Below are 57,671 nucleotides of genomic sequence, written 5' to 3' on the forward strand. Positions count from 1 at the left end.
GAACAAATTGGATCATTTGTACCAGCAGCAATAAATACTTTTTTACCTGATAAGTCTGGAAGTTCAATCCCTTTTCTCGGTACCATAGGATGATGCAGAATAGCACCTTTTAATGCATTTTGATAGTGAAATAATAAACTTGCAGCAATATTCGCCCCATTTGAGTATCCTAATGCAATAATATTATTTCGGTCGAAGCCATACTTTTCTGCTGCATCATCAAGGAATTCATTTAATTCTTTTGTTCGGAAAATAAGGTCTTCTTCATCAAAAACCCCTTCAGCTAATCTTTTGAAAAATCTTGGCATTCCATTTTCCAATATATTTCCACGAACGCTTAATACAGAAGCTTCATCGTTAATTATTCCTGCAAGTGGTAATAAGTCTAATTCATTACCACCAGTACCATGAAGTAATAAAAATGTTGGCTTTGTTGGATCTTGACCTTTATTGAATATATGTCTCATTATTTATTTGCCTCCCTTAGGCTTTTCGATTTAAAACAATTTCACCAATTGATCCGTAATTATTTCCAGAAAAATATGATTGACTCTTTCAAACAATGTATCTGATTCTTTGAAAGAAAAGAAAACAATTCAGCTCCATGTAATCAGTCAAGCTCTCTAACTTGTATCGGTAGCAAAAATTGCTCTATTTTTGCTCTATGAGGTTCATACTGTGATGGCAACATCAATTTTTCACCCATTGTTTCTTGAGATTCATCATGAGCAAACCCTGGAGGATCTGTCGCAATTTCGAATAGAATTTCACCATGTTCTCTAAAGTAAATGGCATTAAAATAATTTCTGTCTTGAACAGGAGTGACACCATATCCATTGGATGAAACGTACTTTTTCCAATCCAATTGATCCTTGTCATCACTAGCTCGCCATGCAATGTGGTGTACTGTTCCAACACCCATTTCCCCACGTCCACTACGAGTAATTTTTACGTCGACAATATTTCCAATATCCGCTGTAGAACGATATCGAGCAAAGTCACCTTCTCTACCAACTAAATCAAGTCCCATTACTTTTTCTAACAATTCAGCTGTTTTGTTAGGCTGGGTTGAATATAAAGTTGCTCCACCAAAACCTTTGATAGCAACTTCAGGTGTTACTTCACCGAATGTCCAAGTATTGATATCGCCTTCTTCTCTTTCAACAATTTCCAAGTGAAGACCATGTGGATCATCGAATAGCAAATATTGTTCTCCAAATCGATTCATGATTGTAAAAGGGATATTGAATTTTTCTAGTCTATTTTTCCAAAAATCCATAGCGCCTTTTGGAACAACATATGAAGTAACTCCAACTTGGCCGTCTCCAATTGTTCCTTGATGTGCTCTTGCCCAAGGGAAAAACGTAATAATAGTCCCTGGTTTTCCACCTTCATTACCAAAATAAAGGTGATAAGTACCTGGATCATCAAAATTGACGGTTTGCTTAACCATACGCAAACCTAAAATTCCTGCATAAAAATCTACATTTTCCTGTGGATCCCCTACAATAGCTGTGATATGGTGAATACCCATTGTTTTCTTACTCATTTTTTCAACTCTCCTTTTATTTTAAAGATTAGCTGTTTTAAGAAACTTAGTAAGCATAGTCAATTAATAAAATATAAAAACATTGTTTTTAATTTAAGAATTAATAATTCAAGATATTTTAGAATAAAAATGTATCTAAAGCATATTTACCAGGACCAGTTAAAACTATACTAATAGCCACTACTAGCAAAGTTAAGTTATATTCATATCCATTTGATGTCGCCCAAATTCCGTTTGGCGCATGAACTTTAATAATTGCCATTGCCATAGTCCCAGCAATCAAGATTCCTGCTACAGGGGTTAAAAATCCAAAAGCAAACAATAATCCACCAATAAATTCTGCTAACCCCGCGATTAGCGCAATTGTTACTCCTGGTTTCATGCCAATAGAATCAAACCATCCACCAGTACCCTTCAATCCGTATCCACCGAACCAACCAAATAATTTTTGAGCACCGTGCCCGATAAACAATATACCAACTACCAATCGAATCAATAATAAACCTATATTAATCATATTAACTCCTCCTAAAAAATATATATCTTTAAATCGAGATAAAATAGTAAAAAAATTTTAAGAATAAACTTTATTTCTTACTTTATTCAAAAGCTTAGCAAAAGTATCAGTCTCATCGAAATCTAATGAATTAAACATATTATTAATGAAATCATTGTATTTCGGCATAATTTCGTTCATTAATTCATTTCCTTCATTAGTTAATATCACATGGATTACTCGGCGATCATCTGGACATGGAATTCTGCATAATAAATCTCTTTGTTCTAGCTTATCTATAACATAAGTCATCGAACCACTTGAGACTAATATTGAATTTCCAATTTGTTGTATTGTTTGTTTCTCTTTTTGATATAGTACTTCTAAAACAGAAAACTCAGTTATGCTTAACTTGTATTTTGCCATTTCGTCCTTTATTCGATCATGAATCGCTTTAGATGTTTGCATTAATAGAAGAAAAGGTAGATTTTTGCATTTCTTCTCCATTAATTTCACCTCCAAAATTTACTTCGAATTAAAACATCTTGAATACGAGATAATATTAATACTTATTATTTTTTTTGTCAATAAACTTTTATAGTTTTGGGATTAATTTAAAAAAATTATTAAGCCAGATCCTTACGTTTGTTGTAATTACATAGATAGCTCATAACTTTTTGTTTTTAAACACTACCTTTTATGATTAATGTTAAAGAGTTTACTATTTGAAATGAAGTATGCGATTTTCACAAGTAAAATTCTATAGTATCTCAATGTTTCGCAATATAAGAGAGTTGGGAATAATTACTACGTTCTCTTATAGAATTTCTGAGTTGTTATTTCTGTATTCATTAGTTTAATATGAGAATGAGCAGTTTTTTATTTGGTTTTTCTCTTAATTAAAAGTAATAAGCTATTTTGGTATGTTTTGATAACATCTTCTTTAAGTACATATAAATTAGCACATTAAATAATATCATCTAGAATAGAGAGAAGTGAAATTATGGAGTTAAGAGAATTGGAATACTTTGTAGCCATTTGTGAGGAATTACATTTTACAAGGGCAGCAGAGAAATTAGGAATTTCACAACCTGCTTTAAGTCGTCAAATGAGAGCCCTTGAAGATCGATTAGGGGTTCGTTTATTTGATCGTTTAGGAAAAAAAATTGCCATTACGGAAGCAGGTAAAATTCTAAAAGAAGAATCCGAAAAAATATTCTCCAATTTACAATTTATCTATGAACAAATCGGAGAGCTCCAAAAGCTAAAAAGAGGAAAACTGATTATTGGGGTCATGTCGGAAGAGTTAAGTCAACTTGCATCTAAAGTTTTCTTAGAACTTCATCGAAAGCACCCTAATGTTCAATTGAAGATCATTCAGTCAGATAATATTGAAGATATGGTTATTCAAAATGAAGTCGATTTAGCACTGACAATGCCTTTAGAGAATGAACAGTTAACAAATATTCCTTTATATAATGTAGAATTTTATTTAGCTGTCCCATTTAATCATCCTTTGGCTGAAAAGGATAAAGTTGATTTTGAAGAGATAAAAGACCTGCCCCTTGTTTTAAGTCCTGTAAACCACAATTGCCGAAAAGTAATTGATATTGCCGCTAATTCTTTAGGATTCGTTATCAAACCAATTATAGAATTAACTGATGTCAAATCTATATTGAGTTTAGTGAAAGCAGGTATTGGTGCAACTATTCTTCCAAGTAAACATCTTGCATCGGATAATGCTGAAACCTTCAATGTAATTAAAATAGTAAACCCTAGAATATGTAAGGAAATTGCTATTGTACATCATAAAGATAAGTATATTGGAAATGCTGCTATGAATTTTATGGAATTGTTATTTGATTATGTGAATGAGGCAATTCTTTATGAAAAGGATAATGAAATTGATTTGATTCATTCTTAACAGTTCTCATAAAAAATTCCCCATTCCATAAAATGGAATGGGGTAAAGTTAAGAGTAGATATCTTTTAAAGTTATTATTTTAACGTTGTTTTTTAGGCAATTTTATTCGTTTAACACTGCCTTTGTCCGTGCCGACAAACAAGTATTCTTCGTCAGGCGATAGTACAAGTGCAGTCGTATTTTTGTTATCGAGGCCTTCTGATATATTAGTCCATGTTACTCCCCCATCCACACTCATTAACACACCGCGACCTCCTTTACGAAGATCACTTTTTCTAAATGAGCCAGTAGCAGCATAGATAACATTTGGATTACTAGGAGAAACGATGATATCATTTACATACATGTCGAGCTCAGACTCAGCATACTTTGCTTTTTCTAGGGTTTTCCCTCCGTCCGTGCTGACATACAAATGGGTTCCTCCAACCACTAAATGGTTTAAATTGTTTGAATCGATCGCTAAACTGCTCACAGGAACGTTTTGAATTTTTTGGAATGATTGGCCCATGTCTTTGGACAAAAATAGACCGTCATTTCCGCCTGCCCAAATTCGGTTAGGATCTTTTGGATCACCAGCAATAGCTATAAACTTGTGTTCTTGCTTTATATCCTTCCAATTCTCCCCACCATCCTGGCTAATCAACAGACCTGGAGGAGCCCCATTGATAGTATATGGGATCACGATTTCATTCGGGTTGGCTGGGTGAACCAGAATGTCAGTAGGGTCTGAGTTATGTTCAAATTTTAAATCCCAGTTTTGTCCTCCGTCCTTGCTTCGGTAAATTCCTATATTAAACGAAGACCAGCGTATTTTATAAACGACATTTGGTTCTGTTGGAGACGAAGCAATTTGAAACACTTGTTCTCCAAATCTTCCTTCACCTTCAGCCGCTCCCCATTCGAGTGTTGCGGAATCAATCTTGTTTTGATCTGGTAATGCTGTCCGGTACGTTTCGGAATCCGTTCCGGCAAGTAACTGGTATCCTTTGGAGTTCTTAGAAATAGCCAAGTCATAAACCGATGCTCCAGGAATACCGACTCGATTATATGTTTCCCCTTTATTGTGTGTTTCATAGATTCCTGCTTGTTCAGAAGAAACATAAAATGGTCGTTTTCCAAAAGGAGAAGATTTTGTACCTAAGGCAAAATCGAGTTCATAGGAGTTATAACCTGGTAGCGGTTTTTTCCAGGATTCCCATGTTTTTCCGTAATCACGGCTTACCCATATTCCATCATACCCTGTTCCTACATAAATACCACCATCCAAAATTTTTACAGCAGATACATTACTAAATGGTACTTGATCGTGCATCATTTCTTTCCACTCTTTACCTTTGTTAAAGGAAGCGTACAATCCGCCACCCCATGTACTATCAATTAGAATATCTTGATTACCTATTATTTCCTTTGAACTATAACTATCAAGAGGTTGGAACAATTTCTCGGATGTAGCCGAACCAGAGAATACGTCTTTTAGAACGTAAATGCCGCTAGAGCCATCTGAAAGGTAAAGGTCATTATTCACAAGCTCTGCGTCATTTAGCCTTGCCCACCATCCAGATAATTTCTCCCAGTTCATTCCTCTATCCAAGCTTTCATAAACTTCGTTTTTCGAAATTGCAACTAGTTTCTGTCCACTTTTATCAATTACTAAGTCAGATATATCTATATCTGGAAATGGTAGAGTTCTCCATGTTTTTCCGCCGTCTTTGCTGGCTACTATTTTACCCATATAAGTTGGATCCACTTTTCCACCTGCTGAATTAATTGGTACATATATATTTTGTTCATTTGTGGGATCAACCACCATTGTCCTTGGCAATCCTCCTTGGACAGGAAAATTTCGATACTCATGCCAAGTATCTGTCCCATCCTCCTTACGGAAAAGAGAAGGATTCTCTCTGGATAACACTGTCATGCTATTAGGATTTTTTGGATCAAAAGTCATCAGGCCATTATTAGCGTAAGGTCCAACTGAGTCCCAGGATGAAGCGTGTTCCTTATCAGCTGGTAATTTTTCCAGATAACCAGAACCTATTATGCTTGATTCCTCAGTCGAGGAATTATTGACTGTCGAAATAGCATCTATACGATAGATTCCCACTTCGCTTGTCTGAACTGGCACACGCCACCAATGATGATGATCTAATACTGAAGTCACTTGATTTGTTTTTCCGCTTGGAGTTCGTATAGTCACTTTTGGGGCTTGTGACAAATCAACCGGACTGTATATAAAGGCTTCCGTTTCATTCACTAAGTATGCTACTGGATCGGGAGTTGCAGTAATTTGAAGATGCCTTACAGTAAATTGGTATGGCTCGCGCAAATGCTGAGATTCTGTTGCTGATTGTATATTTCCTTCTATCCATCCCGAAATAACCGTATCCTGATCCGGTCTATCCATATTGATGCTAACTTCAACATTGACCTGTTGACCTGGTTCTATATGAATATGAGATGGATTCACAGTTACCGCTGCCTCGGATTTTGTATCGTCTTTAACCGTGAAATGCATATCAACCGGTTTTTCACCGTGATTGTTCAAAGTTAATGAAGCGCTTTTATGAATCTTCGAATCTTTTAAATCAGCAATTCCTAAATTTAATGTATTAGGTGAGGCGACGACATTCGTTTCCGCCGCAGCCTTAACATCCAATCTTCCTGCCCCTTGTGTAAGCACATCATATGATTCAAGCGGTTTCGCGGTTTCTTTTAAAGCACTGGAAATCTCTCTGGCATTCCAATCCGGCTTGAGTTGTTTCAGAAGCGCAGCTGCACCCGCCACATGCGGGGCTGCCATACTTGTCCCACTCATTCTTGTGTAACCGGAGTCATCATCCTGTGTCTTAATATAAGTCGAATTGATTTCAATACCTGGAGCGACTAAATCAGGCTTTGCTCGAAGGTCGGAATTACCACGAGAACTAAAGGAAGCCATTTTATCCGTTGCGTCTTTTCCTGAAACCGTTATTTTGACAGGTCCCTTGGCCAAGTAGGACTTTAATTCCTCAGCTTTTGTTTCATTAATTGCCATTGCGACCAGCGTTTCCAATCGGCTATCCCTTGATGAATCTGCTAGGAATTGATCTTGTTCTTGCATCTCTCCACTTAAGTTAGATGAATATTGAGATGGAATCGATTCTCCTAATTTAAAAACAGAAGCAAGTTGAGGACCAGGTGCCGTGGGCTGGAAAAAGAGCGCAGCCTCGGCCCCTTTTTCTTGAGCTGTTCTCCCCGCTGTATAGGAATATTGCCATGGATTAATACCTTGTGGCAATTGAATGAGAACAATCTTTCCTTTTACATCTAATCCATTATAGTTTTCAAGTCCTCCTTCTCCAACATCTACCAGCTCGCGAGTGGTTTCTGCTTCAGGAGGATTAGCTGTAAACCCAAGGCGGGTAATGGATAAATTCTCTTCAAGAGGTGAAACCATCTTCGCTGCTGGTACTTTAATACCGCTTGCACTTGCTCCAACAGCAAGTACCCCCTCAGCCATAGCTGGAGCACCAATGGTACCATAACCAGGTCCCGCATTCCCTGCTGCCGCGACAACAACTACACCTGCATCAACTGCATTTTTAGCAGCTTGAGAGAGAGGATCATTACCATCGCCAGGACCACCTATACTCATATTAATGACATCTGCTGGGAATGGATTGTCTGGCGAAATAGAAGCTTCTATTCCGGCAATGATATCGGAATCATCTCCTTCTCCATCTTGGTTTAGGACTTTATAGGCTGTGATGGAAGCATCAGGAGCCACACCGGTCACCTTTCCATGCGCAGCAATAATTCCAGAGACATGGGTACCATGGCCATGGTCGTCCATCGGATCGTTATCATGATTGACAAAATCATATCCCCCGACAACTTTATGCCCTTGCCCGAATCCCCCTCCAAGGTCAGGGTGATTATAATCCACACCTGTGTCAATCACAGCGACTGTCACTCCCTTCCCAGTAATTCCTTGATTGTTTTGATCGTGCTTAGACCAAACGTCAGGAGCACCAATCAAAGGGACGCTGTCAGCTAAGTCTGCATGATATTTTTGATCCGGATATACCGCTTTTACTCCAGGAAGAGAACGCAGTTCATCAATTTTGTTTTTGGGTACTTGTAATGAAACACCGTTAAATACGAACGTATATTCGTTAGATTTGTTGAATGGAATTTTCTTTTCTTTTATTTCTTGTATTACATTTCCATGTGACTGTTTTAAGTTCTCAATTTGATCTTTTAACTTTCTTATTGTCGTTCTGGAAAAAGCTCCAACATTTTCGGAATGTGGCATGGATTGAATGGCAGGAGCTCCTTCCATTTCAACTATAACGCTTGTCATCGCATCATCTAGACTAGTTCCTTGCGCCTTACCTACCTTAGCATCAAAAGTATATTTAGCATTTAAGACTAATAAGGCAGAAGCTAATATACTAGTTGAAGTTTTTACCTTGGACAATTTAGTTCTTTTTTTCATCGATTGCATCACCTCTATAAAAATTTTCATTTTAGGATAGCGGCATTAAACCATTCAAAAACGGGAAAATTTAGACTATTTAAAATGTTAAGCCTATTATATGGTGATATATTTTTATGGTAAATGACATTATTGATATCATTATGATTCGTTTTAGTTATGAAAAATAGGAAATAAATCTGAAATTATATCAAAATTACAATTGTGAATTATCTGTTTTTAATCTTCACTAATGAATAGCAAATTTAATTTTTTTAGAATAGTTCTCTATTAAATGAAGAATAGTTTAAATTGTTAATTATTAACAGTTCATACATATAATGGTTGTCCTTTTTTGTAAATAAAAACTATACAAACCAATCTGGTTATTTATTAAAAGCACAGTATATGATTGTTGGGTGCCTAAAGATTCACGAATTCAAAGATAACAAAAAACCTGCTTCAATTGTGAACAGGTTTTTGATGGTTATTTCCAATTTAAGTACCTCAAATGAATAGTTCGCTATTTAATGAAGAAAAAGATAATAAGACAATAAAGTTTTAACAAAATCAATTTAATATAAGTATAAACTTTAGACATAGTCATGAAGCTCTTCTTATACCAGTTGAAATCACTAATTTTTTGAAAACTTTTTTATGACGATAATATACATAAGTTGCTAATATAATACTGATTATTGCAATTATAAAATCTAACCAAAACACAGCAGTAACTCCGATATTTTTTACTAATAACCCTGTAATATAAGGGATTACAATGAACGCAGAACTTGATGCAGTGCTTACATAAGCCGATATTGTCGCTTTATTTTTAGGAAAAAATTCGACTATTACTGTAATACACAATTGAAATAAACCTGCAGTTGAAAACCCAATAAGAAAAGAACTAATAATCAACAAAGTTGGTTGTTGACTAAATAATAAAAACAATAAAGATATAGAAGTAAAAAAAGGATACAACATTAAAATTATTATTGGACTAATAAATCGATTGATAACGATCGCAAGTATTAATACTGAAATTAGTGATCCGATGTTAAAATAACTCAATAACTGAATAGATTCAGTTCTACTCATATCAAGTATATTAAGACCATAAGTTGGGAGCCAAACTTGTACGATCATAAATAATGTTGTGGTCGTAAATCCCATAAAAATGGTAGCCAAGCCTTCTAACCAGATGATTGGTTTTGTTTTAAATCGATCTTCTTCATTGATGTTATCTTCATCATTCTTATTAGATTTCTTAGGAAAACTAACAGAAGATAAGAAACTTCCATTAATCAAAAAGATAAATGCAAGTATAAAAAATGAAAATCCGTAAAAAATTTTGTGATTCATAATATATGAAATTAAGATTGGAAGGATCATTGCTCCTATTGATATAAATGCTTTTATTAATACAGTTGATAATCCTGTATTTATTGGAAATGCTTCAATAAGTGCAGGATAGGCGCCAGAGTCTAATATTGAATTACTTACCCCAGCAATAATGGCAAGCAAAAACGCTAATTTATAAGAAGGTGCTAGTGGAATACCAATCAAAAAAATTAGATATAAAAATGAGGCTGTTACCACAAGTGGTTTCCTGCCAAATTTATCTGAAAGTCTACCAGATATACTTAAAGTGATTAATTTTCCAATCCCTATCCCTGAAACTAAGAAACCTATTCCCGAACTATCCGTATTTAATTGTGTTGTTAGAAAACTCATATTAGATGAAAAAATGATATTAATCATACCTAAAAGAAAGTAATTAATATATAACCCTATTGTCATACCAACATGTTGAGTTTTCATATAAAAACCCCCAATCTAAATTATTATAATGAGAATCACTTTTTGAAAAAGTGCTGAAAACAAGATTGTCCTTATTATAAACAAATCTTTAATTCGAGATATTAAATTAAATTTTTGCTTTACTATCTAGATGGTAATATTTAAGTCAAAATTATTAAAAAGATAATTCCAACGTTTTTATTTACTCATTTATAAAATTAAATTTATCTTTAATTCGAGATAATTTTAATGCTTATCGACTTAGTTGTCAATAACAAGCGGCAATTCACCGCTTTGCTTACCGGTTGGTTCTCAAGCTGCATATACGATACGCGAAGCCTATACCAAACGGCTTGAAGAGGTCAACATATGGTTAGAGCGTTGTGCTGAATCTGACTAATTGAATAATATGCTGAAACAGCATTAGCTATTACGTGAGATGCCCCCCAATTTTTAGACACAAATAACAATTGGAGGTGCATTTTTTGTGACCAAAATTTGTTTGAATTGTGTTACCTACCTGTGATAAAACGATTTTAGAATATTAACAGTAAACACATTTGTGTAAAAGCAAAATAATAAGTCGTATAAGCATTATTAATGAACTTTTTATCCAAGAATAAGCTTAGGAAAAATTGGAGGAATTGATGCAGTTTCTTGATCTTTACTTTTTCAACATCTGAGATAACATCTCTTGAAAGCGATTACCTCTTCTCCCGCTGTAAATGTGTGAGTACATATTTTTACAATTTTGAACCAAAAGTGAACTCATTTTTTACGTAATAAACAGAATCATTATTTTTATTGGCTTTGTATTATTAATAAAAAATAGACCGCTATAGTTACTGCAAAGGGATATTTTATTCAAGTTCACTACTTTAATCTAAACTTTATTCTAATTCTCCCCTATCTTTGAGTATAACCTTTACTTTAATAGTACCAAGAGAATGGGAGGTTAATGGATATTTATCTTTTTTAGTAATTGATTTCCAGGATTTATAATTATTTCTATACAATTCTTCTTCTAAATGAAATACATCTAGCTTTTTATTTATTCCTATCAAAAAAGTATTACGAATTTCCTTTTCTATCTTTTTTTTAACTTCACCTTTTAATACCTTATTACTGAAATGGGAATTTAACTGATTCGCAGTTGCATTTACTTTTATTTTCATATTAAATTTTGGTACACCTGATTTATTAATCTTGGCTTGAATTTTAACTTTTGGGTTTTCAATTGGAAGCATTGCTATTAATTTTCCGTTTTTTTCGTTAAGAGAAAGTGGTGTACTCTCAGTATTCTGATCAACCCACCGCAATCCTATTAAATCGTCTTTTGATATCCATTGTGGTTTTTTCCCTTTATAAAACAAAAAAGCTCCATTCACATTCATCATTGGCATATTTTTATCATCTTTTTTCCACAGTTCATCTTGTATACCAATTGTTGGAACGATAATTGATGCACTAGGTTCATTAATAAGTGCAGCGAATTCAACGACTTTCATCGGTGAAATTAGTGAATGTTGTTCATAGTTTCCTTTCGGTAAATGTAATAAAGTCAAAATTGGAGAATTAGGTAACAAAGGTTCTATAGCAAAAATTTTATCAATTGGTTCTTTTGTAGTATAAATCCAAGGTGTAATTCTAGCATCTATAAAACGCTCCATTGTATCCATCGATTCTGCTACTTGTTTTTTCCCTAAAGCTGCTTCACTAAACACAACGGAACTAATTTGACCAAATAACGTCTTTTGTTGGGTGCTATTGTATATTGCGTCCCAAGCCAATGCAAATGTAGAACCCTTTCCTTTACCAATCCAAATGTTAGGACCTTCTGCTCCACTACTTCCTTGCTCAGATTTACCAATAGTATTAAAATCCAATACTTGAAAATATAAAACAAATTCATTATCTACATAATCTACTCCTAGAGCTGAAACATATGTTAATTGGCTTAATTGTTTTTGATCCCAACATCCTGTCAACAGTAAAATCGGAACAAATAATAGTATTAACCTCCGTTTCAATTTGACTCATCTCCCTGTTGTCCTCCAATTTTCGTATTTAAAAATTTTGGAGTCTTTCTCATAAATGGTTTTGGAAGCTGAAAAAATCCTTTTATGTAGTCACTATTAAATGGATTAATAAACGAAGCCATGTATGCCACTCCAAAAGATTTTAAAGTTGAGATATAGATTAATATTAGAAATAGAGCAAGAACTAAACCAGGAAAACCTAAGATACAAGCCATTAAAATACATACTGCTCTCATTAAAATAACAGCACTTCCGAAAGACTGATTTACAATTAAGAACTGAGACATCAATGTAACTGCAACAATAACAACTCCATTCGGAGAAGAAAGACCTGATCGAATCATCGTTTCTCCTACTATTAATCCTCCTACTACCGTAACAGTTTGGCCTGTTGATTTCGGCAATCGCATACCTGCCTCACGCAGTATTTCAAACAGAATAATCAAGATTATTAATTCCATCCCAGCAGAAAATGGTATACCTTGACAATTAAGTGAAATTGTTGCAAGTGCTGGGAACGGAATCTGGTCTTGGTGGTAAGTTGCCATTGCGATGTAAAAACCGGGAAGTAAGACCGAAATTAATAAACCTATATATCTTAATATTCTTTCAAAAGTCACAAAATAATATGGCATGTACATATCTTCAGCAGATTTAAGTAATAATTGTAAATTAATAGGTGCTATTAATGCCGCTGGAGCACCATCTATTAATATACAAAACCGTCCTCTTTGTAGTGACTCGACTACCATATCTGGCCTAGTATTATAATTTAAGGATGGGATAATAGAATATGGAGAATCTGATAGAAATTCTTCAAGAGGAGAAACCCCATTTAAAATATCAACTTCAATTGAATTAAGTCTTTTTCTTGCTTCCACAATAATATCCTCATTTATTACATCTGATAGATAGAGTAGCGAAACACTAGTATTACTTCGTTTGCCAATCGTGAATAATTCATTACATAAAGTAGTACTAGGTACTCGTTTTCGAATTAATGCCACATTTGTTTCAAGAGATTCTGTAAATCCATCACGAGCTCCTTTAATTGAAACCTCATAAGTGGACTCTTCAGTTTGGCGTTGTGGAATTTTTGATATATTTAATGAACAAAGCTCACCGGTTTTTTCGAAAAATAAAATTAATTCACCTGAAAAAACTTTCATTGTTATTTGTTGTTCTGGATTTTTTTCACTACAATTGATTTGTGTAAATTGTAAAGTATTATTTTGGAGATTAGGTAAAACAAATTGGTTCATATGGATGGTATCAATCATTCCACTAGAATAAACAAAAAGCACTCGTTCACTTTTCGTACCATTATTTATGATATGAACTTTTATCTGCACATCGGCACAGTTGTTAAATAGTTTTCTTATTTTTTTTTCACTTATTATAAATATGAGACTTATCCCCCTTTTAGTTTCACCTTAAATTTTAAAACAAAGAGTACGAGTAAAATTGAAATGCAAAAGATAACTGGCACAAAAATAGGGATATAATTATTTTTTACAATAGTAATATAACTTAAATCCGTAACTGGTATACAGACGACTACTAATAATACAAAACTTAAAGACCATAACAATTTATTTAGCGTTTGTTTTGATCTAATATTTAAAATATCTACACATAAGTACATACATAATGAAATTCTAATAAAAGAAGATGACATAAATTGATAAACAGAGATAAAGTCTACATGTTGAATAAACTGACCAATGCCGAGAAGTCTCCATTGATCAAAAACAGGATAACGCATTTTTTCTGATAATTGAGGACCAAATAAAGTGATTGAATAAAATAATGGAAAAAGTGAGGATAGTAAGATCCATATCCCTAAAATAGTTAAATGCTTGAATTTAACTCTCTTTTTGATATGTTGTTGAATTAAAAGCAAAAACAAGATCTCTATATATCCTCCTGCAATAGAAAAGCTACTTTTAAAAATTGGATTCCAACCATTCTGTAACATCGGTTTCACCCAATTAATGTGCATAAATTGAATATTTGATACATCTAGAAAAATCTCGAATAAAATTATAATAGGTAATAGAAATACTGAAATGAAAGCAATGGATGTTATACCAGCATAAGCACAATAAGTGCAGATCAATAATAAACAAACTTCAATAACAATTATTGGTGTTTTCGGTAAATACATTAATGTGATCCAATCAGAGGTACTTTTTAAAGTAGTATATGAATTAATCAATAAAAAAGCTAATATGGGAATTACGATTATATAATATGCTAAATTTCCATATCGCTGTTTTATAAGATAGGTGATGGATTTTTGTTCTGTTTTTATCATGATGTAATATAAAATACAAAGCCAGACTAATAGAGCTGGCAAAGCGATAACTATCGATATCCAAGCATCTCGACCTGCTATGTCAAGTATTACTGTCATCAACATAAAATGGTGGAAGAATACACTGGAAAGGAAGACGAGAATTAATGCTGCACTAATGGAAATTTTATCATTATTCATTTTTCAAGCAATCTCCCCTTTTTCTACTTGTGATATATTTAATGAACATGTATATATTTTCCATTTGCACTTCAAACTATTCATAAAAAACTGCAGCTTTAACCAGTCTAAAAGATTGGATAAAGCTGCAGTTTGTTTTAAAATAAAGGAGTACATAATTAAAAGGTCCTGTCCAATAAACCCTCAATGACTTTTAAAATAAATCGGGTTTTCGTACATTATTTTCATTTATTATCGATGTGACTATGTGTAGTGAATCCCATTCTCCGTCTGAAAATTTTATAATTGGATATTTTTTTGGAAATAGCTTATTACGGATAACTTCAACTGAATCCCCTTCTTTTTGTAAGGTTAATACTTTATGCTTAATAGATAATAAATAGTCTCGTTTTCGTTCAAGCGCTGCGCGACCATCTTCTACAAACCCTACATGGTTGCAAAATACATCTTGAAAATCATAAGTTAATACTTTCTCTAATGAATGAATAATTGTAGGGATACTTTCTTCTGCTAATACGACTTTTGTCCGTTCACTGACAAATAAATCTCCCGTAAATAATTGACCTGTTTCCTGATTTAATAAAGCTATATGATCAAAAGCATGACCAGGTGTATCGATTACTTTCCATGTCGCATTTCTGGATGTAAACGTTTCAGGCATAGCGTTAGCATGAAACGGCTTTCTTCTTCCCCAAAAGAGTTGCCTATATAAAGGATAGTCTGCACGTCGTGCGCAATAATCAATTGTTTTTTCATTTAAATAAATTGGTAGTTTCTTAGTTTTTTCAATATAAGCGGCACAACCTGAATGATCTTCATGAGAATGAGTTATCATTACTTGATCAAAATCTGCTTGGTCAATAAAAGATTCGAAATATCTATGTAAGGACTGCGATCCAGTATCAATTAATACACCATCCACTAAATAACTGTAAACATTTAATGAAACACTTTGAAATTCAACTTCTCCATTCAAGTAGGAGACGCCATTTTTCTCTCCTAAGTATGATTTTTTCTTTAAAAACATCACCATTCATCTCCTTATCTCCTTACTGTTAAACCAATAATCATTTTCAAATAATTATCTTTAGTAACGGTATATTTAATACGTATAAAATCCCAACTACAGTTACCTCCATTCGTTTTATTTTTTAAAATATTCTGCATTTTAACTTTATCACAAAATGAATTACCATTCATTCTTTTATTGGGCTAAACTGCCAAATACTCAAATAATTTTGTATAAGCTTTCAGGAATTTATTAATGAATATTCAATATTTCCTACATAAAGACTATTCTCATTCACATGTGAAAGCAAAATGTCCATAAAATTCCTAGCTGCAGTTCCAATATACTTTTCTTTGTGATGTACAATAGCAATTTCCTTACAAATAACAGGATTAACTAATTTAATTACTTTAACTGATTGAGGATTCTTAAAAGCGAGAAGAGAATTAGGAAGTATGGTAGCTCCAACACCTGCTTTCACAATATTCGAAATAGATTGAACATCCGTTAATTCTATGATTGGCTGGATGACAAATCCCTTAGAAGTAGCGGCATCATCAAATAATTTTCGGCAATTGTGGTTCTTCGGACTTAAAACAAGTGGAATGTCCTTGATCTTTTCAAATTCAACAATATCTCTTTTAGCCAAATGATGGTCAAAATGAACTACTAAAGAAAATTCTTCATTATATAAAGGTATATTTGTTAACTGTTCTTTTTCATAAGCTTGGTGTGTCAAAGCTATATCGATTTCATTTTGAATAACTCTATCTTCAATATTAGCTAACTTAATAATCTTCATTTGTAAATAGGGGTACATTCTGTGAAGCTCTAAGAATACTACAGATGCCAGCTGACTTAACTCCCCAGACATTGCTCCAACAATAAGTTTTCCTCTTTTTACTTTTTGAAGCTCTCCAATTTGTTCATAGATAAATTTTATATTAGAAAATATTTTATCGGATTCTTCTTTTAGAATTTTTCCCGCTTCAGTAATGGCAATTTTTTTACCTAAGCGATCAAATAAACGAACTCCTAATTTATCTTCAAGGGCTCTCATTTGACGGCTTAAAGCAGGTTGTGATATTCCTAATTTTTCTGCTGCTCTTGTAAAATGTAATTCATCACATATAGCCAAAAAATATTCTATTTCCCTTAATTCCATTAATTTAACTCCTCATAAGTTTTTTGTTTTATGTATTAGATTTTATAAATGCTTCTAGAATAAAGTGAAACAAACATTAAATAAAAATATTTAACAGGTTGGTTCAATAACTTATGAAAGAAACCTGAAGAAGAGAATCCTTGGAAGATGGTACTCCCTTCTTTGGATTTTGTGGACATTTCTTGAAGTATATGAACGCTACTGTTTCTTTCCTTTCTTTTCTTGAATGTACTACTGAATCGATGCTAAAGGGTCTTCAAAAGGGAGAATTAGATGTCGCAATGGGTCACTCATTGGATTTTAAATACTCACCGAATTTGGTAAAGTTAGTAGCGCAGACGGGGATTTACTCAAAACCTTTATATCAAGATGAATTGGTTCTAGTTGTCGCGAAAGGTCATCCACTGGAGAAGAGAAAAACAATTTCTATCGGAGAACTTAGGGAAGAATCATTCGTATTTTTTAAGGAAGGGTCCGGGATTCGTTCACAACTACATGCAACGTGCATTAGCGAAGTTTTCGAGCCGCTTATCGCCTACGAGTGCGCCTCACCACGAACATTGGTGACAAAAGGGCTAGGCATTTCGATACTTCCACGATTGATGGCGGAGTCTCCGGGACCAACAGTTTCTATTTTATCCTTGGACCCTCTTCTTTCACGTTGGGTTTCTGTCTTTTACCTTGAAGGACGCTATCTCTCGCAGTGTACTAAGGTTTTTTTGCGTTTTGTGGAAAAATACCTCGTTTCCGATATCGAATGTTAAGAATAGTGATTACTGAGGGAAGTAATACGTAAAATACAATCTTAAATCTGAACTGTTCATTTTTAATTTCGTAATAGATGTATGTACATATCAGCGTGTATTCTGATTTTATAGATGTCACTAATAATTCTGTAAATCAGACCTTTTTCTTGTTAAACTAACGCATAACAGGTTGAGAACAACGTTAACTAGTTTTTTTAATCATAAGTAATTTACTCAATGTTAAAAAGTGTAACTAGATGAAATGAAATGAAGTTAAGATACAGATTAAATAAATAAGTTGTAAACTAAAAAAACTAACTAATATGTTAGCTTTTTCTTATTTGAAGTTCCCAAGTGAATATTGGCTCAAAAATCACTATTTATTAAATTGTTTATTACTTGATGTTGAAAACAACTTATATCCTTATGATAAAAAACTTTTCATTTTATAGATCAAACTAATTTCTCCCTAAACGATCGGCTTTTTTAAAAGCTTGAAAGACCATATAAATAATAAACAAAATAGGTATATAAAAATAAAGTAAACTAGAAGTGACATATGTCATGAATGTCCCTAGTTTCTCCACATCCAATTTACTTTTGACACTGATTACCATGAAATGAACAATAATGATTGAGAACCATAAAGACTTTCTAGATTTAAATTTAAACGATTCTTTTAAAATTCGGAATGCTCCCCACAGTGCCATACAACAAGGAGGAAGTATTACTAAGAGCCATAAAAATATATATACATATTCAAATCTTTCTATAAAAGGATAGCGAATAATTTTTGACATCATAAGAGTTGGCCAAGTTATATGTTTAAGTTGTCCATGACTAAAATAAGCAAAAGATACGAATGTAATAAATAAGTATAAAATGATTGTATACGCTTGTGAAATGTGTGCCCATTTTTGGGATTTTTGATTATTTTTAATAAATGGAAAGTAAATAAGCAAAAATTCAGGTCCAGAGTACATCATAATACAATTCTTTGCTGAAACATAATAGTCACCTATACTATGATTAAAAACTGGTAATAAATTCGTCCAATAAGCATATTTCAATGGAAAGTAAAATGTTAACAATAAAATAGAAGGAATTATTACTCCCCAAAAACAGATTCCTGTAATGACTCTAAATCCCCCGATGACCAGATAGGTGATAACAAAAAGCATAATTAGTGATAAGAGCCATATTGGAAAATATGGAAAAACCCAAGTAATAAGAACTGCTATATAGGATCTAATGATCGTTGTAATGACTAAAAGCATGTAAACATAAAAAAAAGTATTTAGTATATTTCCTATCCATTTCCCAAATAATTGTTGGTGTAAAGACATAAGATCTCCATTATTTGATTTCTTTAACAAATAATACATTAACCAAATAATGAGATGTAAAGAGATACCAACTATTAAAACCGAAACCCATGCATCTTGTCCGGCTCCTTTTACTATAATACTTTGAAAATTCAGCAAGCCAACACCTGTTTGAGTACTATGAATAAGAAATAATAAAAAAAAGGGAGATACTGTCAGACTTTCTTTTAATTGTTTACTCATAGACGCTCTCCTTTACTTTTTACTCGCCAATCCCAGATTGAAATAATACTACTTTTACATTCACATCATATTCAATAGTTGGATACACCTTTTCATAAAATTCCTTTTCGTTCCATTTTTTCGAATGTGCTCGTGCTAAATCACCTATACCTAAAGGATCGATTTGATGTTTTTGAAAGGTTAATATTAGTCTTTCAAAATCTTCTTTCATCTGTTTTTCCATATGATTGTTTAAAAATAGATTATTTTTTCTCTTCATTAAATCTAGCCATTCTGGATAATCTTTTACCATCCCATTTAGAGTAATATCAAATTTCACTTTTGTTTTAGTCTTATTAGTTTTAATTAATCTTTTTTCATCCCCATTTAAAATCGTTAATATTGCAGAATCAATTTTCTTCCCCTTCTGAATATTAAATTCTGATTGTCCTCTAATTACTCTTCCTCTTAATATTTTATACAGTAAGCTTTCTTTTGGATTTAAGATAAGAGCAAGTTTGTCCTTCTTAAATACAGCTAGCCCGTTTACTTCAATATTCTTGTTTTGATTTATCTTAATATATGGTATTGAGGCATCTCTACCTTCTCCATAATAATCAAATAAAAAACTATGAAAAGTTGGAAGCGGTACAAATTGGTTCTTAAAATTTTGTTCAACCATTTTATAGATATAATTGCTGTCTTTCTCTTGGTTTTTCTTTAATAATTCCCCTGCTGGTTCTTCTGAAACAGCCAATAATGCATTGCTTCCAATCAATGGATCCCTACAAACCGCCTTAACAAAATACGACACTCCATTTTCAGCTAGTTCTTTTCCAAAGATAAGAAGGTTCAACTTTCCAATTTCTATCGGTTTTGGGGATTGTTCATTTAAAGCTTGTTTAATTAATAGGGATTTCTTACCACTTCCCTGTAAAATAGAGCTCCCTTTATTTCCTACTTCGGTATAATCAGAATAAAGTGCCGTTCCTACAAAATGATCATCTACCTTATCAAAACCGTATACTGATAGAATTTGTACTTCATCAATAATTTTTTGCCGTGGAAAAGAACAACCTGATAGTAACAAGGATAGTAGAAAAAAAGCACAAAAAAAGCATATATTTTTTCTTTTTATACTATTCATTTTCATTATTATGATCATCCTTAACTTGTTTAGGATTATATCTTTTTAGTGAAAGAGGTCTTAAAAATCTACTCCGAGTCGTTGTATACTGATAGGATGACCGAATAAAACTATCGCTAAAGCTTTTTATTCTAAAAGGATACAAAGGGACCATATATGGATTTCCCAAGGATTTAAGCTTTAATAAATGTCCTAACAGAAGAACAAATCCTATTATTATTCCAAACCCGCCCATAAATGCTGAAAATAAAATAAGTGGAAATCGCAAAAGTCGAATTGCATTTGACATTTTAAATATAGGTGTTGTAAAAGAAGCAAGTGCAGACAGTGATACAATGATCAGTAAAATATTGCTTGTTAGTGCTGCTTGGACAGATGCCTGTCCGATTACAATACCACCTACAATACCCAGTGTTTGTCCAATTTTTGTCGGTAAGCGAGCTCCTGCCTCTCTCAATAGTTCAATAGTAGTTTCCAAAAAAATGGCTTCCCATATCGGGGGAAATGGCACATGAGCTCTTGAACTAATGAGGGGTTGCAATAAATCATCCGGTAAAACTTCATAATGGAATGTTAAAATTGCCACATATATCGGTGTAGCAAATAATGAGAAAATAACACTCATTATACGAATGATTCGAAAAAACGATCCTAGTACCCAATTTAGAAAATAATCTTCTGGTGAAATGAAAAAATCCAATATAGTGGTTGGTCCTGTAATAATGTAAGGCGATCCATTCGAAAGGATAGCAACTTGCCCGTTAATCATTGCATATACAACCCGATCAGTCCGTTCGGTAGATAAAAAAATTGGAAAAGGCGAATTTGAGTTATCTGAAATAATTTGATCTATTATAGAATTATCAAAAATAACGTCAAAGTCGATGTTTTCCAAACGTTGACGAGCAGTTTGTACATATTCTGGATTCGTAATTCCATCCAAATATGCAATCACTACTTCTGTTTTAGACATTGAACCTATTTTGATTTCCTCAAAAACTAATTCAGGTACAGCTAGTTGTTTTCGAAGTAGATGAAGATTAGTATTTAGGTTTTCAACAAATCCAACTTTTGGACCAATAACACTAAATTCATTTTCTGTATCATTATTCTCGCGATAACCAAGATTTGTATTTTCTACGCTTATCGTCAAAAAACGTTTGAAATACTTTAATTCAATAATAACGTATCCTTTTATTAATCTTTCTTCGATATCTAGTGGGTCATTTGTAAATTGGACATCCTCAAAAGGAATCGACTTCTTCACATCATTTATCGTACTAATTTTCTTAATATTCTCTTGCAATGCCGGGAGTAAAAGGTTATTTATTTTTTCTCCATCTACCATACTTTTAAAGTAACTAATAGTTAGATCCTGCTCTTCAGATAATGAAAATTGGTGAAAATCGCTCGATTTAGCAGCCTGTTGAAATATGGATGTTATTGACTTTGTTTCTTTCTCGGACTCTTGACTATTTAAAATTCGTTCATTAGATTTGAAACGCATTTTGACCACCCAATAGATTGAATTATTTTGAATTTACTTTGAGCTCTCTATATAGTGCGATTTTGCCTAATATGTTTGTGAATAAAGAGATGCTAGTTCCTTTGTACGTTTAACAATAATTGAAAGTGTGCACCTTCGATTGGTATATTATCGAAATAAATTGTTAAACTGCCTAGAATTTCCATTTTATTTCCTATTTTATTTTTTCGTTCTTTCCAATTTATATACATTAATTTCTAAATTGCTTTTCTCTTCCCTGTTACTCATTAAACTTCAATAAATCTATACACTGAGTTTACTAGGTTTTAATATTCAGATGATATGATGAGTTTAACTTCAAATGAGGGGGCAGAATAAATGAAAATACGTGCATTATTTATCGATATGGATGGTACACTCTTAACAGTCTCAAACTACATTTCTCGCCGAAATATGGAAGCTATTTATAAGCTCATTGATCAGGGAGTCATGGTTTTTCTAGCAACTGGACGACATTATGAAGTAACCGCTCCCTACCATAAAGAAATTGGATTAAAAACTCCGATGATCTGTTTGAACGGTGCCGCAATTTATGATGGAGAGACAGGGAGAATGATACAAATGGAAACAGTCAAAGTGAACGAAGAACTACTCCATCATTTAACTGCTAAAACCCCTTGTAATGTTATTATTCATACAGCTAAGGGACTTTACTGTAAGGAAACAAATGAAGAAATTGATTATTGGACAAAAGTTGGTCAAATTCCACCACAATACATTGGTGACTTAAGACTGGCAAAATATAATGATGTTCTGAAATATAGTGTTCGAACAGATGAACAAAATATCGAATTATCTGCTTTGTTTAAAAAGGAAGCTGAAGTCATAAATTGGAATGACGGTTTTGAAATGGTTGCTCCAAATGTTTCAAAATGGTCTGCTATAAAAAAACTACTTCGTGCATATCGAATTAATCCAAATGAAGTTGTTGCTATAGGAGACGGACCAAATGATATTGAAATGCTTCGTCAAGTTGGTACAGGTGTAGCTATGGGGAACGCTAGCGATGAAATTAAAGCAGCATCTGACTTTGTAACTGGACATCATGAAAATGATGGATTAGCTGATTTTATTGAACGTTATCTCCTTAAATCTAAAGAAACATTTGCGATTTAATGTTTTTAAGCCTAAATCAGCAATCAGCAAAAAGGCTCAGAAAAAAATCTGTGCCTTTTTGCTTTGGTGTAAAATTTTATTAAATTGATATTATCAAAACTTCAATTTGCACGTTCTCCCTAACTCTCCATAATTATCTAAAAGCTTTTTAGCATTTTTGAACGAAAAATTCTTCTCTAAAATATTTATCATCAATTTAATAAAAATCTTATTTAATCCAAAATTCATTTAATAATATTTCTTCTGTTTGTGGCATTGTTATCCCTATATGCCAGCACCCCAATCCAGCTAAATTAAATTCTTTTGCTAAATGAAATTTTGCAAGTAAACTTCTAGGGTCTTCAAACCATACCTCATGCTGTGTTCCTTTTTTATCTAGATAACGAAACGCTGGAGCTGAGGCCTCTCGATCATAGTAGACTTCGCTTTCATATTTCTTATACATATTTATCGCGTTTTGTGTAGAAATAGCGCTCCCTGTTCTGATATCACCAGTTATTGGCCAATCATATGCATATTGAGGAATTCCAAGTAATAATTTTGACCTTGGAACGACATTAACAGCATATTTTAAAGAATTTCTCACATTTTGTATTGGTGCTATAGGACCGGATGTACTGCCCGACCAATGCCAGTTATACGCCATTATAAACATCTTATCTACATATTTTCCAATTGTTTTATAATCGTAAGCACTATAGTAACTTGGATTATTTTCCGCATCTTTTGGGGGCATAGCTATTAGTAGTTCCATTTTAGAACGATGCAACTTAACAGATAATTCTTTTATAAATTGATTAAGATCTATTCGGTCATCTGGTTTAACCATTTCTAAATCCAAATTGATTCCTTTAAGATCATTTCGATCTAATAATGTATAGATATTTGAAATTAGTTTTTTTCGTAAGATTTTATTACTTATAAGATTATGTAATAAATTTGGATCAAAACCTTTATCGCTAATATTAGTAAGGGTCGCATAAGGTGTTATACCTTTTTTCCAAGCTTGTTTTATCGCACCATTTTCTTTTACTTTTATCAAATTTCCTTGTTTAGTTGAATGATATTCAAAAATAAAAATACTTGTTAACGTTTTTTTATAATGGTCCAGCATCCAATTATTCGTTTTTTTATTTTTAGGTATAAAATAAGTCCCTGCCCATACTTTCTTTTTTGAAATTGACGGAATAAATAATTTTTGCCCAGGAATTATATTGTCATTTGTTAACTTATTTTTGGCTTTTAACAGGTTAACACTAATCGAATGTCTATAAGCAATATCCCATAACGATTCATTTCCTCTCACATAATAAGTTGAACCTGGGATGATCAATGCTTGGCCGATCACTAATTTATCATTTTTTTCAAGTCCATTTAAATGAGCAAATGTGTTTACATTTAGTTTGTACTGTGCGGAAATTTTATTTAAACTATCACCGGGTTTAACTTCATATATTACTGTTGCAAAAGATGTAATGGATGGAAGTAAGAATAAAAATAAAAAAGTAAAAAATATGATTAAAAATCTTTTATGCATGTATACCACCTTATGTCTTTAGAGTATAGATAAATAAATATTTCCATTTTTATCATTTGCTTAATTTGAAAATTTTACTTAATACATTGGATATATTTTAAAAGAATCTAATCTTGAGAATTCTGTCTTTATTCGAAAGCATTAAGGTAATGTAGAACTTAAATTGCTTCAACCTCTAGTTAGGAAGGAATGACTTGTATAAAATTAATACAAAAAAATACAAGCCTAGTGATAAGGATTTCCATCTCCCAATTGTTCAAGATTCATTAAAACAGATGATTGAATTTCTCCGACAGTATATATAGGAATATGTTGAAATCAGAAGACTAATAGATTCTCTTTCGATGGAAAACATAAAATAAAAAAGATGTCTCTTTGTCAAAAAATCCGACTATGAGACATCCTTTTTTTTACTTACGCGATTGAAATACCATAAGAACTGGCAATATTCCCATTGGAATTTGAAGAATTAGCAATAATCACAGTTGTTCCTACGTTAACTTGCTCAAAAAGCCATTGGATTTCACTATTATGCATTCGAACACAGCCGGAACTTACTGATTGTCCAATGGAACTTTCTTTATTATTTCCATGGATTCCATATGCAGCACCAACGCTTAATCCTAGCCATCGTTTACCAAGTGGATTTCTAGGATCACCTCCAGGAATATTTCCCTTATACCAAGGTCGGTTCTTAACTTTGTTTGAAATGACAAATTTTCCAGTAGGTGTAGGTGTTGACGACTTACCTGTTGCAACAGTAAAGGTTTTTACAAGCTTACCATTACGATAAAAAGTTAGTTTATTCGTCCTTGTATTAATAATCATCAATTGGCCAACTGATAACGATGAGCTATTTTTAACTGTACTTCCCACTGGTAAAGTATAGTCGGATACTCGCAAAGTATGTGGTGTACTTTGATTATTACTCTGATCTAGAACGATTACTTTGAGGATTGAATTCGCTTTTTGTTTACCAATTTTTACAGTGAACTTTCCTGTTGAGCTAACTGTATTATCTCCGATTAGATTTTCGTTCATATATACTTTTACAGTTGCGAAAGGTTCAGAGATTCCAGTTACATCCTGTGATTGATCAGATATAGCAGAAAGAGAAGTAATCGATGCTGCAATTGAATCTTTTACACTAACTGTAATCGGTTTACTTTTTAATCCTTCACTAACCCCTATGACACTTATTTTAGTAAATTCTTTCAATGGTTTTATAGCATCATTAAATTCACCTTTATCATTCGTTTTCACGGTATTAATTAATTTAGAATCGTTATACAGTTCTACCTGACTATTTGAAAGAAATAATCCCTTAATAGCTGTTGATTGATTTGTTACTTGTTCTATTGTTGGAATCGGTAAATCTACAATTGTGAAATTGATTTTTTTATCAGAGATTAATAGTTTTTGATTATTAAATTTAATGGAATCAAGTTTATATTCTCCTTGTACAAATGAACTTGTAATCTTCATTTTTCCAGAAAAAGAGTTCTTAGACGTTTTTATTAAAGAAATTTCTTTTCGATTCGTATCATTTGAAAATGTTAATGAAACCTCTTCACCGCTTTTTTTCGTTTTTATACTGATCTCAATTGTCTGACCATAAGTAGCCTTTGTCGTGTTTAAGTTCACTTGATCTATATAATTAGAGAACACATTATTGTTAAAATTAAACTTAAATGTAGTTGCATTGGCTTTCGGTATGAGGATAAGGATTACTAACATTCCCAGAAGTATCCAAATAATCTTATTAGACATAGGCTCTCTCCTTATTTATATTAAATTACTTAACTAAAAGCCTTAAAAATTCCAAAATTTATTTAAGTTAAGTATTCGTAACGTTTCATTTAGCAATTTCTATTTTTCATGGATCACACTCCAGAAAACTTATATATGTATCATAGTTTTTAAATGTTTCATTTTTAGTCATAGGTTGTTTCAAAGTTGTTAACATTTCGTTTGTTGAATTAACAAGTTAAATAAATTAAAAAATAAAAAAGCCAAGAAAAAATTCTTGGCTTTTTTATTAACCTATCTTTTGGGGGGAATATGTAAAAAAGAAAACAGTATTAATACTTTTTTCTTTTTACAAGTTACTTACGATAAATGGTATAGTGATTACTGTTATTAACATTAAAATCCAATTGTGTTTTTTTAGTTTATCTTCAAATTTTTGCATCTCTTCTGCTGAAATTGTTTTGATTGGCTTCAATTAATCCGCCTTCTTTCTGTTTAAGTAATAATTAAGGATAAAGTGATTATAATCTATTGATGTGAACTTAATGTGAATTTTACGTTGAATACTTTAATATAGTTAAAAAAAAATCCTGATGCCTCTAAAGTGGCCATCAGGATTTTTTTGATTCTATTATCTAATCAAAATCTGACTAAATCATGTTTTCAGGTCTAACAATTCGATCAAATTCTTCTTCCGATAAATAACCCGTTTTTAATGCAGCCTCTTTAAGTGTCAAATTTTCGTTAAATGCTAACTTTGCAATTGTTGCTGCTTTTTCATAACCAATATGAGGATTTAATGCGGTTACGAGCATAAGTGATCGATTTAGATTTTGTTCAATCACTTCTATATTTGCTTCTATGCCTTTTGCACAGTGATCGTCAAATGAACTGATTGCGTCTGAAAGTAATCTAACTGATTGCAGAAAATTATAAATAATGACTGGTTTAAACACATTCAATTCGAAGTTTCCTTGACTAGCAGCAAAACCTATTGTAGTATCATTTCCCATAATTTGTGTTACAACCATTGTCAGTGCTTCGGATTGGGTTGGATTTACTTTCCCTGGCATGATTGAACTTCCTGGTTCGTTTGATGGAATGGTAATTTCACCTATACCACTTCTAGGACCGCTTGCCATCCAACGGACATCATTCGCTATTTTCATTAAATCTGCCGCTAATGCTTTTAAAGCGCCATGAGCATAAACAATCTCATCATGACTTGTTAATGCTTGGAATTTATTTTCAGCAGAAATAAAATGTAGTCCAGTTAACGAACTAATTTCTTCAGCCATCATCGTTCCAAAACTCGGATCCGCATTGATTCCAGTACCAACAGCAGTCCCACCGATAGCTAATTCAGAAATAAATTTCATACTATCTACTAGCATTTCTTCATTTTTTTCAATCATTCGATGCCAACCACTTATCTCTTGACCAAGCGTTATTGGTGTTGCATCTTGCAAATGTGTTCGGCCAATTTTTATAATCTGTTTAAATTTATTCATCTTTTCAATTAATGTCATTTTTAAATTTATTAACGCAGGGAGTAGTTGCTCATTTACTGCAAGAGCACTTGAAATATGCATTGCTGTTGGAAATGTATCATTCGAACTTTGAGACATATTGACATCATCATTTGGATGAATTCTTTTATTGTTTCCTTTTTCTGCTAAGAACTCATTCCCACGATGAGCGATTACTTCATTAACATTCATATTTGTTTGTGTACCACTTCCTGTTTGCCAAACAACAAGTGGAAAGTGATTGTCAAGCTTACCATTTACTATTTCATCTACAGCACTAATGATTGCATCTGATTTTTCACTATCCAATTTTCCTAGTTTTTTATTTGTAATTGCTGCACTTTTTTTAATTAATGCCAAAGCATAAATTAATTGAATAGGCATTTTTTCAGTACCGATTTTAAAGTTCTCAAAACTTCGCTGCGTTTGAGCTCCCCAAAGTTTATTTACGGGTACTTTTATCTCACCAATTGAATCTTTTTCAATTCGATAATCCAATTTTTTTGCCTCCTAGATTTTAATTACTAGATCATATGTGAATAGATAGAATCAAAGTAATCATTTTGACATTAGAATCAGTAAAGTTAAGTTTGTTTATGTATCATTCGAACTTTGTCAAAAATTTTTTCTAAAGGAGTAGTCCATTTATATTTTATATTCACATCAATATTTAAAATAAAAGTAGCTAATCGAACAAGACTCGACTAGCTTACTTTTAATTGACTTACATTTTCTATTATTTCTTTTTTTTATGATCAGATTCATTATTTAACAGCACATTTAAACTAATTAGAATTGAATTTACTTGTAAAATCATTTTTTAAAGTAATCATTTAGAATAAGAATGCATCTACCGCATATTTACCTGGTCCAATTAAAGCTATACCAATAGCAACTGAAAGCAATGTTAAATTGTATTCATATCCATTAGCCGTTGCCCATAATCCATTTGATCCATGAACTTTAATAATTGCCATCACCATTGTACCCGCAATCATACTTCCTGCAAGTGGTGTTAATAGCCCTAGTGTAAACAAAATTCCCCCAATCAGTTCTGCTAACCCTGCGAAAAGTGCAATAGTTACACCTGGTTTCATTCCGATTGATTCAAACCATCCACCTGTTCCTTTCAATCCATGACCACCGAACGAGCCAAATAATTTTTGAGCTCCATGACCTACAAAAAGTAAACCGATTACTAAACGAATAATTAATAAACCAATATTTAACATCTTTAAATCCTCCTAATTATTTTTTATCTTTATTTCGAGATAATTTTACAAAAAAATTTTTGAATTGAATTATTTTTACACAGTATTCCAAAACCATTTTAGTGCTTATATTCATCTTAAACTTCTTTATATTAGTGCTTTAATAGTAAAACGAAGGGTTTTGCATTTATTCTCCATATTTTCACCTCCAAATTATTTCTAATTAAATTATCTTGAACTCGAGATAATAATAGTATAAATAGACTAAGATGTCAATATATCCTAAATAAAATTTTTTGTACAAGTTTAGAGTATACATTACAGGTTCTTTCTAAAAATTTTTTGAATAAATCAATAATAGATATTAATTACTTGATGTCTTTAGTTTGATCGCTTAATGATACGTTTTTTGCTCAAAACAAATTACACTAAAAAGTAATGGGGGTAAATCGCGTTGAAAACAAGTGTATTTTACTACATGAAGGAAAGTATAGTTTAATGACCTTTCAAATGTGGAGTCCATTCCATTTTTTATTTATGGCGAGTCCTTTTCTATTTGTTACCTTGTTTTATTTTCTATTTAGGCGCTTTAACAATCAGACCCTACGATTGATTGGTATGGGTTTCTCGCTAATTGGGATTGCTCTTTTAATTGGTCGTAATATTGAAATTTATCACAAAGTGAATCAAATTTCACCTGAAGAAATCCCTTTACAAATTTGTCATTTTGCTAATTTTATTTTGTTTTTTGCTTTTTTATTTGAAAGTGAATTGCTATTTTCAATTGCGTTTTGTTTTAACCTTCCTGCTGCTTTAGTAAGTATAATATTTGCTAACGGTCTTTCAAACTATCATTCTCTCCTAACATGGCAAGGAATGGCGTATCTTTGGGGGCATATGCTAATCGTAGGAATCGTATTGTGGGCATATTTCAATAATATGGTTGTAATTCATTTGAAAATTTTGCGAAAAACAATGTCACTCATTATTTTATTGTACATTTTATCAATCTTTGTAAATAATTTGTTTATGAAATGGATCGTACCCTTTACATCAAATTACTTTTACACAATGGCTCCCGAAAAAGGTACACCTCTAGACTATTTTTACAAACTGGGTAAAGAAACTACAACTTTAGGACTTCATTACAACCCAATTTATTTATTGATCCTACTTTTTGTTGGGCTTTTTGTTGTATTCCTCTTTTATTTAATCTATCTATTTTTGAATTTATTTAAAAATAGTGAAGTGAAGAATCTTAATGAGCAGAGTTATATGAATTAGTTTTAGAATCAAGGACTTTTAAAAATAAAGCCTCTTACTAAAAAGAGGCTTTTGACTATTGATAAATATCTACTTCTATTTAATTTAAACGTACTTTTTCAATACTATGGCAGAATTATGTCCACCGAAGCCAAAAGAGTTTGAAATTCCGATGTTTAACTCTTTTTTCCTTGCCCCTTCCGATACATAGTCTAAATCACAATCAGGATCTGGTTGAGTTAAGTTAATTGTTGGCGGAATAATTCCTTCTTGAAGACTTTTTACTAATGCGATCGCTTCTACTCCTCCTGCTGCGCCAAGCATATGACCAAGCATTGATTTATTTGCTGTAACTGGAATTTTATAAGCGTGTTCGCCAAACAGTTTTTTTATTGCCAGCGTTTCAGATTGATCGCCTAATGGGGTACTTGTTGCATGTGCACTAATGAGATCCACATCTTGTAATGCAATTTCAGCTCTATTTAAAGCATTTCTCATAGCTAAAAACGCTCCTCGTCCTTCTGGGTGAGTTGCAACCATATGATATGCATCCGAACTTGCTCCATAACCAATTATCTCACATAAGATCGGCGCATTTCTTTTTACTGCGTGTTCTAAAGATTCTAACACTAAAATCCCCGCACCTTCACTCATTACAAATCCATCTCTTTTTGCATCAAAAGGTCGACTTGATGAGGTAGGTTCATTATTGATGGACAATGCCTTAGCATTACCAAAACTTGCTAAAGATAATTGAGTTATAGCAGCCTCTGTACCACCCGCAAAAATAACATCCGCTTCTCCGTTACGAATTGTATTGAATGCCTCTCCAATAGCTGAATTTCCTATAGAGCATGCGGTTACTGGTGCTAAAGATGGTCCAAGTGCACCTAATCTTATACTTATTTGAGCTGCTGCCGCATTTGAAATCATCATCGGTACTAAACTTGGACTAACTCTCCCAGGTCCTCTCTCGTTTAATAAATTTACATTTTCGATAAAGGTATTAATCCCACCAATTCCAGATCCTACATAAACTCCTAAACGTTCAAGATCGATTTTTTCTAATTGTAAATGTGAACTTTCTAAAGCTTGTTCAGCAGCTGCTAAAGCAAATTGACTAAAACGATCTAATTTTCTTGCTTCCTTTCTTCCCCATCTTTCTTCGGCATCAAAGTCACGAACAATTCCTGCTACTTTCGTTTTTATATTTGAAACATCAATTGTATCAATAGCCGTGATACCTGATTTTCCGTTAATTAAGTTATTCCAAACTGTATCTACATCATTTCCTAGAGGGGAGACAACACCCATACCTGTAATAACTATTCTTCTCATCATAAGTTCTCCAATCGTTTTTTCTTTATTTTAACGCGAATTTATCCTATTACAAGTTGTAGTTTATCCTAGTATAATTTATACTACGCTTAGAAGGGAGTTATAATATGAATCGAGAAACCCGACTACAAGCACTGTCAGAATTTCTAAAAACGCAACGGTCTAAAATAAATCCGCAAATGGTTGGATTACCAGTTGGAACCCGTAGAAGAACTCCGGGCCTTCGTAGAGAAGAGGTTGCCGGGTTAGCAGGAGTAAGTACAACATGGTATACGTGGTTAGAACAAGGAAGAGATATAACAGTTTCTAATTCCGTATTAGATGCCATTTCAGATGCATTACAGTTAAATAAGGATGAGCGAAATTATTTATATGCACTTGCTTTACCGGAAGCTGAAAAACGCTCATTTTCAAATGAAGAAGAAACAGTCATTAGTCCAGCCTTGACTAAAATATTAAATGAACTTCGGAACTGTCCGATCATTATTTCAGATCGAAGATGCCATATCGTAGGATGGAATCCAGCAGCAGCTCACGTATTCTTAGATTTCGAACAAATTCCAAAAGAGGAACGAAATCTTATTCAATTGCTCTTCTCTAGAAAAGAATTTAAAAGTTTAGCAGTTAATTGGGAGCATTTTGTGAAAGGCTTTTTAGCAATTTTTCGAACATATTACGGACAATATGTGGGCGATCAATGGTACACTTCCTTTATTAATGAAATGGAACAAAATTTCCCAGAATTTCATGAACTCTGGAATGAGAGCGAAGTAAGTTCAGCCCCAGATGTTTTAATTGAGTTTCGACACGCAAAAGCAGGAAAAATGCTCTTTAACTTAACATCCTTACAAGTTCAAGGAAACATTGATTTAAGATGTAGTGTATACACTCCTGTTGAAAATACAAATACAGAATCAAAGTTAAGAAAACTGATGGATAATGGGTAGATTTTTAAAGTGGAAAAGCTTGGCAATTATGTTTTTTTGAGTGTTGTAAACATGGGATAGTTAATTAGTGTTTAATGTGAACATTGTTATATTTCTCATGAAGCTATTATGAGGTACTCCTTTTCTTATTTTTTCATTTTTACTTACTCATGAAGCTCATATGATTGAAGATTTAAAAAAAGTAATTGAATTAATTTAAATACAAAAAAAGGGTAACTAATTTAGTCACCCTTTTGGTTTAATATGCTTTCATATGATCTGGAGTTCCGTATTCTGCTTTGCGACGAAGAACGACAATTCCTCTTTCAGTTTTACCATTAAAATCAGCAAGTCCCTTTTGGCCAATACCTTTTTCAACTTTTGGATAGAAATCTTTCTTCTCTAATCTTTCTCTTTATTTTAATACAAGCACCAGCCACTTCTTGAACAATATCTTTATCATCACGTATATCATATTTTAAGGAATTAAGACCTGTTAAATCCGAAAGTAAATGATAGTTCAGCGGTTTTATAGCGTTTTTATGTACTATGCCTTTCGTATCATTTGGCATTATGTAAAATACTCGTCCTCTTCTTAAACGCCCCCAAAATAGACCCATTTCAAACATTGTATTATCTCTTGTTGCTAAATATTTCTTATTTCGAATCTCAATAATATCGTCTGGAGTAAATATGAAAACTGCAAAGTCATTTGTATCGAGTTGCTTTTCTAAATCATCCATCGTGTACTCTAGTTCTTCAAAATAATTCATCCACATCGTGACTTCCGTATCCCTTTTTAGTCCCTCAAATACGGCTTCAACATAATGAATAGCTTCCGCTGATAAACCAATAAACACTCTTGGTTTCCTCTCCATAATTCCTAGATCCTCCACATTTGCTTCACTAATAATGCCAAAATAATTAGGCTGGCCAACGAAATGACCAATGTATTTTTGTTTAATTTTAACAAATGTAAAGATATAACGTCTATATTATTCAAAATATTTTACAAAATTTGTCACCTTTTTATTTCCCTTGGTAGAGGTAATTAAACTAATCTAAATTCGAAAAAAAATCCCGAAATACTCAAAAGAGCAATCAGGATTTTTTTGTTTTGCTTATTTAACTAAAGAAAACTGAGTTAATTTAAATGAATCAACATTTATTAACTTGTTTGTTGCAGCACTAGATTTTGTACCAGTAGCAACAATTTTAATAGTGTGTGCTTTGTTTGGTAGATTTTGCAAATTAAAAACACTCACTTTATATTTGCGGCTTGAAGAGTAAAGGTCAATTTGCTTGATTTTTTTACCATCAACATAAACATCAGCTCTACCCATATTCTTATCTTTTAAAGCAAATACAGTTATACCCGTACCACTAAAATTGTATTGAAGTGATCCAGTAGATGCTTTTGTTTGATTAATCGTACCGCCAGAAGCGCTCGTATACTTTAATTTATTCCAAGTTCCAGAGTATTTAACATTAGAATCTGTGTTCTCTACTGTTTTTGTCGTTTGCACGGAAATTGATAGACTATATTGGCCAGAACCTTTTCCACCAGAAGGAATGGAAGGAACGATATAGTACATACCTTTTTTCTTTGGTTTAAAGACGATTTTTTCAGATGAAGAAGTGCCAGCTGATTTATTCAATGGAACAGTCTTATCGTAAATAGTTGAAGTACCAATATTAAATAATGAAAGATCAAAGTTAGTATTAGAAGGCCCTGTTAGCGTAATCTCATATGTTTTACCCGCTTCTAAATTTTTAGACCAAACGTCATTTAAGTCGTTTGCGGCAGCATTTAGACTACCTTTTACAGTACCATTCAATGGTAGACTTGCATTAGTATCATCATCGTAAACGTAAGTAATTGGTGATGAAAAAGGTGTCTCTTTATTATTTGTATTAATAGTTACGACATAGTCGTATTTTTTGCCTGGTTTTGCAGTCTTATCTATATAAGATGTTGTCTTGGTGTTATTTATTTTTGCATAGTTTTTTTCCGTAGACTCTTTTCGGTAAATATTATATGTGTCAGCCCAGCTCTTAGCTGTCCATGAAATAACAGGATATTTCATTTTAGTGTCAAAAGATGTTTTCAATGTAATAGGATTTTCTTTTACAACAAATTTATCCAAATTGATCCCTGTAGCTGATTTTCTTGCCGCTGGATCACTTTTTCCAGTCCATACTATTCTTATAGAGTGATTGCCAAAAGTATTAAATTCATACTTCAATAAACTTTGCTTCGATTTGAACGTGCTATCATAAAGCGATTTTGATGCAAACTTATTGCCGTCTATATATACATCGGCAATTCCTTGGGAAGGATCTTTAAAACCTTGCCATTCAATACTAGACCCAACAAATGAAAACCTAACTTCTCCTTTAGAATTAAGTACCCCTGCCATTTCTTCTGAGAATTGTGGATTCATTATTGGCATCCAATCTCCAGCTAAAGTCACAAAGCTAGAATCATCTTCATACGATCCATCGAAATTACCAGTGTAAAGTTTATAGTTTCCTGTACCTTTGTAATCGTGGACATTTACAAAATAAATGCCAGTTCTAGGAGCTACAAAGTTTATCTTTTCGTTCGATGAATTGGCGTTCTCTGAGTATGCAACCATTCCATTTTTATTATTTACGCTAGTTGTTGATTCATTGTAAACATACAAGTCAAAATCAGTTCCTGCTTGACCATTTAAAGAGAATGTGATGCCTTGTCCTTCTTTTAATGACAATGCATAAACATCGTCTTTATTACCAGCGTTATTAACTGTTTTTTCTTCTAATTTGCCATCTTTAACAAATTTATCTAATGGAACTCCAGGAGTATCATTGTCATCAAATTTATCAAGATCCGAAGCTCTAACAATATTTCCAGTACCTACAAGTCCTTTTAGGTTTTCTAGCGTCTTTCCTTTTGCACTAGTATATAGTTTAAGCATTTCAGGTGACATGTCCGGATTTAAACCTAATAAAATAGCAGCAGCACCTGTAGTATGTGGAGTTGCCATAGATGTTCCACTATAATAATCATATGCTTGTGAATAATCAGAAACATATTCTGAATTTATGACTGCCTTTGAATTATTAGATTGAAGAAAATCAGCGAAATAGTATGGAAAATCATACCTATTTATATTTAAATTAGTATTATCATAGATTCCACCAGATAATCCTTTTACATTCAAACTTGGTCCCATATCCGGGTATACATTTAAACCTAAAGTATCCTTAACAAATGGTGATTTTTCTTGTCCTGATAAGGCGTTTACACCTGATAATAATAATTTTCCACCATTTGAAAGGTAATTTTTTAACATGTCGGTATCAGTTTTAGTTAAGGTTGTACCATCATCAGAAATAATTCCAAGTCCATTACCAGTATACCAAACTACAGCATCGTAGGAGGATAATTCGGTACTGCTCTTGTAATCTGAAAGAGAAGATTGAGAACTTATTGTTACCTTATCCGCGTTAGGTAACAGTTGATTATATATTGGTGAATAGTCTTTAAATATCTTTGAAATTTCTTCGTCATTGAATAATTGAGCAAGATCATGTTCATCATCTTGAACAAGTAAAATTTTCTTATTATCGGTAATATCTAAATAGCTTAAAGCTTTGTCAAAAGCATCTTGTCTTTCTGAATCTGTAATTTCTTCGGACCCTATTTTTTCGTAGCCTATTCCATCAAAGATTGCCTTGTAATTATCTCCAGAAATTTGTGCCGATGCTCCAGCTCCACCTTTAATATTCAATTTTGCTATAATTTCATCGATTGGGTATTTAGGAACTGAACTTAAAATGTCAACTCCAGGAGCAGCAACATCAACAGATTCCGCACCATAATTTGAGAAAGGTGCTAAGTTACCTTTGTTATCAACAGCAGCTACAGATAAGATATTAGAACTTTCATAGCTTGCAGGATAAGCTCCCTCTTCATCATTATCCATTCCATCATTTCCTGCAGCAGCTACAAATAAGCTATTGGAATTTTCAATTGCTTCTTCAAGTAACGGATCGTATTCTCCGCCACCCCAGCTGTTATTTGTAATTTTAACTCCTATACTTTTAGCATATTCAATCGCTTCAATCGCATCTGCCGTTGTTCCACCATCAGGACCAATGAACTTTAATGGTACTATTTTTACATTTGGAGCTACACCAACGATCCCTTTATTATCTTTTGTTAACTCTGCAGCAATTGTTCCGGATACATGAGTACCATGTTCATCTCCATCAAGTGCATCATAGACCGTATTATCATGGTGATAGAAATCCCAACCATTTATATCATCAACATAACCATTGCCATCATCATCTACACCTTTTTTTCCATGTAATTCCTTTTCATTTACCCAAATTTTATTTTTTAAATCTGGGTGGTTAATATCCACGCCCGTATCAATTACACCTACTAATACTTCCGATAAATTAGAACCATATTGTTTCCAGCTTTCAGGTGCGTTTATATCAATATCCTTTATTCCTTTACTACCATTAATCGTCTGTTCGTAATTATCCAGTCCCCATAATTTACCTTCATCATAATAGTTAACCGTATTTTTAAAGTCAGAAGCATAATATTTATAGTTTGGTTGTACAGATTCAACGTTTGGATCCTTTTTTAGCTTCGTTATGTACTCACTAGTGCTTTCGCCTGTTGGGATATGTACTAGTTCAGCGTTTAAACTCTTTAATTTCTTTGAAGATTTTAAAGAATACTTTTTCTGAAGTGTAGTGATTTCACTAGTAGTCACTTTCTTCTTATATTTAACGATTAATTCACCTGTTTGTTCATTATGTTTCGATACCGATTGTTTATTTTTTAATTTATCTCTTAATTTTGTTTCAATTTTAGATTCTGCCTTTTTAGGGAGTACTTTACCACTTGCTTTTGGTACTTCCTTTATTTGACTTTTTCTAAGGTTTTTACCAGAGTTTACCTGATTAGCAACTGTACTATTAGCTCCTGTTACTGAAGCAGCTTGAACTGTCCCAGAATAAATACTTGAAAATAAAAGGATTGTAGATACAGGTAAAGCTAAATAATTTTTTTTCTTCATTGTAGAGCCCCTTTTTTAATAGATTCAAAGAAAATTAATTAGACACACATATGTAACATTTAAACATTAATCCATTCATTTGATTGAAAGATTTGAATTTATTAATGAATGAAAACAAATGGATTAATTTTTATAAGTAGTTACATTAGTTCCAAATCAAAACTGTCAAATCCCTCCTTTCTATTGGAATTATTTTCTAGTAAACACTCAATAATACCTTTTAAATTACTCAAAAATAGAACTTTTGGATTTGATAATATGAATTTCCGAGGATTTTCAAGGCCTATTTACCTGTAAGATAATTAACGAAACAAGCGTTTTTACTCACTATAAATAGAATAAGAGATATAATTGTAACAAACTCTTATTAATTGTAAGTTATTTAAAACAAAATTAATATATAATTAATAATTTTTTTAGATTAATAGAGAATCTTCTTTATTCATATTTTTGCCATAATTGTGGCTATCGTTGTATGTACATTATCATCACAATGTTTGTCATGTAAAGGCCGCCTGGCACAATTTTAGAAGTAGAATTTCCGATGTAACCAAATATGATATCACCACCAAATAACTTGAGAAAATCAAATTTCTTATTTTCTGAAGATTAAATACGGCAATTAACCTCTCTCCTATGCCTTGAAAATTGTATTTATCTTTTTGCTTTCTTCAAATTACAAAACTATATCTTTTTCTCTTAGCTTTTTCCAATGAATACGGGAGAGAATCCACAAAAAGGCTTAGAGACATTCTTTCAATCAAAGAAGTTAATTAACTTAAATACAATTACATAAACATAGATACAACAAAAAACACAACTTGTTATTTAAACAGTTGTGTTTTCTTTATGTTTGCATTCAATTATCACTATTTCTAATCATTCTCCAATTAATAAATGCCAAAATAGTTAATAAAACTATTGCCGAGAACCATAAATAAAAACCAAGGTTATGCTCCGCAACTTTGGATGTATTTCCCCCCTCATCAAGCATCAAATCCATTGGAAAAAATGCTCTGATTGCCAGCAATAACATAAATATATGACTAATACTAGTTTTCTTTCCCCTTAACGTTTGAATTGAAATGTAAAGAAAAAACAGGTTTGCATACCAACTAATAGCAGACATCATACCCGCAAATACACCTAACCAACCTGTTAACAATATAATAAGTCCTCCAAATTTATCCCCACTTGCTGTAGTTAAAGCAGTAAACCTTAACGAAATAAAATACAAAGCCCAAATTATTATCAGAGTAATTATCTTGAAATGCTTTTTCATTATTTCTATCCTCCTTAACATATTTTACTTTTAAAATATGATTCTTCTATATGCATTTTGTTTCTTAAAATTTAAAAACCTCTTCGTTACTTCATTTGTTTTATTTTCAGTGAAAGTTGCCAATATATTCGAATAGACTAGTACTAATCCTAATAGTTGCAGATGGGGAAGCTGCAAAACGAATTAGAAACTGGCTTAAATTTGATATTTAAATGATAAAAGAGAAGCCGGTAGCAAAATAGCTACTCTCTTTACTTAAATAGGTAATCAAACATGTAATTAAAAATACAAATTAAAAAGAGTCTCCTAAAATATGGAGACTCTCGCTTTTTAATATTGATCACTAAAAATTCGTTGGTCCAAGATAGAATGAAAAAATGATTCAATTTCTTTGATGTCTTCAGCTGCAATGCCAAGCTTTTGGTCCCAGTGTTCTGGATGGTCAATGTCTTCTCTGCAAAGTAATACCATTCGACCACTTTGAATAGAGACCACCATTGCTTTGCCTAGAAATTTTTCCGAAAAGATAACAGCAAAGTCGTAGCGATGGCTACCTGCAGCGATACAGTAATAATGAATGTTTTGGTTTTCTTTCTCTTCCGATATAATGTAGAAATTCATCCCTACCACTCCTTTTTTTTCACCATAGTTTTTACTTTGAGCATCTTACACTATAATCGAATTGTTGAATCGATTATTAAATAGTAAAGAGAGTAAGAACTCCCTTACTTATTAATTAGCTAAAATATGCCAATTTTCCTTTATTTTATTGCTAAAATTTTACGATAAATTAAAAATTATGTCGTAATGCATAGGAAATAATTTTCATTTAATGTAAAATTGGACTTTTTCCTTAGCTATTGGTAATTATTTTCCATCAAAAAAAAAAGATAAACAGTAAACTGTCTATCTTAAAATTAAACAAAATATTTATTTTACGAAATTAGCTTTGTACAACCTTCTCTGCAAATTCTTCTTCCAAGATTGCCAAACAAACATGATCATACCATTGATCTCTAATTTTTAAGTTTTTTCGATAATATCCTTCCTTCACGAATCCAACTTTTTCAAGGACGCGTAAAGACCCTAAATTTTCTGGATTAACTTCTGAAGTAACTCGGTGGAACTTCAAATCTTCAAATGCAATTTTCAGAGCAAGTTTCAAAGCTTTCGTCATATATCCTTGGCCATTAAATTTTTCCCCAATGTGGTAACCAACCATACAACTTTGTTTAGGTCCTCGTGTCACAAAAATGAATTGTACTTCTCCTATTAAAGTTAGATCATTGTCTTCTTTTACAAAGATCGCAAAATCATATCTACTATCTTCTGCGCTTTTTTCCATAAATTCTTTAATACTATTCATTTGTCCTTCAACAGTGTAAAAGTCTTCTTTCCTTAACGTCGGAGACCATTTTTCAAAATGTTCTTTATTTTCTATATGTAATTGTAACTTAGCCTCTGCATCCTCAAGTGTATATGGGCGTACTATAATTTCTTTCAAAATAACCCCTCCAATAAACTTTTCTATATCTACTATTCGATATCCATCAACTCATTAATAACAGTTGAATTAATTATGCGGAAAATTGTTAATAATTAAATTTTACCATAAAAATTTACAAAAATGCTATTTCTTAACCATTTATGGGCAAATTAAAAAGGGGTGATACCATGGAAACTAAACCGCTTTTAGAAGTTGAAAAATTGGCTTTAAAGAAACAAAAAATATTTGAACAAAGCCATTTCCGCTACATATTAAGAAGTATGCTTGCTAGTATGTTTATTGGATTCGGTGTAATGGTAGCTTTCAAGACTGGGAACGGATTTTTCTTAGTTAATTCTCCTGTTGCATACCCAATTGCCGCATTAACATTTGGTGCAGCAATTGTGTTGATTTGGTATGGTGGTGGAGATCTCTTTACTGGGAATACATTTTATTACACTTATGCAGCATTAAGAGATAAGATGAAATGGCCTAAAGTTTTTGAGCTTTTGGTATATAGTTATGTAGGAAATGTATTAGGGGCATGTCTTTTTGCGTTTATCATTTATACTACTGGACTTTTTGAAGCTCCTGACTCAAGTGCATTTCTATTATCAGTTGTCGAACATAAAATAGATAATTCTATTTTTCATTTATTCGCAAGGGGTATCTTGTGTAATTGGCTTGTGTGCCTTGCCTTTTTCATACCAATGTCCTTTGGTGAAACTGAAAATCTAACAAAAATTACTGCGATGATGTTATTTGTGTTTTGTTTCTTTATGTCCGGTTACGAGCATAGTATTGCCAATATGTGCTCCTTTGCAATTGCACTTGTCATTGATCATCCTGCCACTATTTCTATATCCGGTATAATTCGAAATCTAATTCCTGTAACAATAGGAAATCTTATTGGTGGAGAATTTATGATGGCAGTTATGTACTATTTTGCGAACAAACCATTTTTTGATGAAGTAAATTCCAAATAATGTCTAGTTAGAAACTATCCAATTTTTTATAGTCTCAATAAAAAAGTACGCTGTTCACATAGCGTACTTTTCTACTAATTTATTCTTAATATGCTCTCTCATACGGTTTTGGAGTCAAAGGTTTCCCATCAAGAAGGATAGAAGCTTCATTCGCCCAATAAGGATTGCTTAGCATCCCACGACCAACAGCGATTAAATCCGCTTCTTGATTGCCAAGTACAGATTCTGCAAGATTTGCATCATCTAATTTCCCAACTGCAATAACAGGGATTTCTACTTCTTTCTTTATTTGTTCAGCCAATTTGACTTGATATCCAGGATGAGATCCAGGTCTACCTCCTGAACCGATTGGACCTTCTCCACCAGATGAAATGTGGAAGATATCGACACCTTCATCACGGAATGATTTAGCCATTTCGACAGAATAATCTAGTCCATAGCCTCCATCCACGTATTCTAACGCAGAAATTCGCATAATAAGTGGCATATCAGCTGGCATTACACTTTTAGCTGCTTTAATGACTTCTTTTCCAAATAAAAATTTATCCCGTCCATATTCATCTGTTCTTTGATTCGTATAAGCAGATGCAAATTGGTGAATGAGATAGCCATGTGCTCCATGAAGCTCAATCGTATCTACTCCTGCAAGAACCGCGCGCTCTACACCTTTTTTGAACTTTTCAACCATTTCTTTAACTTCTAAAGTTGTTAACTCATGTGGTGTTTTTGATTTCTCGTTAAATGCGTTCGGTGAAGACGACACTGGAATTGGAGCATCTTCAGCTTTACGTCCTGCATGGGCAATTTGAATCGCAACTTTTGCACCATATTTATGACATTCATCGACAATACGTTTAAATGCCGGTATATGGTCATCACTCCAAATTCCTAGGCAATAATCTGAAATGCGGCCTCGATCTTCAACATTTGTCATTTCAATAATGATTAAACCCGTACCTCCGATTGCACGACTAGTATAGTGAACGAAATGCCAATCTGTTGGAATCCCATCTTTTAAATGGACTGAATATTGACACATAGGTGGCATCACAACACGATTTTTTAATTCTAATCCTTTGTATTTGAATGGTTTGAATAAATTAGACATAGTCAACGTCCTCTCACAAACTTTTTATTTAAGCTACAATCCCATATTATCCCAATCAATTAAAAAGTTCTATTTAATTGCTCAACTCACTTATTTATCTTACCCAAGTAATAAAATATAAAAAGTAGAAAGCATTGTGCCCTCTACTTTTTTTGTAATAATAATCGACAATTCTTCGTTTCAAAAATTCCAAATCGTTTTATAGGCGTGCTTCCATGAAAAGAAAGTCACAATAATTAGCAAGACTAAATAAATCATTACACCAAATGGAATAAAAGTTATTCCCCAGTGAATTAAAGCTAAAATCCCCCCTAACACTAAGGCAATCATTATTTTAATACCAGAATTTTGTTGTGCATCCTCAAAAGACTCTGAAAATGGAAGTGATCCTTTAAGATAATTTGAGCAAATTACTGTATATAAAATTGAGCTTACAAAAACAACTAAAATATCAGGAATTATTTTAATACCAAAGATTCCGATAAAAATTATACTTAAAATAAAATAGACAGGAAAATATAGATTTGCGATAAATACCTTTAAAGTTGCACTATATAATGGTGCGAGGTTTGATACTGGCGCTGTTTTATAGATCCAGGCTCCTTTATATTTCCCGGAATATTTTAGCATTGCGATTGCATTCGGAATGATTAAGCAAGACGAATAAATCGTTAAATAACTTTTACCTGAAACGATATGTTGATAGGAAGAAATTTGTAATTGATTGAATAGAAAAACGAATGGAAGAACGAGTGATAATCCCAATGATGGATAAACCTTTAAACGGAATTCCCTCTCGTTTCGCATCATATTATCTGCAAATCTAAAAAAAACCTTTTCTTCATTATTACTGCAAAATACTTTAGTCAGCCAATTCTTCCACTTACTGTCTTTTTTTCTATTAATACCACTATTATTTGATAATTTTTGAAGATTTTTCTCAAAGGACGGGATCAATAAACTATATAACATGATTGCAATAATAGGGATTATTACTGCTAAAATAGAAAATCCAATAAGATATGTACTTGTGTTACGATTTAAAATCAACTCAAATGGCGCCCCGAACCAAAAAGGTGGAATAAGAAAATGATACCAAGTTGGCGAAAATGACATATCTAGATTTACAAAACTAAATGCTCTACCAACAAGTTGATAACCTACAGCAATTGAAATTGATAATCCGATTTGGACGTAATTGATAATATCTTTTAACTTCTCACCATCAAAAAATCTTAAAATGAAATAATAGATAATCGACGTTAAGACAACTATAAATAAATTGACGAGAAGTAGCTCTACAATCGCCAAAATTAAGAATAAAATCCCATGTCTAAATGTTCCAACTATTACTGGCAAAGCTGTAATTGATGTCGTTATTAATAAAAGATAGATAGATATGTGTACCATTTTTGCTGCAGTAATTGTCTTTTTTCTAATCGGTTTTGTATGAAGAATCCCCTTATCTTTTACATCAAGTAAGACATTTGAAAAATCCGAAATCATTGATGTCATAATGAGGAACATAATAATGCCAAAAAAAGCGCTCATTTCATATACATAACTTTTTCCAAACAGCACTAATGGAATAAGCATCAAACTAAGTAAAGCATATATTCCTAATGATTTTGTGATTCCATTTTCTTCATCTTTCTTTGTTTTCTTGTTGTTTTGATTGAAAATGGTCGGTGTCCTACGACTATCCATTGTTAATTTTACCGCTAAAATTTTACGCATGATAGGATATTCAACACCAAATAATTCAAATAGTGGTCGGAAAAAATCTAAGATTTTTAACATAGGGAACTCTTTCATCGTTATCCCCCTTTAACAATGGATACGAATTCCTCAGCTAAAGCTTGATGTTCATTAAACCCTGTAAGCTGATTGAAAATCTGTTCCAATGATCCCTCTTCATTTTGCTCCTTTAATTCTTTAAAACTACCATCTGCTACGATTTTACCATCATTGATCAAAATAATTCGATTACTTATTTTCTCTACAACATCCATAATATGAGATGAATAAAAAATCGTTTTTCCATTGGCAGCTAGAATATCTAGAATTTCTTTAAATACCATCACACTATTTGCATCAAGCCCACTTAGTGGCTCATCCAAAAACAATAGGTCAGGATTATGTATTAAACTTGAAATGATTAGGACTTTTTGCCTCATCCCCTTTGAAAAAGAAGCAATTCGGGATAAGTAAACTTCCTCCAAACCAAATACCTTCATCATCTTCTTAGCCTTCTCATCAGCTTCATCAAAATCCATTCCGTATAACTCGCTAACGAATGTTAAATACTCTCTAGCGGTAAGATTATCGTATAGTTCAGCAATTTCTGGAACATACCCAATTTTTTTCTTGTATTCAACATTCTGATCTGAAATTTCTTCCCCAAAAATCTCAACATTCCCAGAGTAATTTCCTTCTAGTCCTAATAAAATTTTTATAGTCGTGCTTTTACCTGCACCATTTGGTCCAATATAACCAATAATTTGACCACGATGAACAGTTAAATCAATTCCTTTTAAAACCGATTTTGCACCATAGTCCTTTTTTAAATCCTTCAAACACAATATGACTTCTTGATTTGTCTCGATGATGATCACCTACTTTTTATTTAATACTTCAATATTAATAGTCTACTTATCTTGTTGAAAAGAGTAGGATTTACCATATTTTAGGAGATTTTTTACAATAATAGAAGAATTATATGTCTGTTTTTAGGAAATTGAAAATGTTTCAAAAGTTTTAGAAAGTTCATACGAGTCAAAATAAAAAAGCATCGATCTGTTAAATCGATGCTTTTTTGTAAATTTGTATTAAATAGTTGAATAAAATAATTAGCACTGTAATTAAACAATCTGAAGTGATGATTTTCCAATCAGTGGAGATTTGTTTCCAGAATATAATACGATCAAATTGTGAAGTGCTCGAGTACAGCCAACATAAAGTAACTTAGCGTCTTGTTTGGTTTGTTCATAATGCACATCATCTACATTAACAAGTAGTACAGCATCAAATTCAAGACCTTTAGAAAGATACACTGGTACTACTGAAATTCCACCTTCGTATTTTCTCTCTTTTGAATGAATAAAGGATACTTCTTCTCCAGCTGCAGATAATTCATTATGTAAAATTGCACACTCATCCTCAGTACGGCCAATTATTGCAATTGTATCCATTTTATCCTTTTTTAATTGATGGATGGAATTAATGATTACTTGAATTCGATTTATATGATCAACTTCTTGTATTTTAACTTGCTCTCCACTTCGAAATACTGGATTTGCTAGGCTAACTGGTATATTTGCTTTTTTAATAATCTCATTCGCAAAATGAATAATTTCCATTGTAGAACGATAGCTTCTATTTAACTCATAATAGGTTACTTCTTTTTCATTAAATACCTCTAAAAATTCATCCCAAGTATTAATCCCTTGATACGCGTGAATGGCTTGGGATAAATCGCCGAGAATGGTGAACGAATTTCCAAGCGTCATCTTATTTAATAATGCAATTTGGAAAGGTGAAAAATCCTGAGCTTCGTCTACTATTACATGATGGAACTTTTGCTTTGACTCAATTCCAAAAAGACGATTGTGAATATAGACTAGCGGAGCCAAATCCTCCTGATCCATCTCTTTCTTTTTACAATTTAAAGATGTAGATTTAATAATATCTGCTGGAATTTCGTCTACAATAAAAGCATCCTTTGTTGTAGTGAATAGAGATTTATAGAAAGAAAGTGCAGTATGTTTTGGCCATTGTTTCATATAAGAATTCAGATATTGAGTAGCTTTTTTCTTTTTCTCTTTTCTTATATTCGTTTCTTCTATAACCTTTAGCTCATTATCAATCCATTTCTTAAGCCTTGCAACAATGCGTTCTCTCCGTTTAGCAAGTGGATAATGTTTATATTCAATACTAAACCAATGTTTAAGTGTTTCTTTATCAATCATTCTCTTTTTCCAAGGTTTGAAATCTTTTTCAGGAACAGCTGAGGCTTCATACATATCCATGCATCGATCAATATATGACATAAAATGAGTTGAGCCTTTCCATTTACCTGGACTATTATGATTAATTTCAAGACGGTTAGCTCCAGTTGCGAACCATTTATTTAGGTTTTCTGATGAATCCTTTAGTTTTACTTCATGGTCGAGGGTATTTAATGCCCAATCAGAAAATGTTGTTTGTTGAATGCCGCCTACACCCAATTCTGGAAGAACATTTGAAATATAATCTAGAAACATGTTATTAGGTGCAAAAATAATCATTTTATCTGCCCTTAATGTTTCACGGTATTGGTAAATAAGAAATGCAAGTCGATGAAGAGCAACAGTTGTTTTTCCGCTTCCTGCTACTCCTTGAATAACTAAAGGTGTATTTTTGGATGAACGAATAATATCATTTTGTTCAGATTGAATAGTAGATACAATATCTTTCAAGCGATTATCTTTGTTTTCACTTAATCGATATAGAAGAAAATCATCAGTAGTTGATACATCTTGATCGCCTTTTACATATGTATCTACAACGCGTTGGAGATTTTTTTTGCGGATTACTATATTTCGTTTTAAATAGATTATACCTTCGATAATCCCTTCCGGAGATTCGTAATAAGCAGGATCGTCTCCTCCTGTAAACGAATAAAACATACTTGCAATTGGAGCACGCCAATCAATTATCAATGGATTTTCTGTAGTTTGTTCTGATATTCCTACTTTTCCTATGTAAACTGGTACCGAATCTTTCTGTTCCTCTTGAAAATCCATTCTCCCAAAATATGGTTCGTTTTTAGCTAAGCGAAGATTTCTTCGATTTGTATCTCGAATTCCTTCAAGTACTTGTTCGGTTACATCACTTCCGGTATAAACGGGAATCCCTTCAAGTTTTGTTAGCTGCCGTTCCATTTCAGATAAGATTGTGTTTAAATACTGAAGTTCTTCTTTAAATTGTTGTGTAGACATTTTTCTACCCCCTTTATATAAATAAATAGCCGAATTTTCAGACGGAAAGCTATTGTATCAAGAATTTAATAATAAAGTAAAGACATTATTATTAAAAAATTATTTTGATAATGGTTAAGCTTTTCTTGTTATATCAAATAAATTAAATATTATTACTATATTGAACTAGGAAAATGACTGTAGCTGAACAAAAGAAAAAAAGAAACTATAATAAATTCAATAACAATTTTAAATTAAAAAAGATGAAAACTGTACAACACAGAAATCACCTTTCCATTGCGGATTACTTCTTTTTCAAAATTTTTTTTAAAAGAATCTTTCATTAAGTGATTTTCACTTGTTTTATTGTTATGTTTATTTTGTGAAATTATATATCTTTTTACTTACATAGTTGTCCCTTTATCTACCAAAATAATTTTTACGTTTACATTAATTTTTGATTGTTGGTATGCACTAACCCAATCATCTTCTACTTTTTTCCATTCATGGTATTTAAATGACCTTGCGAATTGACCAAGACCAATAGGATCCAACTTTTCTTTTTGTAGTGATTTAATTAAATGATAAAGTTCTTTTTGTAATTCATGCTCAATTTCCTTTTTCAACTTTCCTTGTGATTCATCATTTAATAATATTGGGGATTCTGTTATAGATACCGGTAATTTAAGGTTTATATCAAATTGGTATTTTCCATCTTTATATTTCTTTTTTACATTCCTTTTTATATCCCTGACATAAAAACTGATTTTATCATTAGGGATGGTATTATTATTTTTGCTGTCTTGTTTATCCTTTAACCACATACTTATTTGTCCTGTATTTCTATCCGCTAATATTTTTATTAGCAATGTTTCTTTTAATGATAGAGACCTACTATATTGATTTTGATTGTTTAATAAAGTAGTACCACTTATTTCTAAAATATCATCCTTTAAAGTTAATTCAGGTGCAAAAGGTGTAATACCTTTTTCTGAATTCAAAGAGTAAAAATTTCGTAATGTAGTTCTTACTGAGACATTTCTAAAATTGGCTGTTTTTATTAACTGTGGAATAAATACTGATAATCTTGGCTTATTTTTCGGACTAAATTCAAAAACATCTGAAACAGAACCGTTAATAACTAATATATCAGCATTAAGACGCATCTTTGGATCTCGGTAAAATACATCTAATAAAGAAAACCAGTCTTTATGTTCAATTATTTTTCTACCGATTAATATAGCCTGCAACTTACCACCTGCTGTAATACCTGTTGCTTTTGCATCAAAATAATCTCTGGCTTCTTTGAAAGATAAACTTTTCACTTTAAATTCTTCATTTTTTTCTTTCGCATCTTTACTAAAAACAGGGCTTGACATATAAATAGTAACATTCCCTTGCTCGTCTAAATCAATTCCGTATAAAAGCGCCATAGTAATGTCTTCAATATTAACTTTATCATTACAACCTGTTAATCCCATTAATATCATCACACTTAATAAACAATGAGCAATTTTTTTCACTTTGATGTCACCCGAAATTTTTTTTATTTATTATTCCACCTATCCATAACAATATAGGTAGGCCTAAAATAACAATGAGCCCCAAATTAGAAAAAGTTTTCACTTGAAGATCAAAGAATTTAAAGGATGGAATGAAAAAAAATGAACTAATAGTAATCAAACTAAAAATAGTCATTACAAAAAGCGGAAATCGTTTTATTTTAAATAACTCATAAAGTCCGTCCATACCTGCCCAAAAATAGGTAACCCATGTTTTTGAAATTACCATAAATAGTAAGGATAATAAAATTACATCCATTCGCTCTAAAAATTGAAATTCGATAATACTTAAAATATCAATAACAGGTGCAAAAATAGTTAATATCTCATATGGATTATAATTTAAAAAACAAATTATTGTTACAAATAAATAGGTAAACGAACTCATCATATTTGCTACAATAACTCCCTTCATTGCTTTTTCCTTTTTATCTAAAAATGGATAGATTACAAATATGATTTCGATTCCTAAAAATGACACAGTCGTTGTAGGAACAGATTTTATAATAGGCATCCAACCTTCTTTCAAAATAGGAATTAGATTTTTAAAGTTTGGAATTTTTAATGTCAGAAATAACATAAGTAAGAAAAATATAACTAAAGGAAATATTGTTTCAATATATTTCGCAATTAAATGAATACCTCCAGTTACTAATTGAAAAGACGGAACCAAAAATAAGAACAATATAATATAAGCACTTGTATGTTGAAGTAAATATGATTGAACAAATAATACAGATAGCATTAAAACTAAAGATGCACCATATATGAAATAGATTGAGATTAAAAAAAGCATTATTTTTCCAACTATTTTTCCTAAATATAAAGTAATAAATGAAGAAAAATTTTTGTGTGGAACTTTTTGACATAATTTTATATATAAAGTACTTAAAATTGTTGAAATTAAACCTCCAAATAAGATCGAAATCCAACTGCCTGCACCTGATTTTTCAGCTAATTCACGTGGTAGCGATAACATTCCAATACCTATTTGAACACCAAAAATAATAAGAACAAATTGGTAGTATGTAATGTTCAATTTAGTGATATTCATTAATAATCACATCCAATATTCACTTAATGCTTTTTAATAGTTTTATTTTGATTTTTCCAAAGATAGTTTAAAGGAATTCGTATAAATGTATCCTTTAGTTGACTAAAAATAATTGGTGATAGGGGTGAAGAATATGCAGTATTGAAACTCTTTAATGATAGTACGTGAACAGTTAAGATCATTGTACTAATAACAAGTCCAAAAATGCCAAATAAAGACGCCATCACCATTATAGGAAATCTTAAGATACGTAAACTTGATGCCATTTCATATTTTGGAATAATAAACGAAGAAATAGCTGTTAATGCAACTACAATAACCATAATGTTACTTACAATACCTGCTTGAACTGCAGCTTGTCCAATTACAATCCCCCCTACTACCCCTACTGTTGTACTAATTGGCGCTGGTAATCTAACACCAGCTTCTCTAAGCATTTCTAATGTAATTTCCATAATAATTGCTTCAAATAGAGGATCAAAAGGGACCTGTGCACGTGATTCACCAATTGAAAAAAGTAATTTTAAAGGTACAACTTCAAAGTTAAACGAAACAATTGCAATATAAATTCCAGGTAAATAGAGCGTAATAAAGAAAGCTACAACTCTTAGAATTCGATTAAATGTAGCTACTAAAGATCTAGAAGAATAATCATCAATACTTGTAAAAAATGATATGAACTCAGAAGGTAAAATAATGACTTCAGATGAACGATCTAATATTAGAACGACTTTTCCTTTTAATATAGCTGCTGCCGCTTCATCCGGCCTTTCAGTCGTTAATATTTGTGGAAATGGTGAGAATTGATTTCTCTCCATTAATTGAGCCAATTGATTTGCATTTAACACTGAATCTACTTTTATTTCTGAAATTCTATTTTCTACAGATAATAGGAGATTCTCATCAACTACATGATCCAAATAAGCAATTGACACGATGCTTCTATTCTCATTTCCAATTTCAGTTTGTTTTGTTCGAAAATCACTATTTTGAATAAATCTGCGGAGTAAGGCGATGTTAGCTTGATACGTTTCAACAAAAGAAATTCTTGAACCTTTCAGTGAATTATCGATATTTGGCGGCATGAATGTCCTATGAGGTGGATTCTCTGTAGAATAAATAAAAGCAGATGAAACCCCGTCTAAAAATAAAACGCTCTTACCCTCTAGTACAGATTTTTCGATTTTAGCAATTCGAATTGAACTTTCCGTATTATTATTTACGAATATCTCGAAATCTTTTTTTTCCGAAATAATATTATTAATAAATGAATCAATTTTTTGCTCATTTACTAGACCAGATAAATAAATTAAAAGTGCAGGCTTTCCATCAATCATTAGAATTTTTTTTACAAGGTCAGAAGTAGGAAAGATTGATTCGATGATTTCCAAGTTTTCATTTATATTACCTTTGGGATTTATTGTGAAATTATGGATATTATTTTTCTTATTTTTTTCGTTTCTTCCATTTAAATGTTCCACTTAATATTTCATCCCTTCGCTAAAAACCAGAACTATTTTAGATTAATCATCCTACCATCTTCTATTCTAAAATTATCATGATTAGTATGCGCTACTTTGTTTCTTTTCATTATTGTTAGTTTAAATAAAGCAAATAAAAAAGCATGAATCAGATTAATTTTCGGATTCATGCCTTAGATACAACTTTATATTTTATGTTTTTTGTTAAGATTTTTAAAATTATTCCAATCTTATTTCGTTTAATATGCAGTTTCCCTTTTTGTTGGAGAAACTAGAATTTCTTTATTTTTCACATCATATAATCCACTTGGAGTTAATCGAATAAATGGTAAATGGGTTGCAGAAAAGAATAATAGCGTAAAAGCAGGATCGTCGTATTTATATCCTTTTTCTTTTAACAATTCGATCATCTTTTTCTCAACTTTTATTAGACTGTCCATGTCTAATTCAGACATGCTACCTTTTAAAGCTAAAGATATTTCGTGAACAACTTTGTTCTCTTCAACCAGTACCATGCCACCACCTATTTCTTTCATTCTTTCAAAAGCTTTCAACATATCGGATTTTCTTTTCCCTAAGATTATAATGTCTCCAGTACCAGAATAAGAACTAGCAAATCCACCCATATATTGAGCAAATCCTTTCACTACCGTGTTTAATCTCCAAGAACCATCTCTTCCAACCATTAAAAGAAAACATTCATCATGTTCGTATGATAATTCATCACTTTCTATATCAATCATACTTTCATATGGTTTTGTAATAACATTATTTATCAAGTTTATACCATATGAGCTTGAAAGACTCAGATCCTCTTTATGTAAAGTCCACTTTAAATCTAGTCTAGAAAATTCATATTTCTCCCAATCGATTGGCAAATATTGATTGATAAGGTTCCCACCTTTCTTGATCCATTTACCTTTTGCTAAAACACTTAAAGGTGTTGGGTTCTCTTTACTTGCTAGTAGATTAATATTTGCAATTCTTCCTGTGGCAATTGAACCATGTAAATGTTCCATATTATAATAGCAAGCTACATTATAACTTGCCATATTATATGCTTCAATTAACGGTATTTCGTGACGGATTGCTATTTTTATTAATTCATCAGTCATTCCTTTTTCATAAAAATAAGGATGTGAACCGTCGGTCGTAAAGAAAAAACGATCAAATTTTTGAATGCCAAGCTCTTTAATTTCCTTTAAAAGCACTTCTAAATCAGGTCGTATCGAAGAATGTCTTAATGAAACCATATAGCCCTGCATTAAACGCGAAAGTACCTCCTTTCCTGTCATTGCTTCATGATCACAATCTGCACCTAATAACATTAACTTAGCTAAAGTGCGTTCTGAAGCTCCAGGAAAATGCCCTTCCACTTTCTTATTTAATTTCTTTGTCTCCTGTATCCAGGTAAGCATTTGGTTGTCACCGTTTAGTAGCTTTGGCCAGGCTGTTAGTTCTCCACCTTGTAATACTAATTCATTTTCGAGCCAAGACATAACATCTTCCGAATTAAATAGCTCATCATTATTCGGAAATTCAGTTTGTGCGTCGAAACGACACCACCAATACATGCTTGATGGGATATTTTTAAAATCATTTAATAATTCAAAAGCAGCATGACTAGGCAATTCTAAGAATAATTTTAGATTATCGTTAATTAATGTTGTTGTACCGAATTGTCCAGCATACTTTGCTAAAGTAAGAGGATTATAGAGCTGATATGGATGAGCATGAGGTTCTATATAACCTGGTACTATGTATTGCCCTTCACAATCTACTACTTCAATTTCATTTAAGTTTTCCGGAAGTGCTTCTCCAACATAAACAATCCGATCCTGATAAATCCAAATATTTGCATGGAGCCATTGGTTCAAATATGAATTTAAATACGTAGCATTTTTTAAAATGATATGTGGATTAATTACTCCATCAAGAACATTTACTTGGTTTCTAATTTGTTCATTACTCCATCTATAATATTTCATCATTTCACTCCTATTTCATTAAAAAACTAATTGCACAAGAATCATATATACAATCGTACCTCCTGCGATCGAAAGAAGCATCATTCTTTTCCATAAATGGAGAATCGCAACTACAAATACTGAAATAAGCTCTGGAATACCATGAGTTCCAGTAAGTAAATTTACATTTTTAAAACAATAGATGACCAATAGTCCAATTACTGCAGACGGTAGGACTTTACCTAAATACTGTACATACTTCGGTGTAACTTTCCCCGGTGGAAAAATGATAAACGGAAGAAATCTTGTAAGCATTGTACCTAAAACAACCATTGAGACTGTGATAATTTGCTGGGTTATATTCATCGTCATAGTGATACCTCGACTTTCTTAGATGGTTTAGATGGTTTTCTAAGTACACTAAGTGTAATAAGAATTGAGAGCATCGCAGGAATAATGAAGTTATTTCCACCAAAAATAATAAGACAAATGGTTGAAAGACCAACCCCTGTTATTGCACTAATGTGTTTTGTCTCTTTTTTCCACTGCTCAATGAATATAACAACAAAAAGGGCAGTCATGACGAATTCAAGCCCCTTAGTATTGAATTTTACAAGTGATCCAAAAATTCCTCCTATTGCTGCACCGATTACCCAATACAAATGATTAAGGCATGTAACAAAAAACATGTACAAACTCTTATCCACGTTATCTGGTATATCAGCGGTATAATTTATCGAAAAAGTCTCATCACATAGTCCGAAAATTAAATAGATTTTTTTCTTTCCAGTGCCTTTATATTTATCTAACATTGAGATTCCATAAAACAAATGTCGCGCGTTCACCATTAAAGTTAGTAACAGTGCGTTAATTGGATTAAAACCCATCAGTAATAAGTTTGCTGCAATAAATTCCATCGATCCAGCAAAGATTGTTAGCCCCATCAAAATCGGATAAATGGCACTGAATCCTAAAGAGTTCATAAAAATCCCATATGCTATCCCTAAAAATAAAAATCCTGCAAAAATGGGTATCGTGTGTGGAAAGGCAAATCGAAATGCCATCCAAAGTTTGTTCCCCTTTTTCATAGCTTCACATCCTGTATCGTTAAATTTATTATAATTTAACATACAGAATCCATACAAAAAACGAAATAATTGTATGGATTACAATTTTCTAAAAATTAAATCAAGTACAGTTTAAAGAATGATTTCAAAGTTTCTACTCAATTATGTATAGAATTGTATTTTTTGATTTCCATACAAAAATGATATAATTGTATGGAATTAAACAATAGAGGTGAAGTATATGCCAGTAAATTCATTTGAAAATTACCCAATGTCTTGGAAACCTGATAAATCGTCTTTAAAACGTCCTTTTTATAATTCCATTGCAGTACAACTAGAACAAGATATTATTAATGGCTTTCTAGCACCTGGTACAAAGTTACCACCTCAACGCGAATTAGCTGATTTTCTTGACTTAAATTTTACGACAATCACTCGAGCCTACAAAATATGTGAAATAAAAGGTTTAATCTATGCGATTACAGGAAGTGGAACTTTTGTTGCTCCAAATGCAGCCCATTCAATCACGATTTCAACAGATAAAACAGCAAATAGTATTGATCTTGGCTTTGTAGCTTCTTTTGAACAAACGAATAGTATTGTAACTGAAGCAATCCAGAAAGTAGTCAGTAAAAGCTATTTAGATCAATTATTAAATTATAATGATCCTACCGGAATACCACATCACAAGGCAGCTGCACTAAACTGGATGGAAGCTTTCGGTATTAAAGCTGCTCAAGATAATTTATCGATTGTATCTGGTACTCAAAACGCTTTGGTCATTGCTTTAGCAAGTTTATTTGAGCCAGGTAATCGTATTGCAACCGACTTTTACACTTTTTCGAATTTTATAGAGTTAGCAAAAACGCTTCACATTCAATTAGTTCCTATTCATTCCGACCAATTTGGAATGTTGCCAGATGAACTTGAAAAGCAATGTAGCCAATTAAATTTACATGGCATATTCCTAATGCCCTCTTGTAGTAACCCTACTACTATTATGATTTCTGACTTTCGAAAACTTGAACTAGCTTCTGTAATTAGGAAGCATCGATTAATTTTAATCGAAGATGATATACATGCATTTATAACTGCGGGAGTAATTTCTGATTACAAACAACCGATGTATAACCTACTTCCAGAACAAAGCGTATATATTTGTGGTACATCAAAGTCTATCTGTTCTGGATTGAGAGTTGCTTACATGGTTTTTGGGGATGCACTACGCGAAAAAATTTTGAAGGCTATTTTTAATCTTAACGTAAAAACATCATCACTTGATGTAGAAGTAATTACTGAGCTAATCTTATCAGGTAAAGCGCATGAAATCGTTCAACAAAAGAAACAGTTAGCTGAAAATGTAAACGATATTTATTCATCCTATTTCCCTGTAAATAAGATTGGTCATCCTCTTAGTTTTTACCGTTGGCTTCCTATTCATAGTCATAGTAATGGGGTAAACTTAGAAGCAGATTTGAAAAAACTAGGTGTACGTGTGTTTCATTCAGATCGTTTTCTAAGTGGACAATCTTCTTCTGAAAAGTATTTACGTATTGCACTTTCTTCTACTCAATCTTTAGAGGATTTAGATTCTGGTTTGAAGGTTCTAGCTCAATACCTCGACAAACAGATTTAACTAATTACAATACAACAACTGTGTTTGAAAAAAGGAGCTGAATGAAAATCAGCTCCTTTCAAACTATTAATTTATTCTTTTGATTTTATTTAAAACGTGAAGAACTAACCTTTAAGTTGTAATCGGTTATTCAAATCCAAGTTGTTGATATAGATTCAATGCACCTTGATTATGACCAAAAACGTGTAGCCAAACGTCATCTATCCCTAATTCATTAATTTCTTTTTAATATTTTAGTTCAATTAAGTCCATTAAACCAAGCGGTCGCTGAAATAAATTTTTCACAATACGTTACATTCTTTTATCAAGGTTCTGTTAAAAAAGTAAAATCTAGAAATTTAATATTTGAAAAAGGACTGTCTAAATTTTGACAGTCCTTTTACGATCTTATTGAAATAATGCTAGCGTTAGCTCGATAAGAAAAGCTTTGTTTGAACACTGAGAAGTACCTATTCTAATGTAAATTAATTAAGAAATGATGGTAATAAAATCACCTCATTAAACAAAAACGAATACAAATTAATTGTAAAAAACAGTGGGAACTCGATCACTAGTTTTATTATTTAATAGATTGTTACTGGTATACGATCTCATGCTACACATTCACCATTTTTTACAATATAGCACACTACATCATGATCACAATGAAATTCATGCAAGTTTGTTGTTGTTGTGAATTCAGCCAACTTCGCTTTAAATTATGAACGCCTTATTTTTTATTATTTTGTTTTTTCTTGTTTACTTTAGATAATCTTCCTAATGTAAAGGCACCGACCGCTAAGCCAATCATGGTGTTGTTTTTTTTATTAAATACCTGTTTTGCTACAAGGTTTAAGTTTTGTGGTCTTTCCGCAAGCCGACGCATAAAGTAACCGTACCAGTCCTTTCCAAATGGCACATAAGTGCAGAAATTGCAGCCTTCACTTGCTAGTTTCAATTGAAGGTCTTTTCTGAAGCCGTACAGCATTTGGATTTCAAATTTATCGTTCGGAATATTATTTCTTTTGACAAAATCTTTAACATGTTGGATGATTTTGTGGTCATGTGTTGCAATAGAAGTGAATTTTCCATTTAACAAGTGCCATTCTATCAACTTAATAAAGTTTTTATCAATATCTTTCTTGTCTTGGTACGCATATTCCTCAGGCTCTTTATATGCACCTTTTACAATACGAAGGCGAAAATCTTTATACTTTTCGAGATTTTCTTGTGATTGATAGAAGTATGCCTGGATAACGGTTCCTACATTATCATACTCCAAAGAAAGCTCATCTAAAAGATCAAACGAAGGCTTTAAGTGTCCATAATCTTCCATATCAATATTAACAAAAATCCCATATTGATGTGCCTGGTGAACAATTTCCTTTAAATTACTCAAACAAAAAGAGTACTCAATGTCCAAGCCCAATT

At 32.2% G+C, this 57,671-nt stretch carries 42 protein-coding genes (2 of these 42 cut by a window edge); 7 read left to right on the plus strand and 35 right to left on the minus strand.

What is annotated here, in order from left to right; translation table 11 throughout:
* The 4 genes from V5E38_RS09300 to V5E38_RS09315 form a co-directional block, all read right to left on the minus strand.
* Positions 1 to 470: the 5' portion of an alpha/beta hydrolase gene (locus tag V5E38_RS09300; protein ID WP_499213554.1), read on the minus strand. Its footprint begins 148 nt before the window's first position; 470 of the gene's 618 nt are visible here — the first part of the coding sequence; the start codon lies at positions 468 to 470; the stop codon falls past the left edge of the window.
* 140 nt (positions 471 to 610) lie between these two features.
* Positions 611 to 1,549, minus strand: a complete 939-nt coding sequence (locus V5E38_RS09305) for a ring-cleaving dioxygenase (protein WP_499213048.1) — start codon at positions 1,547 to 1,549, stop codon at positions 611 to 613.
* 118 nt (positions 1,550 to 1,667) lie between these two features.
* Complete coding sequence (locus V5E38_RS09310) at positions 1,668 to 2,066, minus strand: DoxX family protein (protein ID WP_499213049.1); 399 nt, start codon at positions 2,064 to 2,066, stop codon at positions 1,668 to 1,670.
* 57 nt (positions 2,067 to 2,123) lie between these two features.
* Positions 2,124 to 2,552, minus strand: coding sequence for a MarR family winged helix-turn-helix transcriptional regulator (locus V5E38_RS09315; RefSeq protein ID WP_499213050.1), 429 nt, complete (start codon positions 2,550 to 2,552; stop codon positions 2,124 to 2,126).
* A 511-nt stretch (positions 2,553 to 3,063) separates the two neighbouring features.
* Here V5E38_RS09315 and V5E38_RS09320 point away from each other — a divergent pair.
* Positions 3,064 to 3,969 (plus strand): LysR family transcriptional regulator, encoded by a 906-nt coding sequence (locus V5E38_RS09320; RefSeq protein WP_499213051.1) that lies wholly within the window; start codon positions 3,064 to 3,066, stop codon positions 3,967 to 3,969.
* Between the two features lie 79 nt (positions 3,970 to 4,048).
* Here V5E38_RS09320 and V5E38_RS09325 read toward each other — a convergent pair whose 3' ends face one another.
* From V5E38_RS09325 to V5E38_RS09355, 7 genes are all read right to left on the minus strand, one after another.
* Positions 4,049 to 8,446, minus strand: coding sequence for a S8 family serine peptidase (locus V5E38_RS09325; protein ID WP_499213052.1), 4,398 nt, complete (start codon positions 8,444 to 8,446; stop codon positions 4,049 to 4,051).
* 582 nt (positions 8,447 to 9,028) lie between these two features.
* A complete protein-coding gene (locus V5E38_RS09330) occupies positions 9,029 to 10,246 on the minus strand; it encodes an MFS transporter (protein WP_499213053.1) in 1,218 nt (405 codons plus the stop codon).
* Positions 10,247 to 11,115: 869 nt separating this feature from the next.
* Positions 11,116 to 12,255: a Ger(x)C family spore germination protein gene (locus tag V5E38_RS09335; RefSeq protein ID WP_499213054.1), complete on the minus strand. Its 1,140-nt coding sequence runs from the start codon at positions 12,253 to 12,255 to the stop codon at positions 11,116 to 11,118.
* The gene (locus V5E38_RS09340; RefSeq protein ID WP_499213555.1) at positions 12,252 to 13,679 is read right to left on the minus strand and encodes a spore germination protein; all 1,428 of its coding nucleotides are present in this window, start codon (positions 13,677 to 13,679) and stop codon (positions 12,252 to 12,254) included. The genes V5E38_RS09335 and V5E38_RS09340 overlap by 4 nt, the downstream gene beginning before the upstream one ends.
* Positions 13,676 to 14,761, minus strand: coding sequence for a GerAB/ArcD/ProY family transporter (locus tag V5E38_RS09345; protein WP_499213055.1), 1,086 nt, complete (start codon positions 14,759 to 14,761; stop codon positions 13,676 to 13,678). Before V5E38_RS09345 ends, V5E38_RS09340 begins: the two co-directional genes overlap by 4 nt.
* A gap of 193 nt (positions 14,762 to 14,954) precedes the next feature.
* Entirely contained in the window at positions 14,955 to 15,788 is an 834-nt protein-coding gene (locus V5E38_RS09350) for an MBL fold metallo-hydrolase (RefSeq protein WP_499213056.1), read from the minus strand.
* Between the two features lie 223 nt (positions 15,789 to 16,011).
* A complete protein-coding gene (locus V5E38_RS09355; RefSeq protein ID WP_499213057.1) occupies positions 16,012 to 16,935 on the minus strand; it encodes a LysR family transcriptional regulator in 924 nt (307 codons plus the stop codon).
* A gap of 140 nt (positions 16,936 to 17,075) precedes the next feature.
* Between V5E38_RS09355 and V5E38_RS09360 the strand changes: the two genes are divergently transcribed.
* Complete coding sequence (locus V5E38_RS09360) at positions 17,076 to 17,699, plus strand: LysR family transcriptional regulator substrate-binding protein (RefSeq protein WP_499213058.1); 624 nt, start codon at positions 17,076 to 17,078, stop codon at positions 17,697 to 17,699.
* 440 nt (positions 17,700 to 18,139) lie between these two features.
* Here V5E38_RS09360 and V5E38_RS09365 read toward each other — a convergent pair whose 3' ends face one another.
* The 3 genes from V5E38_RS09365 to V5E38_RS09375 are packed head-to-tail and all read right to left on the minus strand — an operon-like array spanning position 18,140 to position 21,882.
* Positions 18,140 to 19,249: a GerAB/ArcD/ProY family transporter gene (locus V5E38_RS09365; protein WP_499213059.1), complete on the minus strand. Its 1,110-nt coding sequence runs from the start codon at positions 19,247 to 19,249 to the stop codon at positions 18,140 to 18,142.
* A 19-nt stretch (positions 19,250 to 19,268) separates the two neighbouring features.
* Entirely contained in the window at positions 19,269 to 20,381 is a 1,113-nt protein-coding gene (locus tag V5E38_RS09370; protein ID WP_499213060.1) for a Ger(x)C family spore germination protein, read from the minus strand.
* The gene (locus V5E38_RS09375; protein WP_499213061.1) at positions 20,368 to 21,882 is read right to left on the minus strand and encodes a spore germination protein; all 1,515 of its coding nucleotides are present in this window, start codon (positions 21,880 to 21,882) and stop codon (positions 20,368 to 20,370) included. The genes V5E38_RS09370 and V5E38_RS09375 overlap by 14 nt, the downstream gene beginning before the upstream one ends.
* A gap of 357 nt (positions 21,883 to 22,239) precedes the next feature.
* Here V5E38_RS09375 and V5E38_RS09380 point away from each other — a divergent pair, with 357 nt between their 5' ends.
* The gene (locus V5E38_RS09380) at positions 22,240 to 23,037 is read left to right on the plus strand and encodes an HAD family hydrolase (protein WP_499213062.1); all 798 of its coding nucleotides are present in this window, start codon (positions 22,240 to 22,242) and stop codon (positions 23,035 to 23,037) included.
* Positions 23,038 to 23,245: 208 nt separating this feature from the next.
* Here V5E38_RS09380 and V5E38_RS09385 read toward each other — a convergent pair whose 3' ends face one another.
* From V5E38_RS09385 to V5E38_RS09400, 4 genes are all read right to left on the minus strand, one after another.
* Positions 23,246 to 24,574, minus strand: a complete 1,329-nt coding sequence (locus tag V5E38_RS09385) for a glycosyl hydrolase family 18 protein (RefSeq protein WP_499213063.1) — start codon at positions 24,572 to 24,574, stop codon at positions 23,246 to 23,248.
* Between the two features lie 414 nt (positions 24,575 to 24,988).
* The gene (locus V5E38_RS09390; protein ID WP_499213064.1) at positions 24,989 to 26,344 is read right to left on the minus strand and encodes a L,D-transpeptidase family protein; all 1,356 of its coding nucleotides are present in this window, start codon (positions 26,342 to 26,344) and stop codon (positions 24,989 to 24,991) included.
* Between the two features lie 629 nt (positions 26,345 to 26,973).
* The gene (gene fumC, locus V5E38_RS09395) at positions 26,974 to 28,350 is read right to left on the minus strand and encodes a class II fumarate hydratase (RefSeq protein ID WP_499213065.1); all 1,377 of its coding nucleotides are present in this window, start codon (positions 28,348 to 28,350) and stop codon (positions 26,974 to 26,976) included.
* 335 nt (positions 28,351 to 28,685) lie between these two features.
* On the minus strand, positions 28,686 to 29,084 hold the full coding sequence (locus V5E38_RS09400; RefSeq protein ID WP_499213066.1) for a DoxX family protein: 399 nt from the start codon (positions 29,082 to 29,084) through the stop codon (positions 28,686 to 28,688).
* 489 nt (positions 29,085 to 29,573) lie between these two features.
* Here V5E38_RS09400 and V5E38_RS09405 point away from each other — a divergent pair, with 489 nt between their 5' ends.
* Positions 29,574 to 30,347, plus strand: a complete 774-nt coding sequence (locus V5E38_RS09405) for a TMEM164 family acyltransferase (RefSeq protein ID WP_499213556.1) — start codon at positions 29,574 to 29,576, stop codon at positions 30,345 to 30,347.
* Positions 30,348 to 30,431: 84 nt separating this feature from the next.
* Here V5E38_RS09405 and fabF read toward each other — a convergent pair whose 3' ends face one another.
* On the minus strand, positions 30,432 to 31,664 hold the full coding sequence (fabF, locus tag V5E38_RS09410; RefSeq protein WP_499213067.1) for a beta-ketoacyl-[acyl-carrier-protein] synthase family protein: 1,233 nt from the start codon (positions 31,662 to 31,664) through the stop codon (positions 30,432 to 30,434).
* Between the two features lie 107 nt (positions 31,665 to 31,771).
* On the opposite strand from fabF, the gene V5E38_RS09415 reads away from it, so the two are divergent.
* Positions 31,772 to 32,611, plus strand: a complete 840-nt coding sequence (locus tag V5E38_RS09415) for a helix-turn-helix transcriptional regulator (protein ID WP_499213068.1) — start codon at positions 31,772 to 31,774, stop codon at positions 32,609 to 32,611.
* A gap of 353 nt (positions 32,612 to 32,964) precedes the next feature.
* Here V5E38_RS09415 and V5E38_RS09420 read toward each other — a convergent pair whose 3' ends face one another.
* The 5 genes from V5E38_RS09420 to V5E38_RS09440 all read right to left on the minus strand — a co-directional run bounded on the left by V5E38_RS09420 (position 32,965) and on the right by V5E38_RS09440 (position 40,460).
* The gene (locus V5E38_RS09420) at positions 32,965 to 33,468 is read right to left on the minus strand and encodes a TIR domain-containing protein (protein ID WP_499213069.1); all 504 of its coding nucleotides are present in this window, start codon (positions 33,466 to 33,468) and stop codon (positions 32,965 to 32,967) included.
* A 243-nt stretch (positions 33,469 to 33,711) separates the two neighbouring features.
* Positions 33,712 to 37,674, minus strand: coding sequence for a S8 family serine peptidase (locus V5E38_RS09425; RefSeq protein ID WP_499213070.1), 3,963 nt, complete (start codon positions 37,672 to 37,674; stop codon positions 33,712 to 33,714).
* Positions 37,675 to 38,533: 859 nt separating this feature from the next.
* Positions 38,534 to 38,956 carry a hypothetical protein gene (locus V5E38_RS09430; protein ID WP_499213071.1) on the minus strand — a complete coding sequence of 141 codons (423 nt, stop codon included), beginning with the start codon at positions 38,954 to 38,956 and terminating at the stop codon, positions 38,534 to 38,536.
* Positions 38,957 to 39,286: 330 nt separating this feature from the next.
* Entirely contained in the window at positions 39,287 to 39,577 is a 291-nt protein-coding gene (locus tag V5E38_RS09435; RefSeq protein WP_097977120.1) for an SAV0927 family protein, read from the minus strand.
* Positions 39,578 to 39,899: 322 nt separating this feature from the next.
* Positions 39,900 to 40,460 (minus strand): GNAT family N-acetyltransferase, encoded by a 561-nt coding sequence (locus V5E38_RS09440; protein WP_499213072.1) that lies wholly within the window; start codon positions 40,458 to 40,460, stop codon positions 39,900 to 39,902.
* Positions 40,461 to 40,630: 170 nt separating this feature from the next.
* On the opposite strand from V5E38_RS09440, the gene V5E38_RS09445 reads away from it, so the two are divergent.
* The gene (locus tag V5E38_RS09445; protein WP_335479416.1) at positions 40,631 to 41,428 is read left to right on the plus strand and encodes a formate/nitrite transporter family protein; all 798 of its coding nucleotides are present in this window, start codon (positions 40,631 to 40,633) and stop codon (positions 41,426 to 41,428) included.
* An 85-nt stretch (positions 41,429 to 41,513) separates the two neighbouring features.
* Here the strand turns inward: V5E38_RS09445 and V5E38_RS09450 are convergent, their stop codons facing one another.
* The 10 genes from V5E38_RS09450 to azlC all read right to left on the minus strand — a co-directional run bounded on the left by V5E38_RS09450 (position 41,514) and on the right by azlC (position 54,646).
* On the minus strand, positions 41,514 to 42,536 hold the full coding sequence (locus tag V5E38_RS09450) for an NADH:flavin oxidoreductase/NADH oxidase (protein ID WP_499213073.1): 1,023 nt from the start codon (positions 42,534 to 42,536) through the stop codon (positions 41,514 to 41,516).
* 180 nt (positions 42,537 to 42,716) lie between these two features.
* The gene (locus V5E38_RS09455) at positions 42,717 to 44,351 is read right to left on the minus strand and encodes a hypothetical protein (protein ID WP_499213074.1); all 1,635 of its coding nucleotides are present in this window, start codon (positions 44,349 to 44,351) and stop codon (positions 42,717 to 42,719) included.
* 2 nt (positions 44,352 to 44,353) lie between these two features.
* Complete coding sequence (locus tag V5E38_RS09460) at positions 44,354 to 45,112, minus strand: ABC transporter ATP-binding protein (RefSeq protein WP_499213075.1); 759 nt, start codon at positions 45,110 to 45,112, stop codon at positions 44,354 to 44,356.
* Between the two features lie 285 nt (positions 45,113 to 45,397).
* Complete coding sequence (locus V5E38_RS09465) at positions 45,398 to 47,515, minus strand: HelD family protein (RefSeq protein WP_499213076.1); 2,118 nt, start codon at positions 47,513 to 47,515, stop codon at positions 45,398 to 45,400.
* A gap of 383 nt (positions 47,516 to 47,898) precedes the next feature.
* Positions 47,899 to 49,017: a Ger(x)C family spore germination protein gene (locus tag V5E38_RS09470; protein ID WP_499213077.1), complete on the minus strand. Its 1,119-nt coding sequence runs from the start codon at positions 49,015 to 49,017 to the stop codon at positions 47,899 to 47,901.
* Between the two features lie 7 nt (positions 49,018 to 49,024).
* Positions 49,025 to 50,110, minus strand: coding sequence for a GerAB/ArcD/ProY family transporter (locus V5E38_RS09475; protein WP_499213078.1), 1,086 nt, complete (start codon positions 50,108 to 50,110; stop codon positions 49,025 to 49,027).
* Between the two features lie 23 nt (positions 50,111 to 50,133).
* Entirely contained in the window at positions 50,134 to 51,591 is a 1,458-nt protein-coding gene (locus tag V5E38_RS09480) for a spore germination protein (protein WP_499213079.1), read from the minus strand.
* Between the two features lie 239 nt (positions 51,592 to 51,830).
* Positions 51,831 to 53,579 (minus strand): adenine deaminase C-terminal domain-containing protein, encoded by a 1,749-nt coding sequence (locus V5E38_RS09485; protein ID WP_499213080.1) that lies wholly within the window; start codon positions 53,577 to 53,579, stop codon positions 51,831 to 51,833.
* An 18-nt stretch (positions 53,580 to 53,597) separates the two neighbouring features.
* Positions 53,598 to 53,930: a branched-chain amino acid transporter permease gene (locus V5E38_RS09490; RefSeq protein ID WP_097977106.1), complete on the minus strand. Its 333-nt coding sequence runs from the start codon at positions 53,928 to 53,930 to the stop codon at positions 53,598 to 53,600.
* Positions 53,927 to 54,646 carry an ABC transporter permease family protein gene (azlC, locus tag V5E38_RS09495; protein WP_499213081.1) on the minus strand — a complete coding sequence of 240 codons (720 nt, stop codon included), beginning with the start codon at positions 54,644 to 54,646 and terminating at the stop codon, positions 53,927 to 53,929. Before azlC ends, V5E38_RS09490 begins: the two co-directional genes overlap by 4 nt.
* 220 nt (positions 54,647 to 54,866) lie before the next feature.
* Here azlC and V5E38_RS09500 point away from each other — a divergent pair, with 220 nt between their 5' ends.
* Positions 54,867 to 56,261 carry an aminotransferase-like domain-containing protein gene (locus V5E38_RS09500; RefSeq protein ID WP_499213082.1) on the plus strand — a complete coding sequence of 465 codons (1,395 nt, stop codon included), beginning with the start codon at positions 54,867 to 54,869 and terminating at the stop codon, positions 56,259 to 56,261.
* A 709-nt stretch (positions 56,262 to 56,970) separates the two neighbouring features.
* On the opposite strand, the gene V5E38_RS09505 is transcribed toward V5E38_RS09500, so the two are convergent.
* Positions 56,971 to 57,671, minus strand: partial view of a proline dehydrogenase family protein gene (locus V5E38_RS09505; RefSeq protein WP_499213083.1) — the 3' portion only. The gene runs 295 nt beyond the window's last position; the window shows 701 of its 996 coding nt (coding positions 296–996); the start codon falls outside the window, past its right edge; its stop codon occupies positions 56,971 to 56,973.

Source organism: Rossellomorea sp. GAMAL-10_SWC, from assembly GCF_049568075.1.
Classification (GTDB): Bacteria; Bacillota; Bacilli; order Bacillales; family Bacillaceae_G; genus Gottfriedia.

Bases quoted from the DNA above. Each gene is read 5' to 3' on its own strand.
- V5E38_RS09305 (WP_499213048.1), bottom strand. From the start codon at position 1,549: ATGAGTAAGAAAACAATGGGTATTCACCATATCACAGCTATTGTAGGG.
- V5E38_RS09310 (WP_499213049.1), bottom strand. From the start codon at position 2,066: ATGATTAATATAGGTTTATTATTGATTCGATTGGTAGTTGGTATATTG.
- V5E38_RS09315 (WP_499213050.1), bottom strand. From the start codon at position 2,552: ATGGAGAAGAAATGCAAAAATCTACCTTTTCTTCTATTAATGCAAACA.
- V5E38_RS09325 (WP_499213052.1), bottom strand. From the start codon at position 8,446: ATGAAAAAAAGAACTAAATTGTCCAAGGTAAAAACTTCAACTAGTATA.
- V5E38_RS09330 (WP_499213053.1), bottom strand. From the start codon at position 10,246: ATGAAAACTCAACATGTTGGTATGACAATAGGGTTATATATTAATTAC.
- V5E38_RS09345 (WP_499213055.1), bottom strand. From the start codon at position 14,761: ATGAATAATGATAAAATTTCCATTAGTGCAGCATTAATTCTCGTCTTC.
- V5E38_RS09350 (WP_499213056.1), bottom strand. From the start codon at position 15,788: ATGTTTTTAAAGAAAAAATCATACTTAGGAGAGAAAAATGGCGTCTCC.
- V5E38_RS09355 (WP_499213057.1), bottom strand. From the start codon at position 16,935: ATGGAATTAAGGGAAATAGAATATTTTTTGGCTATATGTGATGAATTA.
- V5E38_RS09365 (WP_499213059.1), bottom strand. From the start codon at position 19,249: ATGAGTAAACAATTAAAAGAAAGTCTGACAGTATCTCCCTTTTTTTTA.
- V5E38_RS09370 (WP_499213060.1), bottom strand. From the start codon at position 20,381: ATGAAAATGAATAGTATAAAAAGAAAAAATATATGCTTTTTTTGTGCT.
- V5E38_RS09375 (WP_499213061.1), bottom strand. From the start codon at position 21,882: ATGCGTTTCAAATCTAATGAACGAATTTTAAATAGTCAAGAGTCCGAG.
- V5E38_RS09380 (WP_499213062.1), top strand. From the start codon at position 22,240: ATGAAAATACGTGCATTATTTATCGATATGGATGGTACACTCTTAACA.
- V5E38_RS09385 (WP_499213063.1), bottom strand. From the start codon at position 24,574: ATGCATAAAAGATTTTTAATCATATTTTTTACTTTTTTATTTTTATTC.
- V5E38_RS09390 (WP_499213064.1), bottom strand. From the start codon at position 26,344: ATGTCTAATAAGATTATTTGGATACTTCTGGGAATGTTAGTAATCCTT.
- V5E38_RS09400 (WP_499213066.1), bottom strand. From the start codon at position 29,084: ATGTTAAATATTGGTTTATTAATTATTCGTTTAGTAATCGGTTTACTT.
- V5E38_RS09405 (WP_499213556.1), top strand. From the start codon at position 29,574: ATGTGGAGTCCATTCCATTTTTTATTTATGGCGAGTCCTTTTCTATTT.
- fabF (WP_499213067.1), bottom strand. From the start codon at position 31,664: ATGAGAAGAATAGTTATTACAGGTATGGGTGTTGTCTCCCCTCTAGGA.
- V5E38_RS09415 (WP_499213068.1), top strand. From the start codon at position 31,772: ATGAATCGAGAAACCCGACTACAAGCACTGTCAGAATTTCTAAAAACG.
- V5E38_RS09420 (WP_499213069.1), bottom strand. From the start codon at position 33,468: ATGGAGAGGAAACCAAGAGTGTTTATTGGTTTATCAGCGGAAGCTATT.
- V5E38_RS09425 (WP_499213070.1), bottom strand. From the start codon at position 37,674: ATGAAGAAAAAAAATTATTTAGCTTTACCTGTATCTACAATCCTTTTA.
- V5E38_RS09430 (WP_499213071.1), bottom strand. From the start codon at position 38,956: ATGAAAAAGCATTTCAAGATAATTACTCTGATAATAATTTGGGCTTTG.
- V5E38_RS09435 (WP_097977120.1), bottom strand. From the start codon at position 39,577: ATGAATTTCTACATTATATCGGAAGAGAAAGAAAACCAAAACATTCAT.
- V5E38_RS09445 (WP_335479416.1), top strand. From the start codon at position 40,631: ATGGAAACTAAACCGCTTTTAGAAGTTGAAAAATTGGCTTTAAAGAAA.
- V5E38_RS09450 (WP_499213073.1), bottom strand. From the start codon at position 42,536: ATGTCTAATTTATTCAAACCATTCAAATACAAAGGATTAGAATTAAAA.
- V5E38_RS09455 (WP_499213074.1), bottom strand. From the start codon at position 44,351: ATGAAAGAGTTCCCTATGTTAAAAATCTTAGATTTTTTCCGACCACTA.
- V5E38_RS09465 (WP_499213076.1), bottom strand. From the start codon at position 47,515: ATGTCTACACAACAATTTAAAGAAGAACTTCAGTATTTAAACACAATC.
- V5E38_RS09475 (WP_499213078.1), bottom strand. From the start codon at position 50,110: ATGAATATCACTAAATTGAACATTACATACTACCAATTTGTTCTTATT.
- V5E38_RS09485 (WP_499213080.1), bottom strand. From the start codon at position 53,579: ATGAAATATTATAGATGGAGTAATGAACAAATTAGAAACCAAGTAAAT.
- V5E38_RS09490 (WP_097977106.1), bottom strand. From the start codon at position 53,930: ATGACGATGAATATAACCCAGCAAATTATCACAGTCTCAATGGTTGTT.
- azlC (WP_499213081.1), bottom strand. From the start codon at position 54,646: ATGAAAAAGGGGAACAAACTTTGGATGGCATTTCGATTTGCCTTTCCA.
- V5E38_RS09500 (WP_499213082.1), top strand. From the start codon at position 54,867: ATGCCAGTAAATTCATTTGAAAATTACCCAATGTCTTGGAAACCTGAT.